At 58.7% G+C, this 56,146-nt stretch carries 52 protein-coding genes, 1 tRNA gene and 5 pseudogenes (1 of these 58 cut by a window edge); 20 read left to right on the plus strand and 38 right to left on the minus strand.

Annotation, left to right across the window (positions count from 1 at the left end; all coding sequences use genetic code 11):
• Positions 1–174: 174 nt before the first annotated feature.
• Positions 175–969 (minus strand): class II aldolase/adducin family protein, encoded by a 795-nt coding sequence (locus ACM6IR_RS10900; protein ID WP_414907714.1) that lies wholly within the window; start codon positions 967–969, stop codon positions 175–177.
• A 74-nt stretch (positions 970–1,043) separates the two neighbouring features.
• Entirely contained in the window at positions 1,044–2,093 is a 1,050-nt protein-coding gene (locus tag ACM6IR_RS10905) for an ABC transporter substrate-binding protein (protein ID WP_414907715.1), read from the minus strand.
• Positions 2,094–2,308: 215 nt separating this feature from the next.
• On the opposite strand from ACM6IR_RS10905, the gene ACM6IR_RS10910 reads away from it, so the two are divergent.
• Together ACM6IR_RS10910 and ACM6IR_RS10915 are read left to right on the plus strand one after the other, a co-directional pair.
• Positions 2,309–4,270, plus strand: a complete 1,962-nt coding sequence (locus ACM6IR_RS10910; RefSeq protein WP_414907716.1) for an FAD-dependent oxidoreductase — start codon at positions 2,309–2,311, stop codon at positions 4,268–4,270.
• A gap of 68 nt (positions 4,271–4,338) precedes the next feature.
• A complete protein-coding gene (locus ACM6IR_RS10915) occupies positions 4,339–4,938 on the plus strand; it encodes a cupin domain-containing protein (RefSeq protein WP_414907790.1) in 600 nt (199 codons plus the stop codon).
• A gap of 59 nt (positions 4,939–4,997) precedes the next feature.
• Here the strand turns inward: ACM6IR_RS10915 and ACM6IR_RS10920 are convergent, their stop codons facing one another.
• The 7 genes and pseudogenes from ACM6IR_RS10920 to ACM6IR_RS10950 form a co-directional block, all read right to left on the minus strand.
• On the minus strand, positions 4,998–5,330 hold the full coding sequence (locus ACM6IR_RS10920) for a hypothetical protein (protein WP_414907717.1): 333 nt from the start codon (positions 5,328–5,330) through the stop codon (positions 4,998–5,000).
• A 237-nt stretch (positions 5,331–5,567) separates the two neighbouring features.
• Complete coding sequence (gene arsJ / locus ACM6IR_RS10925) at positions 5,568–6,788, minus strand: organoarsenical effux MFS transporter ArsJ (protein WP_414907718.1); 1,221 nt, start codon at positions 6,786–6,788, stop codon at positions 5,568–5,570.
• 9 nt (positions 6,789–6,797) lie between these two features.
• Positions 6,798–7,802: an ArsJ-associated glyceraldehyde-3-phosphate dehydrogenase gene (locus ACM6IR_RS10930; protein WP_414907719.1), complete on the minus strand. Its 1,005-nt coding sequence runs from the start codon at positions 7,800–7,802 to the stop codon at positions 6,798–6,800.
• Between the two features lie 168 nt (positions 7,803–7,970).
• Positions 7,971–8,189, minus strand: a pseudogene (locus ACM6IR_RS10935) (NADPH-dependent FMN reductase); the annotation flags it as partial.
• Positions 8,182–8,316 (minus strand): annotated as a pseudogene (locus tag ACM6IR_RS10940) (arsenical-resistance protein); the annotation flags it as partial. The pseudogenes ACM6IR_RS10935 and ACM6IR_RS10940, both read right to left, overlap by 8 nt.
• Positions 8,317–8,320: 4 nt before the next feature.
• A complete protein-coding gene (locus ACM6IR_RS10945; protein ID WP_414907720.1) occupies positions 8,321–8,692 on the minus strand; it encodes a metalloregulator ArsR/SmtB family transcription factor in 372 nt (123 codons plus the stop codon).
• 9 nt (positions 8,693–8,701) lie between these two features.
• Positions 8,702–8,809, minus strand: a pseudogene (locus tag ACM6IR_RS10950) (arsenate reductase ArsC); the annotation flags it as partial.
• A gap of 328 nt (positions 8,810–9,137) precedes the next feature.
• On the opposite strand from ACM6IR_RS10950, the pseudogene tnpC reads away from it, so the two are divergent.
• Positions 9,138–9,845 (plus strand): annotated as a pseudogene (gene tnpC / locus ACM6IR_RS10955) (IS66 family transposase); the annotation flags it as partial.
• Positions 9,846–9,870: 25 nt separating this feature from the next.
• Here the strand turns inward: tnpC and ACM6IR_RS10960 are convergent.
• From ACM6IR_RS10960 to ACM6IR_RS10975, 4 genes are all read right to left on the minus strand, one after another.
• Positions 9,871–11,466 (minus strand): MFS transporter, encoded by a 1,596-nt coding sequence (locus ACM6IR_RS10960; protein ID WP_414907721.1) that lies wholly within the window; start codon positions 11,464–11,466, stop codon positions 9,871–9,873.
• Between the two features lie 10 nt (positions 11,467–11,476).
• On the minus strand, positions 11,477–11,905 hold the full coding sequence (locus tag ACM6IR_RS10965; RefSeq protein WP_414907722.1) for a DoxX family protein: 429 nt from the start codon (positions 11,903–11,905) through the stop codon (positions 11,477–11,479).
• A gap of 68 nt (positions 11,906–11,973) precedes the next feature.
• Positions 11,974–12,627 (minus strand): hydrolase, encoded by a 654-nt coding sequence (locus ACM6IR_RS10970; protein WP_414907723.1) that lies wholly within the window; start codon positions 12,625–12,627, stop codon positions 11,974–11,976.
• A gap of 179 nt (positions 12,628–12,806) precedes the next feature.
• Positions 12,807–13,700 (minus strand): LysR family transcriptional regulator, encoded by an 894-nt coding sequence (locus ACM6IR_RS10975; protein WP_414907724.1) that lies wholly within the window; start codon positions 13,698–13,700, stop codon positions 12,807–12,809.
• Between the two features lie 160 nt (positions 13,701–13,860).
• On the opposite strand from ACM6IR_RS10975, the gene ACM6IR_RS10980 reads away from it, so the two are divergent.
• Together ACM6IR_RS10980 and ACM6IR_RS10985 are read left to right on the plus strand one after the other, a co-directional pair.
• Positions 13,861–14,877: an alpha/beta hydrolase gene (locus ACM6IR_RS10980; protein WP_414907725.1), complete on the plus strand. Its 1,017-nt coding sequence runs from the start codon at positions 13,861–13,863 to the stop codon at positions 14,875–14,877.
• Positions 14,878–14,939: 62 nt separating this feature from the next.
• Positions 14,940–16,373: a mechanosensitive ion channel domain-containing protein gene (locus ACM6IR_RS10985; RefSeq protein ID WP_414907726.1), complete on the plus strand. Its 1,434-nt coding sequence runs from the start codon at positions 14,940–14,942 to the stop codon at positions 16,371–16,373.
• Between the two features lie 89 nt (positions 16,374–16,462).
• On the opposite strand, the gene ycaC is transcribed toward ACM6IR_RS10985, so the two are convergent.
• From ycaC to ACM6IR_RS11010, 5 genes are all read right to left on the minus strand, one after another.
• Complete coding sequence (gene ycaC, locus ACM6IR_RS10990; RefSeq protein ID WP_414907727.1) at positions 16,463–17,089, minus strand: isochorismate family cysteine hydrolase YcaC; 627 nt, start codon at positions 17,087–17,089, stop codon at positions 16,463–16,465.
• A 68-nt stretch (positions 17,090–17,157) separates the two neighbouring features.
• Positions 17,158–18,996: an amidohydrolase gene (locus ACM6IR_RS10995; RefSeq protein ID WP_414907728.1), complete on the minus strand. Its 1,839-nt coding sequence runs from the start codon at positions 18,994–18,996 to the stop codon at positions 17,158–17,160.
• Complete coding sequence (locus tag ACM6IR_RS11000) at positions 18,993–19,628, minus strand: antibiotic biosynthesis monooxygenase (protein WP_414907729.1); 636 nt, start codon at positions 19,626–19,628, stop codon at positions 18,993–18,995. The genes ACM6IR_RS10995 and ACM6IR_RS11000 overlap by 4 nt, the downstream gene beginning before the upstream one ends.
• 152 nt (positions 19,629–19,780) lie before the next feature.
• Complete coding sequence (locus ACM6IR_RS11005; protein WP_414907730.1) at positions 19,781–20,704, minus strand: LysR family transcriptional regulator; 924 nt, start codon at positions 20,702–20,704, stop codon at positions 19,781–19,783.
• Positions 20,705–20,751: 47 nt separating this feature from the next.
• On the minus strand, positions 20,752–21,747 hold the full coding sequence (locus tag ACM6IR_RS11010) for an MBL fold metallo-hydrolase (protein ID WP_414907731.1): 996 nt from the start codon (positions 21,745–21,747) through the stop codon (positions 20,752–20,754).
• Between the two features lie 277 nt (positions 21,748–22,024).
• On the opposite strand from ACM6IR_RS11010, the gene ACM6IR_RS11015 reads away from it, so the two are divergent.
• A complete protein-coding gene (locus ACM6IR_RS11015; RefSeq protein WP_414907732.1) occupies positions 22,025–22,480 on the plus strand; it encodes a helix-turn-helix domain-containing protein in 456 nt (151 codons plus the stop codon).
• A 207-nt stretch (positions 22,481–22,687) separates the two neighbouring features.
• Here the strand turns inward: ACM6IR_RS11015 and ACM6IR_RS11020 are convergent, their stop codons facing one another.
• Both ACM6IR_RS11020 and ACM6IR_RS11025 read right to left on the minus strand, forming a co-directional pair.
• Positions 22,688–23,512, minus strand: coding sequence for an alpha/beta fold hydrolase (locus tag ACM6IR_RS11020; protein WP_414907733.1), 825 nt, complete (start codon positions 23,510–23,512; stop codon positions 22,688–22,690).
• A 41-nt stretch (positions 23,513–23,553) separates the two neighbouring features.
• Complete coding sequence (locus ACM6IR_RS11025) at positions 23,554–24,129, minus strand: flavodoxin family protein (protein ID WP_414907734.1); 576 nt, start codon at positions 24,127–24,129, stop codon at positions 23,554–23,556.
• A gap of 332 nt (positions 24,130–24,461) precedes the next feature.
• On the opposite strand from ACM6IR_RS11025, the gene ACM6IR_RS11030 reads away from it, so the two are divergent.
• A complete protein-coding gene (locus ACM6IR_RS11030; protein WP_414907735.1) occupies positions 24,462–27,257 on the plus strand; it encodes an ATP-binding protein in 2,796 nt (931 codons plus the stop codon).
• Here the strand turns inward: ACM6IR_RS11030 and ACM6IR_RS11035 are convergent.
• Both ACM6IR_RS11035 and ACM6IR_RS11040 read right to left on the minus strand, forming a co-directional pair.
• Positions 27,204–28,700 (minus strand): ATP-binding protein, encoded by a 1,497-nt coding sequence (locus tag ACM6IR_RS11035; protein ID WP_414907736.1) that lies wholly within the window; start codon positions 28,698–28,700, stop codon positions 27,204–27,206. The two genes, ACM6IR_RS11030 and ACM6IR_RS11035, sit on opposite strands and share 54 nt — an antisense overlap.
• A gap of 185 nt (positions 28,701–28,885) precedes the next feature.
• Positions 28,886–29,836, minus strand: a complete 951-nt coding sequence (locus ACM6IR_RS11040) for a GlxA family transcriptional regulator (RefSeq protein WP_414907737.1) — start codon at positions 29,834–29,836, stop codon at positions 28,886–28,888.
• 215 nt (positions 29,837–30,051) lie between these two features.
• Here ACM6IR_RS11040 and ACM6IR_RS11045 point away from each other — a divergent pair, with 215 nt between their 5' ends.
• Positions 30,052–30,774, plus strand: coding sequence for a pirin family protein (locus ACM6IR_RS11045; protein WP_414907738.1), 723 nt, complete (start codon positions 30,052–30,054; stop codon positions 30,772–30,774).
• A gap of 564 nt (positions 30,775–31,338) precedes the next feature.
• Here the strand turns inward: ACM6IR_RS11045 and ACM6IR_RS11050 are convergent.
• Positions 31,339–31,702 (minus strand): annotated as a pseudogene (locus tag ACM6IR_RS11050) (histone-like nucleoid-structuring protein, MvaT/MvaU family).
• A gap of 306 nt (positions 31,703–32,008) precedes the next feature.
• Here ACM6IR_RS11050 and ACM6IR_RS11055 point away from each other — a divergent pair.
• The 3 genes from ACM6IR_RS11055 to ACM6IR_RS11065 all read left to right on the plus strand — a co-directional run bounded on the left by ACM6IR_RS11055 (position 32,009) and on the right by ACM6IR_RS11065 (position 34,988).
• Complete coding sequence (locus tag ACM6IR_RS11055; protein WP_414907739.1) at positions 32,009–33,292, plus strand: OprD family porin; 1,284 nt, start codon at positions 32,009–32,011, stop codon at positions 33,290–33,292.
• Between the two features lie 548 nt (positions 33,293–33,840).
• Entirely contained in the window at positions 33,841–34,056 is a 216-nt protein-coding gene (xisR, locus tag ACM6IR_RS11060) for an excisionase family protein (RefSeq protein WP_414907740.1), read from the plus strand.
• Positions 34,057–34,112: 56 nt separating this feature from the next.
• Positions 34,113–34,988: an Arm DNA-binding domain-containing protein gene (locus ACM6IR_RS11065; protein WP_414907741.1), complete on the plus strand. Its 876-nt coding sequence runs from the start codon at positions 34,113–34,115 to the stop codon at positions 34,986–34,988.
• Positions 34,989–35,185: 197 nt separating this feature from the next.
• Here the strand turns inward: ACM6IR_RS11065 and ACM6IR_RS11070 are convergent.
• The 5 genes from ACM6IR_RS11070 to dapA all read right to left on the minus strand — a co-directional run bounded on the left by ACM6IR_RS11070 (position 35,186) and on the right by dapA (position 38,875).
• A tRNA-Ser gene (locus ACM6IR_RS11070) sits at positions 35,186–35,275 on the minus strand.
• Between the two features lie 83 nt (positions 35,276–35,358).
• The gene (gene purC / locus ACM6IR_RS11075; protein ID WP_414907742.1) at positions 35,359–36,072 is read right to left on the minus strand and encodes a phosphoribosylaminoimidazolesuccinocarboxamide synthase; all 714 of its coding nucleotides are present in this window, start codon (positions 36,070–36,072) and stop codon (positions 35,359–35,361) included.
• Between the two features lie 28 nt (positions 36,073–36,100).
• The gene (locus tag ACM6IR_RS11080) at positions 36,101–36,859 is read right to left on the minus strand and encodes an MBL fold metallo-hydrolase (RefSeq protein WP_414907743.1); all 759 of its coding nucleotides are present in this window, start codon (positions 36,857–36,859) and stop codon (positions 36,101–36,103) included.
• 4 nt (positions 36,860–36,863) lie between these two features.
• Complete coding sequence (gene bamC / locus ACM6IR_RS11085; RefSeq protein ID WP_414907744.1) at positions 36,864–37,979, minus strand: outer membrane protein assembly factor BamC; 1,116 nt, start codon at positions 37,977–37,979, stop codon at positions 36,864–36,866.
• Positions 37,980–37,996: 17 nt separating this feature from the next.
• Positions 37,997–38,875: a 4-hydroxy-tetrahydrodipicolinate synthase gene (gene dapA, locus ACM6IR_RS11090; protein ID WP_414907745.1), complete on the minus strand. Its 879-nt coding sequence runs from the start codon at positions 38,873–38,875 to the stop codon at positions 37,997–37,999.
• A gap of 327 nt (positions 38,876–39,202) precedes the next feature.
• Between dapA and ACM6IR_RS11095 the strand changes: the two genes are divergently transcribed.
• Positions 39,203–39,763, plus strand: a complete 561-nt coding sequence (locus ACM6IR_RS11095) for a glycine cleavage system protein R (RefSeq protein ID WP_414907746.1) — start codon at positions 39,203–39,205, stop codon at positions 39,761–39,763.
• A gap of 10 nt (positions 39,764–39,773) precedes the next feature.
• Positions 39,774–40,247, plus strand: coding sequence for a peroxiredoxin (locus ACM6IR_RS11100; RefSeq protein ID WP_414907747.1), 474 nt, complete (start codon positions 39,774–39,776; stop codon positions 40,245–40,247).
• Between the two features lie 111 nt (positions 40,248–40,358).
• Here the strand turns inward: ACM6IR_RS11100 and ACM6IR_RS11105 are convergent, their stop codons facing one another.
• Together ACM6IR_RS11105 and ACM6IR_RS11110 are read right to left on the minus strand one after the other, a co-directional pair.
• Positions 40,359–41,429, minus strand: a complete 1,071-nt coding sequence (locus ACM6IR_RS11105; RefSeq protein WP_414907748.1) for an AI-2E family transporter — start codon at positions 41,427–41,429, stop codon at positions 40,359–40,361.
• 30 nt (positions 41,430–41,459) lie between these two features.
• Positions 41,460–41,699 (minus strand): sulfurtransferase TusA family protein, encoded by a 240-nt coding sequence (locus tag ACM6IR_RS11110; RefSeq protein ID WP_020300476.1) that lies wholly within the window; start codon positions 41,697–41,699, stop codon positions 41,460–41,462.
• Between the two features lie 98 nt (positions 41,700–41,797).
• Here ACM6IR_RS11110 and ACM6IR_RS11115 point away from each other — a divergent pair, with 98 nt between their 5' ends.
• On the plus strand, positions 41,798–43,231 hold the full coding sequence (locus tag ACM6IR_RS11115; RefSeq protein ID WP_414907749.1) for a M48 family metalloprotease: 1,434 nt from the start codon (positions 41,798–41,800) through the stop codon (positions 43,229–43,231).
• Between the two features lie 78 nt (positions 43,232–43,309).
• Here the strand turns inward: ACM6IR_RS11115 and ACM6IR_RS11120 are convergent, their stop codons facing one another.
• The 4 genes from ACM6IR_RS11120 to rpoE form a co-directional block, all read right to left on the minus strand.
• Complete coding sequence (locus ACM6IR_RS11120) at positions 43,310–44,737, minus strand: DegQ family serine endoprotease (RefSeq protein ID WP_414907750.1); 1,428 nt, start codon at positions 44,735–44,737, stop codon at positions 43,310–43,312.
• Between the two features lie 179 nt (positions 44,738–44,916).
• A complete protein-coding gene (locus ACM6IR_RS11125; RefSeq protein ID WP_414907751.1) occupies positions 44,917–45,876 on the minus strand; it encodes a MucB/RseB C-terminal domain-containing protein in 960 nt (319 codons plus the stop codon).
• Between the two features lie 8 nt (positions 45,877–45,884).
• Complete coding sequence (locus ACM6IR_RS11130; RefSeq protein WP_414907752.1) at positions 45,885–46,472, minus strand: sigma-E factor negative regulatory protein; 588 nt, start codon at positions 46,470–46,472, stop codon at positions 45,885–45,887.
• Positions 46,473–46,502: 30 nt separating this feature from the next.
• Positions 46,503–47,084: an RNA polymerase sigma factor RpoE gene (gene rpoE, locus ACM6IR_RS11135; protein ID WP_007944079.1), complete on the minus strand. Its 582-nt coding sequence runs from the start codon at positions 47,082–47,084 to the stop codon at positions 46,503–46,505.
• A 553-nt stretch (positions 47,085–47,637) separates the two neighbouring features.
• Between rpoE and nadB the strand changes: the two genes are divergently transcribed.
• On the plus strand, positions 47,638–49,254 hold the full coding sequence (gene nadB, locus ACM6IR_RS11140) for an L-aspartate oxidase (RefSeq protein ID WP_414907753.1): 1,617 nt from the start codon (positions 47,638–47,640) through the stop codon (positions 49,252–49,254).
• Here nadB and ACM6IR_RS11145 read toward each other — a convergent pair.
• Both ACM6IR_RS11145 and ACM6IR_RS11150 read right to left on the minus strand, forming a co-directional pair.
• Entirely contained in the window at positions 49,223–49,675 is a 453-nt protein-coding gene (locus tag ACM6IR_RS11145) for a protein YgfX (RefSeq protein WP_414907754.1), read from the minus strand. The genes nadB and ACM6IR_RS11145 overlap by 32 nt on opposite strands.
• Positions 49,659–49,913, minus strand: coding sequence for a succinate dehydrogenase assembly factor 2 (locus tag ACM6IR_RS11150; RefSeq protein ID WP_007944081.1), 255 nt, complete (start codon positions 49,911–49,913; stop codon positions 49,659–49,661). Before ACM6IR_RS11150 ends, ACM6IR_RS11145 begins: the two co-directional genes overlap by 17 nt.
• Before the next feature lie 149 nt (positions 49,914–50,062).
• Between ACM6IR_RS11150 and ACM6IR_RS11155 the strand changes: the two genes are divergently transcribed.
• On the plus strand, positions 50,063–51,004 hold the full coding sequence (locus ACM6IR_RS11155) for a YgfZ/GcvT domain-containing protein (RefSeq protein ID WP_414907755.1): 942 nt from the start codon (positions 50,063–50,065) through the stop codon (positions 51,002–51,004).
• A gap of 34 nt (positions 51,005–51,038) precedes the next feature.
• On the plus strand, positions 51,039–51,860 hold the full coding sequence (locus tag ACM6IR_RS11160; RefSeq protein ID WP_414907756.1) for an HDOD domain-containing protein: 822 nt from the start codon (positions 51,039–51,041) through the stop codon (positions 51,858–51,860).
• Between the two features lie 117 nt (positions 51,861–51,977).
• On the opposite strand, the gene ACM6IR_RS11165 is transcribed toward ACM6IR_RS11160, so the two are convergent.
• Both ACM6IR_RS11165 and ACM6IR_RS11170 read right to left on the minus strand, forming a co-directional pair.
• Positions 51,978–53,363: a sensor histidine kinase gene (locus tag ACM6IR_RS11165; protein ID WP_414907757.1), complete on the minus strand. Its 1,386-nt coding sequence runs from the start codon at positions 53,361–53,363 to the stop codon at positions 51,978–51,980.
• On the minus strand, positions 53,356–54,027 hold the full coding sequence (locus ACM6IR_RS11170) for a response regulator (RefSeq protein ID WP_133837442.1): 672 nt from the start codon (positions 54,025–54,027) through the stop codon (positions 53,356–53,358). Before ACM6IR_RS11170 ends, ACM6IR_RS11165 begins: the two co-directional genes overlap by 8 nt.
• Before the next feature lie 404 nt (positions 54,028–54,431).
• On the opposite strand from ACM6IR_RS11170, the gene ACM6IR_RS11175 reads away from it, so the two are divergent.
• The 3 genes in view from ACM6IR_RS11175 to ACM6IR_RS11185 are tightly spaced (at most 59 nt apart) and all read left to right on the plus strand, a layout consistent with a single transcriptional unit that may run on beyond the window.
• Positions 54,432–55,409 carry a Bug family tripartite tricarboxylate transporter substrate binding protein gene (locus ACM6IR_RS11175; RefSeq protein WP_414907758.1) on the plus strand — a complete coding sequence of 326 codons (978 nt, stop codon included), beginning with the start codon at positions 54,432–54,434 and terminating at the stop codon, positions 55,407–55,409.
• A 59-nt stretch (positions 55,410–55,468) separates the two neighbouring features.
• Positions 55,469–55,927, plus strand: a complete 459-nt coding sequence (locus tag ACM6IR_RS11180) for a tripartite tricarboxylate transporter TctB family protein (protein ID WP_414907759.1) — start codon at positions 55,469–55,471, stop codon at positions 55,925–55,927.
• A gap of 1 nt (position 55,928) precedes the next feature.
• Positions 55,929–56,146, plus strand: partial view of a tripartite tricarboxylate transporter permease gene (locus tag ACM6IR_RS11185; RefSeq protein ID WP_414907760.1) — the 5' end (the start) only. Its footprint extends 1,297 nt past the window's final position; the window shows 218 of its 1,515 coding nt (coding positions 1–218); the start codon lies at positions 55,929–55,931; its stop codon lies beyond the right edge, outside the window.

Genomic DNA, 56,146 nt, shown 5'->3' on the forward strand with positions numbered 1-56,146 from the left:
TGCCGGATGGCATTCACCGTCATGAAAAACCAGAGTGAATACCTACCACATTCAAGACTGCAGGGCTCCCCTGCAGCATAGAATCTCCCACATTGGGTCTGCGACTCTCTGCAAATCCCCTGTGGGAGCGAGCTTGCTCGCGATGACGTCAGCCCACTCACAGTAAGATTCGGATCAATCCCTATAACCCGGAGCAACACGGTCAAGCAATCGCAACAACGCGGCCCATGCCAGTTGCATACCGTCCGGGTCGCTCAACTGGCCCTCCTCCAGCGGTCGGCCGGGGTCGTTGAACTGGCGCTCGGTGTGTTCGCACACCTCGACCGGCGGCAACACCAGCTCACCGGCCGCTTGCGCGGCCAACTGGATTTCGCAGGCCTTTTCCAGGTAATACATGCGCAAAAACGCCTGGCTCACGGTTGCACCGACGGTCAGCAAACCGTGGTTGCGCAGCATCAGCACCGACTTGTCGCCGAGGTCCTGCACCAGGCGCTGCTGTTCGCTCATGTCCAGCGCCACGCCTTCATAGTCGTGGTAGGCGACCCGACCATAGAACTCCATGGAAATCTGGTTCACCGGCAACAACCCGCCTTTCAACGCCGCCACCGCACAACCGGCTTTGGTGTGCGTATGCAGCACGCATTGCGCGTCGTCACGAGCCCCGTGAATGGCGCTGTGAATCACAAAACCTGCCGGATTCACCGGATACGGCGACGGCTCCACGGCCCGACCATCGAGGCCGATCTTCACCAGATTGGACGCGGTGATTTCTTCGAACATCAGCCCGTACGGATTGATCAGGAAGTGATGCTCGGGCCCCGGCAAGCGCACCGAGATGTGGGTGAAGATCAGATCGGTCATGCGAAAGTGCGCGATCAATCGATAACAGGCGGCCAACTCTTCACGCAGGCGCTGTTCGGTTGCGCTGCGCTGAGGCGTCGCGCCAAGGTTCGTGACGATCTCGTTCATTTGTTGTGGTTCTCCAGGCTGATCGACTGCGCGAACAGTAAGGCTGGACGCGCACGGCGTCCAGCCGATGGCACTTACTTGCTGGCCCAGGCGTTGAAACGTTCTTCAAGTTCTTCGCCGTGATCGACCCAAAATGCCACGTCCATCGACAGCGCGCCTTTGAGGTTTTGCGGCGAGGTGGGCACCCATTGGGCGAGTTTGCTGTCCAGTTTGGCGGCGGCTACGGTATTGGTCGGGCCATACGGGATCTGCTCGACGTACTTGACCTGAGCGTCCGGCTGGTTGGCAAACGCGATAAAACGCTTGGCCTGATCGACATGTTTCGAGCCTTTAATGATCGCCCAGTAATCCATGCCGTACAGGCTGCCCGGCCAGACTAACCCGAGGTGGCTGCCGCTTTGCGCCGCTGCGGCCACACGTCCGCTGTAGGTCGACGTCATTACCACATCCCCGGCCGTCAGCCACTGCGCTGGTTGCGCGCCGGCTTCCCACCACTGGATATAGGGTTTGAGTTCAGTCAGTTTGGCGAAGGCGCGGTCAACACCCTGCGGCGTGTTCAACACCGAATACACGTCTTCGACCTTCACGCCGTCAGCCAGCAAGGCGAATTCCAGGTTGTACACCGCACGTTTGCGCAGGCCGCGCTTGCCAGGAATTTTCTTCACATCCCAAAAGTCGGCCCACGAGGTCGGGGCCTGCGCCAGCTTTTGCGTGTCATAGGCAATCGCCACGCTCCACACCAACGCCGCCGAGCCGCACGCCTGCGCCGCATCGGGAATCAACTGTTCGGCGCGGCCCAGGGTTTTCCAGTCGAGCTTTTCGTACATGCCTTCGTCGCACCCGCGCATCAGGTCCGGGCCTTCGATCTGCACCACGTCCCAATCGGCGTTGCCGGTATCGACCATCACTTTGATCCGGGCCATCTCACCGTTGTATTCGCTCTGGATCAGCTTGCTGTGATCCGCGACGCTGAACGGCTGGAAAAATGCCACGTCCTGGGCTTTCTGGCCGGCACCGCCGTAACCCACCACCACCATGTCCGGTGCTGCCTGAGCGCTACCCAGGCCCATGGCCAGGGACAGCAACAAGGGATAAAAACCGTGCTTGAGCGTGTTCGATTTCATCAGTGGTTCCTCTTGCCGGTGCCACTCGACGAAACGCCGCGTGACCCTTTTTATTGTTGTGAGGTTCGCCCCAGGTTCGGGCGCAAAACGAATCTACTGCGAGCACCAGTAAAAAAACAAGTTGATTTTTTACTACAGGTAAATTTCTATAGGCAAATAATAACAACGCCGACAGCCCGGTCTTTCGGTGTCAGCCTGTCTGGAGTACCCGCACCATGCCGACCTCGTCCCCCGCTTTTGCGCACCTGTTCGAACCCTTGCAGCTGCGAGGCAAACGGCTGAAAAACCGCATCATGTCCAGCGGTCACGACACCTCGATGCCCACAGACAACCTGGTCAACGACCAGTTGATCGCCTATCACACCGCGCGGGCCGAAGGCGGTGTCGGACTGATCGTGCTGCAAGTGGCCGGGGTGCATGACAGCGCGCGGTACACCTCCCATGTGCTGATGGCCACCGACGACGCCTGCATCGAGGGTTACCGAAAAATCGCCCAAAGCTGCCACGCGCATGGCACGGTGGTGCTGTCGCAGATCTTCCATCCGGGTCGGGAAATCATGGAGTCCAGCGATGGCCTGCTGGCCGTCGCCTACTCGCCTTCAGCAGTGCCCAACGAGCGGTTTCGGGTGATGCCGCGTGCGCTCGATCAAGCGATGATCGATGAGATTGTCGCCGGTTACGGCGCAGCGGCCCGTCGCCTGTATCAGGCTGGCATCGACGGTGTGGAAGTGGTCGCCAGCCATGGTTACCTGCCAGCGCAGTTCATCAACCCACGGGTCAACCGTCGCACCGACGGCTACAACGGCGACCTGGAACAACGCCTGCGTTTCCTGCACGAATTGATCGCGGCCGTGCGCGCCAACACTGACGAACACTTCATCATCGGCCTGCGCATTTCCGCCGATGAGCGCGATCCCGAAGGGCTGACCGAGGATGAATCCCTGGCCGCCGTGCAATCGCTGCAACCGTTTTTGGATTACGTGCACATCGTCGCCGGAACCTCAGCTTCGTTGGGCGGCGCGGTACACATCGTGCCGCCCATGGCGATCGAAGCCGCGTATCTGGCCAAGGAGGCCGGAACGTTCAAGGCTGGCCTGTCGATTCCGCTGTTTGTCACCGGGCGCATCAACCAGCCTCAGGAAGCCGAGTTGATTCTGGCGCGTGGCCAGGCCGATGTGTGTGGCATGACCCGCGCATTGATCTGCGACCCGCAAATGCCCAACAAAACCGACACCGGCCACGTCGAAGATGTGCGCGCCTGTATCGCCTGCAACCAGGCCTGCATCGGCCATTTCCACAAAGGCCTGCCGATTTCCTGCATCCAGCATCCGGAAACCGGGCGTGAACTGATCTTCGGGCAGCGGCAACCGACCACCCAGCGCAAACGCATCATGATCGCCGGCGGCGGCCCCGCCGGGATGAAAGCCGCCGCCGTGGCCGCCCAGCGCGGACACGACGTCACCCTCTATGAAGCCAGCTCGCAACTCGGCGGCCAGGTATTGCTCGCGCAACTCTTACCAAAGCGTGCCGAATTCGGCGGCGCCAGCACCAACCTGCAACGCGAAATGGAACTGGCCGGCGTGCGCGTCGTGCGCAACACCCGCGTCGACCGGGCCCTGGTGGAACGCGAGCGGCCGGACATGGTGATCGTCGCCACCGGCGCCGAACCTTACTGGCCGGCCTTCGAGCGCGGCGGTGAATTGCAGGTCGTAGATGCCTGGCAAGTACTGCGCGATGAAGTCCAGATCGGTCGTTCCGTGGTGGTCGTCGACTGGCGCTGCGACTGGATCGGCCCCGGCATCGCCGAACGCCTGGTACGCGCCGGGCATCAGGTGCAACTGGCCGTCAACGGCACCCATTGCGCAGAAAACCTGCCGCTGTACGTACGCGATCAACTGGCCGGCGAACTGCACAAACTCGGCATCCCGATCACGCCCTACGCCCGCCTGTACGGTTGCGACGACAACACCGTCTACCTGCAACACACCGCCAGCGGCGAACCGATGCTGTTCGAAAACATCGACACGCTGGTGCTCTGCCAGGGCCACCAACCGGTGGACACCCTCGGCGCAGAGTTGCAAGGCCTGGTGGAGTTCCGGCGCATCGGCGATTGCCTGGCACCGCGCACCGCCGAAGAAGCGATTTACGAAGGTCTGAAAGTCGCCTGGGAGCTTTAAGGCTGTTTATACTCCGGGGCTTTTACGCAAACCCCGGTTCGGAGCACGCCATGAGCAACAGCAGCACGATGCCGCCTGCCAACAGTGCGCCTACACAAGACAGCGCCACGGCGGAACCGCATTTTCTCGGCACCCGCATTCGTGGCCTGCGCAAACGCCGCGGGATGACCCTGGCGGAATTGGCGCAGATGAGTGAGTTGACGGCGGGCTATATCAGCCAGCTTGAACGGAATCTGGCTTACCCCTCCATCCCTGCCCTGTTCAACATCGCCCGCAGTCTGGGCGTGACCATTCAATGGTTCTTTGCCAGCGAAACTCAAACTGCGCCGGAAGATGACGGCATTGTCGTGCGCAAAAACAGCCGGATGAGCGTGCACTACGAAGATGGCATCGTCGATCACCTGCTGACGCCACAACCAAATCGGCAACTGGAGATGCTGCACTCGCGGTTTCCGCCAGGGACGTATAGCCAGCAGAGCTACAGCCATGAAGGTGAAGAGGCTGGGTATTTACTGTCAGGGAGTTTTGAGTTGTGGGTCGGGGATCGGCATTTCCAGCTGAATGAAGGGGATAGTTTCAGCTTTTCGAGCCAGGAGCCCCATCGGTATGGGAATCCTGGAGAAGTGGATGCAGTGGTGATTTGGGTGATTACGCCGCCTACGTTTTAAACGTGTGCAAACGAAAAAAGTCCACAGCGCAAATTCGCTATGGATCTGAGAAGCCCTGCTCACTGATTTTTCTGCTGAGTTGAATCATCAGATGCCAAGGTGAGTGGCGGTTCCGGTGCTAGCGCCACATCGCTCTCAACTTCTGCCGGAGGTTGAGGAGTAACCCGGACAAAAAGCGCCACGAAACTGCGGATACCCCATTCAATCAGTGCAAGGACTCCATAGATGACGAAGCCAAAAATCAGCCCGACGCCCACAATGCTCAAGGGATGAATTTGCACTGCGTCAGGGCTTTCCAGCATGTATTGAAAAGCCTGAAAAGCCACAGCCAGACAGGCCGCAACGGCTGCCAGCAGCTTCACAGACAACCAAAGCAGTCGCCATCTGTTCATGCGTCCTCCCGTCATCCGGTGATGTGCTCTGTATTGCATGATAGCTAATGAGCTGGATGCGCCGTATTTCTTGAGTGCCCGGCTGCTCACCGGCACTCATCATAAGGCCAGGGAAGAATCAAAAAAAATCCCGGTTTTGGGCTAACAACGCAATCCGTAGCAGCTGGCGCAGCCAGCCGCTAAAGATCGAGCTCATCAAACATTCACCCTGCTTGAGAAGCCACTTTCAGAGCGGCCTCATATCGCCTCGGCATGCCTGGGCAAGGCGATAGAGATCAGGGCAGCCAGCAACACGAATGCACTCGATATCCACAAGCACGCTTGCAGTCCGTACGCCTGATAGACCCAACCGGAAAGCACCGTGCCGATCAGGCGGCCCATGGCGTTGGACATGTAGTAAAAACCCACATCCAGCGACACGCCATCTTCCTTGGCGTAGGAGACGATCAGGTAGCTGTGCAGCGAAGAGTTCACCGCGAACAGCGCACCAAAGACCATTAATCCGCCGAGCAGCACCACCTGTGGTGACACCTCGGTGCTCAGCCCGAGAGCAATTGCCGCAGGAAGCCCCGCCAGTGCAAGTGCCCACAGAAATGCCGCACGACCATCCGGTATGTGCCCACGTTTCTTTCCGGTGATGTTGGGCGCGAAGGATTGCACGATCCCGTAGCCAATCACCCAGACCGCAAGGAAGCCGCCAACCTTCCAGAAGTCCCAGCCGAAGACACTGCTCAGATAGACGGGCAAGGCCACCACAAACCAGACATCGCGGGCACCGAACAGAAACATCCGTGCCGCTGAGAGGATATTGATCGCCCGGCTCTTGGACAGGATGTCGCGAAACTTTGGCTTGGCTTTCGCTTTTCCCAGGTCCTTCCTCAACAGGACCAGACTGCTGATCCAGATCAGCGCCAGAACACCCGCCATAGCCAGCAAAGAGCCTTTGAAGCCGATCAAGGCCAGCAAGGCTCCGCCAAGAAAGAAGCCGACGCCCTTGAGTGCGTTCTTCGAGCCGGTGAGGATCGCCACCCACTTGTAGAGCTTGCCCTGCTGCCCATCGGGGACCAGGAGCTTGATAGAGCTTTTGGCACTCATCTTGTTCAGGTCTTTGGCGATCCCGGACAACGCCTGAGCGCCCATCACCCATGGGATGGTCAACAAGGCCGAGGGCACTGTCAGCATCAACAACGCCGCGACCTGCATGCCCAGCCCGATGTTCATGGTTCGGTTCAGACCCAGCCGGGCGCCGACGTAGCCACCCACCAGGTTGGTGATCACGCCAAAGAGTTCGTAAAACAGAAACAACGCCGCGATTTGAAGTGGGCTGTAGCCCAACGCGTGAAAGTGCAGCACCACCAACATGCGCAAGGCGCCATCGGTGAGGGTGAAGGCCCAGTAGTTACCCGTGACGAGCAGGTACTGCCGCACTTCCGGAGCGAGGGCTGACAACGCTTTCATGACCGCTCCTCAGACTGTCAGACCGACCATTTTGGCCAGTTCGACGGTGCGGTTGGCATAACCCCATTCGTTGTCGTACCAAGCATAGAGTTTGACCTGGGTGCCGTTGATGACCATGGTCGATAGCGCATCGATAATCGATGAGCGAGGGTCGGTACGGTAGTCGATGGATACCAGTGGACGTTCCTCGAAACCGAGAATGTCTTTCAGCTCGTTCTCCGAAGCGTCCTTGAGGAACTGATTGACCTCTTCGACAGTAGTGGCCCGCTCGACTTCAAAGACACAGTCAGTCAGCGAAGCGTTGGCCAGCGGCACGCGTACGGCATGACCATTCAAGCGTCCACGCAGCTCCGGGAAGATTTCGGCAATGGCAGTGGCCGAGCCGGTACTGGTTGGAATCAGGCTCATACCCGAAGCACGCGCACGGCGCAGATCCTTGTGCGGCTGATCAAGGATGCTCTGTGTGTTGGTCAGGTCGTGGATCGTGGTGATCGAACCGTGGCGAATGCCCAGCTTCTCGTGGATGACTTTCACCACTGGCGCCAGACAGTTGGTGGTGCACGAAGCGGCGGTGACGATGCGATGCTCAGCCGGTTTGAACAGCTGATGGTTGACGCCCATGACGATGTTAAGCGCACCTTTTTCCTTCACCGGGGCGCTGACCACCACGCGCTTCACACCTTGGTCGAGGTAAGCCTGCAGCACAGCGACGGTCTTCATCTTGCCGCTGGCTTCAATCACGAGATCACAGCCCGACCAATCGGTGTCGGCAATCGCCTTGTTGGCCGTTACCTTGATTCGTTTGCCGTCGATGACAATGATGTCGCCTTCGTAGTCGGCCTGGTAATTCCAACGGCCATGTACCGAGTCGAAGTTCAGCAAGTGTGCATGAGTCGCGGCGTCACCTGCCGGGTCGTTGATCTGCACAAATTCAAACTCTGGCCAGCTCCAGGCTGCTCGCAGAGCGAGGCGACCGATCCGACCAAAACCATTGATGCCAACTTTGATAGCCATGTTGTTGTGCTCTGTATCTGTTGTCAGTGGGCGTTCGACCGGGTGTCGAACGGGCCGATGTATTCGATATGGGCAGGACGGTGAAAAATTCCTCAGATGGAGCGCTGATTGACACGTTTCATGAGTTCTTCCGCCGACTGCTTGCGCTCGGAATAACGATCAACCAGATAGTCCTGATGGATTGAAGATCCGCGCTTCAGCGCCGAAGTGCTCCAGCAGTCGAGCGGCCTCCTCTACCATCAGGCGACTGAAGGAGCGTTCACAGGTCGATCCGTACAGCAGCAAAATGCGCGGCTTGTGGGTGGATATCTTCTCAATGCCTGGCTTGTCAGCCGATGGGAGAGTCACCAGTTCGGTATTCAGTTGGGGCATATGGTCATCAAACATAGTCTTTGTCCTGAGCAATGGCGCTCTTGGATTCATCGAACCAGCGGCGTTTCAACCAGCGGGCAACACCGACCAGGGAAATCAGTACCCGCACTTCCACTAACGGGCCAATCACTGTGGCGAAGGCGGAATCAGGCGATTTTGCTTTCACAGCACACGGCTACACGCTCTGGACGGTCACCCATTTCATCAAGGCGTTTGGCATCAGGGCTCAACCAGTGCTTGTTGCTTTCCAGTACGGTGGTCAGTACTTGATGAACCCAGTCAGGGAGATGGGGGTGCAGTCGGTAATAAACCCACTGGCCTTGCCGACGGTCCGACAACAGGCCGCAAGTACGCAGTTGCGCCAGGTGCCGGGAGATTTTTGGCTGACTCTCGTTCAACGCGCAGGTCAGCTCGCAAACACAAAGCTCTCTCTCACGGGTGACGAGCATCATCGTGCGGACCCGAGTGTCGTCAGCCAGGCATTTGAAAACAGTGGTCGGTGTCAGATGGTCAGCCATATCGCTTTCTCAGTGCTTGTTTTTGACCAAGACGAACATCTTGATGCGCTCATGAATTTCGTGAAGGGTGTGACGGAAGGCATCGGGCTTGAGGCTGGTGACCGGGTCCTCAAAACTGGTCATTGTGAAGTCTCAGCTCATATACGGTTTACCGAATATATGTTTTCCCGCATAAAAGATAAAGACTCAACGGCACATTAACCATCACAACGATTGGATTCCGCCGATCATCTTCAATGAAAGCCTTGCATTATCTACGAAAATCGCTTACCGGGCCTCATCGAATATCTGCGGCGATGCATATATGGTTTATGTAATAAATCTGTCACTCACACGGAAACAGATCGTTCCCAGGCTCACCACCTGGACATGCAGAAGAAATAATCAGGTCGCTCCTAACCCGCCCTTCGAAACCGTAGCCCAGCAGGCCAAGTCCGATTGGTTGTCCGAGATCTACGCCCGTGAGGGCGTGGATCTGGAGCGCTCAACCCTGGCCGACTGGGTTGGCCAGAGCAGCCAGTTGCTGCGACCACTGTTCAACGCCCTTGAGCATCACGTCGTGAACGGTCACAAAGTCCACGTCGACGACACGCCGATTGGCGTGCTCGCGCCGGGCAACGGCAAGACCAAAATGGCTCGCCTGTGGACGTACGTGCGGGACGACCGACCGGCCGGTGACGCGACACCGGCGGCGGTCTGGTTTGCCTATTCGCCGGATCGCAAGGGCCAGCATCCCCGCGCTCATCTCAAGCACTTCAGCGGGATCTTGCAGGCTGACGGCTATGCCGGTTTTGCTCAGTTGTATGCCACGGGCACTATTGAGGAAGCCGCGTGCTGGGCTCACGCCCGCCGCAAGTTTTACGATGTCTACAAAGACCAGGCTTCGCCACTTGCCGGCGAGGCGCTACAACGGATTGCGGTCCTGTATGCCATCGAGAGCGAGATTGGAGGGCAACCGCTCGACCAACGAAAAGCGGTTCGGTAAAGCCGGGACAGTCCGCTGCGGGAACAACTCCACGCGTGGCTTAACCAGACGCTGACTCAATTGTCGAAAAAATCGGCATTGGCCGGTGCGATCCTCTATGCCCTCAATCGGTGGCAGGCGCTGACGCGTTACTGCGATGATGGCCGGATCGAAATCGACAACAATGCCATTGCAACTGAGTGAGACTAACCCGTCAGCCTTTGAGCAGGTGCCGAATACGTACAGGCTTTCCAGCGATTTGAAAGCGCCGGGCGGCTGATTCAATTTTCAACTCGGCGCGAGTGACTCTACTGTGATGGCGTAGATGATCGAGCCAGGACTCGTCAAAAAACAGCTCTATCCACCGTTGCGGATTTTCGGTGTCCTGCATCAATTGCCAGGAAAAAGAGCCATTGCGATGGCGCATTCTGCGCACTTCTTCCATGGCCTCTTTAAAGGCATCGACATCCGCCGTGTCAATCTCATACTGGACCGTAATCATGACTGGCCCACGTTCGCCATCAACGTCGACACTCATCAACGGTTGAGGCCAATGCAGCGAAGGGGCCAGGTCTTCTGCGCTCAGCGCAGGCAGTTTGAACCACCGGCCCAGCACTACTCCCGCCACCATGATTACAGCGGCAAAACTCAGCGATATCGAGATCGAAAGCCAGCTGGCGATCAGCCCCCACACCACACCGCCCATGGCCATGCAGCCAAAGAAAGTCAGAATGTAGACCGCCAACGCCCTAGCCCTTACCCACGCAGGGACCGATGTTTGCGCAGACACCTGAAGACTGGACAATACCGCGATCCAGGCAGCACCACTGATGAGCATCACAGGGATAAGCAGATAGAAATCCCGAATCCATGCCAAAGCCAGCAATACTGCCGCATAGGTAAGGCTGGCCGATGCCACCAGCAGATTGACCGCAATATGACGACGAATTCCGGGCAGAAACATTGCGCCCGCGACCGCCCCGATACCGACGCAACCGAGCAAGATCCCGAATTGCTCAGCGCTGCCCTTCAACTCACCTCGCACAATCAGTGGAAGCAACGACATACCGGCGCTTGCGCCCAGAAAGAAAGCCAGGGCACGCACCATGACTCGCTGTAGTTCGCGTGAACTACGGGCATAGCGCCAACCCACACGTATAGCGCCAAACAGGCGTTCTGCCGGCAATACGGACGGTTGTGGCGTACGACGCCACAAGGCGAGCACCGCGATAACGCCAAAGAAAGACAGGGCGTTGACGGCAAATGTCGCCCATGGCCCTACCAGGCTGATGATGATGCCAGCGATGGCCGGTCCGAGTGCTCGGGCAACGTTGACCCCAACGCTGCTCAGCGAAATCGCGGCGGGCAGATCACTGGCTGGGACCAACTCAGGTGTTAACGCTGACCATGCCGGCATGGTCAACGCTGTTCCAATCCCCATGGCCAGCGTAAACAGGAGTAAAAGCGTCGCGCTCATCAGGTTCGCAAAGGTGATCAAGGCGAGCGCAAGGGCAATGACGGCCATCCCTGCCTGGACAGCCAACAGGTAACGTCGTTTGTCGACGATGTCGGCCAGCGCGCCAGCGGGTAGCGCGAGAAGGAACATGGGAGCGGCACCTGCTACTTGTACCAGAGACACCATAAAAGGACTGGACGACAAGGAGGTCATCAGCCAGCCAGCACCGACTTCATGCATCCACGTCCCGATGCTGGATGCAATGCTGGCAAGCCACAGACTGCGAAACAGTCCATAGCGAAGCGGTTGCCAGGCTGAAGTTGTCGGTGCCTGCTCTTTAGTCGTCGCACTCACTATTTTCTCCCTACAGTTTGCTCAGGAGTGGCCAGCGATGAGAGAGACCCGTACCCACTGCCAATCTTCCAGATCCGCCGACAAGAATCGTCGAGAAGATGATCAGCAGCAGCCAGGCGAACTGGCCCTCCGCCAGACTCCACTCGGGATGAACCCGGAGAACCGATACAACCAGCAAAAAGAGAACAGGCAGTGTCGCAAGGCGCGTCAGAAGTCCCACTGCGATGAATATCGGACAAAACACTTCCGCGAAAATTGCCAGAAACAAGGTCAACCGAGCCCCCATGCCAAACGGGTCTTCGATCAACGCCAGTTCATGCTCAAAATTGAAAAGCTTAGGCAATCCGTGCACCAACAACAGCATCAGTACACCGGTAATGCGTAGCCAACACAGCGCCACATCCGGTGCAGTCGTCGTATTCATATCAGATGTGGACATGTTCCATTGCTCCCCACCGCTCGCCTGAGTACGCCTCTTCCCCAATCAAGGAAGAGGCGCAATACAGATCAGTGGCCTTCCGATGCGTTAAACATGGTCTTGGCATAAATCAAACCAAGACCATAAGCGCCGCCGTGAGCGATAGAAGTTTTCACCGTCTCGTTATAGGTGTCGCCGCGAGCCCAGTCACGCTGCAGTTCCAGGAGGTATTGAAGTGAGGTCATTGGACGCGCACCGGCTTGAATCATGCGCTCGATAGCGCGCTCATGAGCCTCGTCTGAAACGTCACCACACGCATCGCAAATGATGTAGACCTCGAAGCCTTGTTCAAGAGCCGAGATCGCCGGGCCGACAATGCAGACCGAAGTCCAGAGACCGGCAAGAACGATTCGGTCGCGACCGATCTTGTTTACGGCGACGGCTATACGCTCGTCCTCCCAGGTATTCATGCTGGTCCGATCAATCAGCTCCTGGCCGGCAAAGACCGAAGTAATCTCTTCGAACATGGGGCCCGAAAAACTTTTTTCGGCGACGGTGGTAAGAATGGAAGGAACGCCAAACTCCTTCGCTGCCTTGGAGATCAGTGCAGCGTTATTACGGAGTGTGACAGCGTCGATGGATTTGGTCGCAAATGACATCTGCGACTGAAAGTCGATCAAGATCAGAGCGTGGTTGCTCGGATCAATCAGGCCTTTGCCTGGTACTGCTTTTGCGGTTGCCATAACACTTCTCCAGATACGTTTGAGAGGGGCTATTTTCGGCTTCGTTGGAGCAGAGCGATTGTATGGATGTGCGAATCCGGAAAATTTGTGCCGAGAAAACTTCTTTCGCCAAACATCAGGAAGCTTAGCCATCTACCGCAGGGGTTCCACAAACAAAGATCCCTTTTACGCCCACCGCCTCAGGCGTCCTCGGTCCGATCCAGCCGTTCACGCAAGAATTCGATCAGCGCCTGCACCGGTCGCGAGCCCTGACGATGCTGCGGATAGACCGCCGATAACGTCAACGGCTCAGGGCGGAAGCTGTCCAGCACCGGCACCAGCCGCCCGTCCTTCAAGGCCGAACCGACAATGAACGTCGGCAAATAAGTAATGCCCATGCCGGCGATGGCCGCGTCCTTGAGCAATTCTCCGTTGTTGACTCGCATCCTTCCGGTGACGTTCACGGTCAATGGTTTGCCCTGTCCTTCGAATCGCCATTGCACCTGGCGACCGTGGCCGTAAGGCAGGCAGTCGTGGCTGTGCAAATCTTCGGGGTTGACCGGCGTACCGCGTTCGGCCAGGTAGGCCGGGCTCGCGCAGTACACCCGCTGGATGGAGGCGAGGCGTCGGGCGATCAGCGTCGAGTCTTCCAGCACGCCGATGCGCAATGCCAGGTCGAAGCCTTCATTGAGCAAATCCACCGGACGATCACTCAAGTCCACTTCCACCGTGACGTCGCGATAGCGCTGCAAAAACACCGGCAGCAGACACCCCAAGTGCGCCACCGCGAACGACAGCGGCGCGCTCAAGCGAATGGTACCGCGAGGCTCGCTGGTCTGGCCGGCGATGCCCTGCTCCACTTGCTCGACTTCGCTGAGCAGGCGCAAGGCCGACTCGTAATAACTCTGTCCCAGGGGCGTGACATCCAGCCGCCGGGTCGAACGATTGAGCAAGCGCACGCCGAGGCGTTCTTCCAGTTGCATCAACCGGCGGCTGACGAATTGCTTGGACAGGCCCAACTGATCGGCCGCCGCCGTGAAGCTGCCGGAGTCCATGACCTGGCAAAAAATACGCATGTCTTCGAACGGATTCATTGTCACTCTCTGGTTGACAGTTAAACGCTTTATAGCCGCTTTTTCACTTTCAGGCACCTCATTAATCTGTGCTCACGGTGTTGCTGAGGCCTGAACCCCAGCGTCACAGCAGCCCGATCCCAAGGCATAAAAACTCAAACTATTGAAAAAGGAATTGACCATGAGCCTCAAGAAAACCCTCACCGCTTCCCTCCTCGTCCTGTCCATCGGCAACGCTTTCGCCGCCGGCAGCCCCGGTGTCGAACACAACACCCAGGCCTTCCTCGACGCCCTCGCCGCCAGCGGTGGCAAACCGCTGGAACAACTGAGCCCGAAAGACGCCCGCGCGGTGCTGACCGGTGCCCAGGCTTCGGTGAAGGTCGATCTGTCCGGTGTTGAAGTCAGCGACAAGGCGATCAAGGTCGACGGCCAGACGATCAACCTGAAAGTGGTGCGTCCGGCCAAGGTCAAGGGCGAGTTGCCGGTGTTCATGTTCTTCCACGGTGGCGGCTGGGTGCTGGGCGACTTCCCGACCCACCAACGCTTGATTCGCGATCTGGTGGTGGGATCCGGGGCAGTTGCCGTGTACGTCGATTACACCCCGTCGCCGGAAGCACACTACCCGACCGCGATCAACCAGGCCTACGCCGCCACGAAATGGGTGGCCGAGCACGGCAAGGACATCGGTGTCGACGGCAAGCGTCTGGCGGTGGCCGGCAACAGTGTCGGCGGCAATATGGCGGCGGTGGTGGCGTTGAAGGCCAAGGAACAGAACACCCCGGCCCTGCGCTTCCAGTTGCTGATGTGGCCGGTGACCAACGCCGGGTTCGATAACGGCTCGTACCAGCAGTTTGCCGAAGGCCACTTCCTGACCAAAGGCATGATGCAGTGGTTCTGGGACAACTACACCACCAGCCCGGCCGAGCGCGCGCAGATCCATGCCTCACCACTGAAAGCCAGCGCCGAACAGCTCACGGGCCTGCCCGCCGCGCTGGTGCAGACCGCCGAATTCGACGTGCTGCGTGACGAAGGCGAAGGCTACGCCCGCCGCCTCGACGCGGCCGGCGTGCCGGTGACCGCAGTGCGCTACAACGGGATGATTCATGACTTTGGCCTGCTCAATCCGCTGAGTCAGATTCCGGAAGTCAAAGCGGCAGTACGTCAGGCCGCGGCCGAGCTCAAGACGCATCTGAACTGAGTCCAACCTCTCGCCACACCCCAGGGTGTGGCGAGTTTTTTGTGCCCGCCGGAGTGTAATCCATGAGCCTTTTCTCTACCCACCTGCTGTCCTGGAGCGCCCTGCTTCTGGTGCTCGACGCTCTGCTCTGGCACCTCGCCCCGTTCAAGCACCGAGCCTCGCTGGTCGGCGTGCGTCTGGTGTTGTTTCTGGCGTTCAGTGCGCTGGTCATCAACGCTGGCGTCAGCCCGTTGCAGGCGCCGTTGTTCGCCGATGACCGTGCTGCGCAACTGGGTGCCACGGCACTGGGGATTCTCTGGTGGCTGTACGCCGCGCGGGTGCTGACCGAAGTGATCGGTCTGGCCCTGATGCGCCGCATCGGTCACAGCGGTCGGTTGTTGCAGGACGTGATCGGTGCGTTGGTGTTCCTGGCCGCCATTGTCGCTGCCGCCGGATATGTGCTGGAGCTGCCGGTCAAAGGCTTGCTCGCGACCTCCGGGGTGGTCGCCATCGTGGTCGGTCTGGCGCTGCAGAGTACGTTGAGCGACGTGTTCTCCGGCATCGTGCTCAACACCACCAAGCCCTATCAGGTGGACGATTTCGTGATGATCGACGGCGTCGAAGGCAAGGTGCTCGATATCGACTGGCGCGCCACCCATCTGCTGACCAGCGCTGGCACTCTGGCCGTGGTGCCGAACTCGGTGGCGGCCAAGGCCAAGATCGTCAACCTCAGCCGCCCGACCAACCTGCACGGCGTGTCGATCAGCATCAAGGTACCGAACCACGTCCGTCCGCGCCGGGTGCTCGATGCCCTCGACCGTACTCTGCAAGGCAGCAGCAGTCTGTTGCTCAATCCGGCGCCGAAAGCGCTGCTCAAGGAGGCGGGTGAAGAAATGTCCGAATACGTGGCCAGCGGTTTCATCGCCGAACTGGGCAAGAAAGGCGACGTGCGCAATCAACTGTTCGACCTCGCCCATCGGCACCTGGAAGCGGCAGGCATCTCGCGGCATCCGGACGGTGTGATAGAACCCTCGACCCGCGCCCGCGCGCTGCTCGATGAAGTGAAGATTTTCCGCTCGCTTAGCCATGAGGAACGTGACCGCCTCGCCGAATCGATGGTGCCGCAGCAGTACACCGCCGGCCAGGTGGTGCTGGATCTGGACGAAGTGCCGGACAGCCTGTTGGTGATAGCCACCGGTGTCGTCAGCGCCAGCGTGTCCGACGGCAATGGCCTGGCCGAGGCAGGTCGCATGGGGCCGAGCGAAGTCATGGGCGAACAGAGCATCCTTGCCGATACACCGTCCCAGGCGACATTCACCGCGCTGACATCCTCCATCATCTACCGTCTCGACAAGAACCTGACCCGCCAGTGCATCGAGCAGCGCAGCGAAGTGGGCCAGGCGTTGAACAAGTTGCAGGCGGTACGGCAACAGAACAGTCGGTTGGCGTTGACCGCCAAGCCTGTGCCTGTGCCTGTCAGGAAAGGTGCATTTCTGGGGTGGTTGCAAAAACGCTAAAAGCAAAAGATCACAGCCTGCGGCAGCTCCTACAGGAGGAACGCATTCCAGTTGTAGGAACTGCCGCAGGCTGTGATCTTTTGATCTTCTTACTTGGCAGTGAACTTGGTATAGCTATTAATCAAATTGCGATAGTTCGGCAGACGCTGCGACAGCAGATTCGCCAGACCTTCCATGTCGTTACGCCAGTCACCCTGCAGCTCACACGCCACCGAGAACCAGTTCAACAGGTGTGCACCGGCGGCCGACATCCGCGCCCACGCCGCTTGTTGCACAGTGGTGTTGAAGGTGCCGGAAGCATCGGTGACCACGAACACTTCAAAACCTTCAGCAATCGCCGACAGGGTCGGGAACGCCACGCATACGTCAGTCACTACACCGGCGATGATCAGTTGCTTGCGACCGGTGGCTTTGATGGCTTTGACGAAGTCTTCGTTGTCCCAGGCGTTGATCTGGCCAGGGCGGGCAATGAACGGTGCGTCCGGGAATTGCTCTTTGAGTTCCGGCACGATCGGGCCGTTCGGGCCGCTGTCGAAACTGGTAGTGAGGATAGTCGGCAGTTTGAAGAACTTGGCGATGTCACCCAGCGCCAGGACGTTGTTCTTGAACTCGTTCGGTGAGAAATCCTGCACCAGCGAGATCAGACCGGTCTGGTGGTCGACCAACAGCACAACGGCATCGTCTTTGTTCAGACGCGTGTAAGGAACGTTGCTCATGTGAAACTCCTCGATGGATGGTTGTTGCGGGGAGCGCCGGTCACTAAGGCCGGCGCTTTATATCGGCATCAGAAGGCGAAGCAGGAACAGCCGAACGCGCCCCAGAAACCGGCGAAATCGCTGACCGGCGCATTCGACTGGCGCGCCTTTTCATGGCTGTGCGTATGCACCGCGCACGGGCCGCTGCAATGGTGGACCTGAGCCTGCATCGGCGAATTCGGGCGCCAGTGGCCGGGGACTTTCATCACCGGCGACCAGTCCGGCAGCACCGGCACGCTGGCCGGCCCGAGTTTTTCGAAGTCGCCGGCGGCGTACACAATCTTGCCGCCGACCACTGTCAGTACCGACTCGATCCACTTGATCGCTTCTTCCTCGACGCTGAAGAAGTCCGCGCTCAACGCTGCCAGGTCCGCCAGTTGCCCGACCTTGATCTGGCCCTTCTTGCCCTGTTCGGACGAGAACCAGGCGCTGCCGTGGGTGAACAGTTCCAGCGCAGTGGTGCGCGGCAAGCCTTCCTCGTACAACGCCAGACCACCGACGGTGCGGCCGCTGACCATCCAGTACAACGAGGTCCACGGGTTGTAGCTGGAAACTCGTGTGGCGTCGGTGCCCGCGCCGACCGGCACGCCCTCGGCGAGCATGCGTTTGATCGGCGGCGTGGCTTCGGCGGCTTTGCTGCCGTAACGGTCGACGAAGTATTCCCCCTGGAACGCCATGCGGTCCTGAATCGCGATGCCGCCACCCAGCGCCCTCACCCGCTCGATGTTTTGCGGAGTGATGGTTTCGGCGTGGTCGAAGAACCACGGCAAACCGTTGAACGGAATGTCGCGATTGACCTTCTCGAACACATCGAGCATGCGGCTGATTGATTCGTTGTAAGTGGCGTGCAGACGGAACGGCCAGCGGTGCTCGACCAAGTGGCGAACCACCGGTTCCAGTTCCTGTTCCATGGTCTGCGGCAGGTCCGGGCGCGGTTCGAGGAAGTCCTCGAAATCCGCCGCCGAAAACACCAGCATTTCACCGGCGCCGTTGTGGCGCAGGAAGTCATCGCCCTGATGCAGGGTGACGCTACTGGTCCAGTTCTTGAAGTCGGTCAGCTCTTCCTTGGGCTTCTGGGTGAACAGGTTATAAGCAATGCGAATCGTCAGTTGCTGGTCCTTGGCCAACTGCTCGATCACCGCGTAGTCGTCCGGGTAATTCTGGAAGCCACCACCGGCATCGATGGCGCTGGTCAGGCCCAGACGATTGAGTTCACGCATGAACTGACGGGTCGAGTTGACCTGATATTCCAGCGGCAACTTCGGCCCTTTGGCCAAGGTCGAGTAAAGAATCATCGCGTTCGGACGTGCCACCAACATGCCGGTCGGATCGCCGTTGGCGTCGCGCACAATCTCGCCACCCGGTGGGTTCGGCGTGTTGCGTGTGTAACCGACAACCTTGAGCGCTGCGCGGTTGAGCAAGGCACGGTCGTACAAGTGCAAAACGAACACCGGCGTATCCGGCGCAGCCTGGTTGAGTTCTTCAATCGTCGGCATGCGCTTTTCGGCGAACTGGAATTCGTTCCAGCCACCGACCACCCGCACCCATTGCGGCGTCGGCGTGCGATCGGCCTGGTCCTTGAGCATGCGCAAGGCATCGGCGAGGGACGGCACGCCTTCCCAGCGCAGTTCGAGGTTGTAGTTCAAGCCACCCCGAATCAGGTGCAAGTGCGAGTCGTTGAGCCCTGGGATGACGCAGCGGCCCTTGAGGTCAATGACCTGGGTGCCCGAACCACGCAGGGCCATGGCCTCGGCATCGGTACCCACCGTGACGAAGCGGCCGCTGGTGATCGCGACCGCACTGGCAAGGGGTTTTTCACGGTCAACGGTATGAAATTGGCCATTGAATAGAATCAGATCGGCGTTCATTGGTTTTCCTCAGGCAGAGTGGAATGAGGTTGTCCGGCTTTCAGCCACGGCGCGAACAGGCGCGTCGCCCTGGGCATGAACAGGTACACCACCGAAACCACAATGGTCACGGTGATCAGAAAAGTGGCAACCACGTAATTGGACAGAAAGGCGTTGAGCTTGAGCAGCGGCCCCCAGATCAGCGGCACCAGCAAGGTATGCGGCAGGATCACCAGTAGCGTCACCACGGCCTGCTTCCAGCGCGGCGGTGGCGAACCGGCATCGGCCTGTGGCGCGAACCAGAACTCCTTGACCGGGTTGACCTCGGTCTGGTCCCCATCTGCCAGCATCGGCGTGGCTTCGTTGACCAGCTCCAGCCGTTGCGGCGAATCGAGCCAGCGCTGCATCGCCTCGGTGGAGCAAAAACGCAGCACGCAGGTAAACATGTCCAGGCCGGCGCTCTTGCCGCGAATCACATCCACCCCCAAATGCCCCTCGCTCTGCCCGGCAATACCGACAATCCGCCGCAGCCAGGCTTCATAGGGCACTTCAGAACCGGCCTTGACCCGGTGTTTGACGACCAGGGTCACGACTTCTTCGAAGCCATGCACCGGGTGGGTGGGTGCAGTGTCGAGGCGATTGGAATCAGGCATAACCGAAAGCTCCGGCGAAACGATCATTGAGCATCAGCCCAGTTGAAAAAACACCGACGTTGATGCGCCGATAACTGATTCGATAGTGCCAATGCCGGGGCACAAAAAATTGAATGCACGTGCTCTCTTTGCGACCCGGCTTTCAGTACTGCCTAGGGGGGTGTGATGTTCAAGGGTTCAGACATGTACTGACTGATCCGCGACCGTAACCAGCGCTCTGCCGGATCGTTGTCGTGAACGCCACTCCAGGCCATCGACAGTTGCGCCGCATCGATGGGAAACGGCGGGTCTTCGGCTCTCAAGGCGCAACCTTCAACCAACGCACACGCCGCGTAGTCGGGCACGGTGGCGATCATTTCGGTACCGGCGAGCATCGCCCGCAAACCACTGAATTGCGGAACCCCCAGCACCACTCGCCGGGTACGACCGACCTTGGCCAGATCGAGGTCGATGTTGCCGCTCAGGTCGCCAGAGAACGACACCATCGCGTGGGGTCGCTGGCAGTATTCATCGAGCGTCAGCTCACCGGGCCGGTTGTCACCGCGCAACACTTTGCAGGCAATATCACGCAGCCTCTTGCGCTTGGCGTTGGCCGGCAATTCGGTGGTGTAACTGACCCCCACGGAAATCTCCCCCGATGCCAGCAAGGCCGGCATCAACAGATAATTGGCCCGGCGCACTACCACCACAATTCCCGGCGCCTCCTGCTGCAGCTGACGCAACAACGGCGGGAACAAACCAAATTCGGCATCGTCCGAAAGGCCTATGCGAAACACATCGCAGCTCGTCGCCGGATCAAACTCCTTGGCCCGGCTGACGGCACCCGAGATGGTGTCCATCGCCGGTTGCAGCTCTTTAAGAATCGCCAACGCTCGCGCCGTTGGCTCCATCCCGCGACCGTTGCGCAACAGTAGCGGATCGTCGAACAAGTCCCGTAAGCGTCCCAGCGCAGCACTCACCGCTGGCTGTCCCATGAACAATTTTTCAGCCACACGGGTCAGGTTCTTTTCGAACATCAGGGCCTCGAAAATCACCAACAGATTCATGTCTACGCGGCGCAGATCATTACGGTTCACAGGCACAGTCCTATTGTGGTTTGAGCCAGGTACGAGTCAGTCAGACTTCACTCGATCATCGGCACTTTTGCCGCCCGCTTGTAGGGCCCGTATTCGATAGGCACCCATTGAAAATGCCTGTCCACCGCGGTGATGTGGCCTACACCCGGAAACGGCAGGTGCGCCGCAGTCACCCAAATCTTGCTCGTCGCCGCGTCAGTGAAAACTTTGTCCCGGCTCTTGATCGCCTGTTGACTGTCGACGTCGAAGCGGATCGACACTTCGGGATGCTCGAACTGCACCGCCAGGTTATGCACCAGATCGCCCATGAACAGAATGCTCTGGCCCTGAGAGGTGAAGCGGTACGTGGTGCTGCCCGGTGTGTGCCCGGCTTCCAGCTCGGCATCGACGATACCCGGCACCGGCGACTGACCGGCGTCGAAGGTCTTGAAGCGCCCCGCAGCAACGTACGGCGCGGTGGAATCCTGAGCGATCCTGAAAAACTCCTTGGCACCGGCGGGTGCTTTTGCTATGGCCTGAGGATCGAGCCAATAATCGGCTTCCGCCTTCGCCGTGTAGACCGTGGCGTTGGCGAACACCGGCTGCTGCTTGTCGTCCACCAGCCCGCAAACATGGTCCAGATGCAGGTGCGTGAGCAGGATGGTGTCGACCTGTTCCGGCTGATAACCGGACGCTTTCATGTTCGCCGCGAGCATGCCGGCGGTGGCTCCGATGCACTGACCCGCTCCGGAGTCCACCAGAATCAGTTGCTTGCCGGTATTGATCAGAAAGGCGTTGAACGCAGTCTGCACCCCCGGCGTTTCAATCGAGCGACGGGCCAGTAATGCACGGATCTGGCTCTGGGTCAGTCCATTGAGCAGATTCGGTGACAGATCGTTGTAGCCATCGAACAGCGCCGTTACTTCGTAATCGCCCACCGCCAGCCGGTAGTAACCGGGCACCTGAGTAGCCATCTGGGGCGGCGCCTGAGCCAGGACGCCAACCGACGTCAGCGCCAATGCCAGGCCGAATCCGCTCAACGTGCAAATCAGAGAATGCTTCATGCCTTCACCTATGATCGAGTCAGAAAAGCGGCCATCAACATGCCCGCCAGAAGAGCTCAATCATGCACTCGTCCCACGCCTCGAAAATTGCAGCCATGTGCTGAGTCGGTGCAGTTATTCGCTGCCGCACGCGCCCGGAATTAACAACGTTTAACTCGCAAGCCACTGCCCCGCGACCAAGAATAAAGCCCTCTGTGCAGAACTGTTTTCTAACGCGGGAAGCTGCTGACCCACCGCGCAGTGTGCCAGCGTATTCCCATCGACACGGATATTTGCCATGGCCCACGTTCAGCACAACGCCGCCCGCGCATCAGCCACTGAAACGCGAAAAACCACCACCGGAGGCCTCTCTCCCTGGCGGGAAAGCCTGGTCAAAAAACTGATCTTCGACGGTCTGAGTGAAACTCTGGAAGTCACCGAACTCGCTCGGGCCTGCGCCCTGTCCCGCAGTCATTTCTCCCGTGCCTTCAAGTGCAGCACCGGCCTGTCACCCCAGGACTGGATTCGTTGCCAGCGTATCGCCCGGGCCAAGCAACTGATCCAGAACACCGACCTGACCCTGACGCAAATCAGCCTGGAATGCGGCTTCTGCGATCAGGCGCACTTCTGCCACATTTTCACCCGCAGCGAAGGCATCACGCCTTTCGCCTGGCGCTGTCAGGCGGTGCGATCCGCGCCGCCCACCACAGCACAAGCCGCCCCCTCACATACCGCTCAAATTCACGTTCAATGAAAAAGCCGAGCGGCATGACCGCTCGGCTTTTTGTAGCAGCTGCCGAAGGCTGCGTTCGATGCGCAGCGGTCGTAAAATCAGGCGCTGTGGTATTACAGGTTAACCGTGGTTGCATGATTTGCGACTGCTGCGCCCGAACGCGGACCGAGCCGTAGCAGCCTTCGGCAGCTGCTACGGACCCCGTCGTCGCCTTAACATTGGGGCCAATCAGCCCTTGAGGAACGCCAGCAGGTCGGCGTTGAGCTGATCCTTGTGAGTATCAGTCAGCCCATGGGGGGCGCCGGGATAGACGAGCAGTTTCGAACCCTTGACCAGTTTGGCCGAGGCGATGCCGGCGGCCTCGATCGGTACGATCTGGTCAGCGTCGCCATGCACCACCAGAGTCGGCACGTCGAACTTTTTCAGGTCTTCGGTGAAGTCGGTTTCGGAGAACGCCTTGATGCAGTCATAAGCGCTTTTGTGGCCAGCCATCATGCCTTGCATCCAGAACCAGTCGATCATGCCCTGAGAAGGTTTGGCGCCAGGTTTGTTGAAGCCAAAGAACGGCCCGCTGGCGACGTCTTTGTACAACTGCGAACGGTCCGCCAGGGACGCCTGACGCAGACCGTCGAACACTTCCATCGGCAGGCCGCCTGGATTGGCTTCGGTCTTGAGCATCAGCGGCGGCACCGCGGAAATCAGCCCGGTCTTGGCGACTCGCCCAGTGCCATGACGACCAATGTAACGCGCCACCTCGCCACCGCCGGTGGAGAAACCGAACAGCACCGCGTTTTGCAGATCCAGCAGCTCGATCAACTGCGCGAGGTCGTCGGCGTAGGTGTCCATTTCATTGCCAAACCAGGGCTGGCTGGAGCGGCCGTGACCACGGCGGTCATGGGCGATGACCCGGTAGCCCTTGGACGCCAGGAAGATCATCTGCGACTCCCAACTGTCGGCATTCAGTGGCCAACCGTGGCTGAAGACGATGGGCTGGCCGGTGCCCCAGTCCTTGTAGTAAATCTCGGTACCGTCGCGGGTAGTGAATGTACTCATGGTGAGCTCCTTAATGAAGGCGTCGGGGGTGTTTGGGTGAATCAAACCGATGAATGGCTCATTCGTTCGGCCAGACGCGCTACCCGCTCGCCCAGGTGCGCGGCGGTGCAGCGATCTTCGGGAGGTGGTGCATGGTCCGGGGACTGTTCGACATTCGACTGGGCCATGACCCCCAGTGAACTGCCCAGGCGATTCAATTGCCCATCGAACTTGCCAGCGCTGGAGCGCGTCGGCAGCAGATCGAGGCCGACCCAGATCATCGAGTGCTGAGCCGCGAACACGGCCATCTGCAGCAAGGTATTGAGCTTGTCGCCGCACAGACAGCCGGAGTTGGTGAACCCGGCAGCCAACTTGTCACGCCAGGGCTGCGCCAGGTAGAACGACGCGGTGGCCTCCATGAAGACCTTAAAGGACGCCGATGCGCTGCCCATATAAGTCGGGGCACCGAAGATGATCGCGTCGGCGCGGTGCAAGCAGTCCCACTGCCCGTCCACTTCCTCGACCGGAATCAGCTCGCAAGTACTGCCCAGGTGCCGCTCCACCCCCTGAGCCACAGCTTCGGCGATGACCCGCGTATGACCATAACCGCTGTGATAGACCACTACCACGTCGCTCATTCCGGCGTTCTCCTGAAGTGTTCATCCCTATTGCTGCACGAAGCACGAAGACCAGTGCCTTCGGTTGATGGACTGGAAGTATTGGATTTTTGGGTGTAAACCGGGTGCAGGACGAGTTAAACGTTGTTAATTTTCAATGGTGCACCAAAAGCCCCGACTCAACCTTTTTCCACCGCCGAGCCCAGTAAATACGAGCTTGCGAACGGTGCCGGAAACGCTGCATACAATGCACACACAGGGCAGTCGCTCGGTCACCGCGTTGCGTTGACCAAAAGATTTGAGGAACATTCCCGGATACCGTGTGATAGACGGATGCAAGCAGGAGTGACCCGTTGACCCTTTCCCCCGAACAGGCCGTGCATTTCGGCCCCTACCGGGTCTACCCCGGACAACGCCTGGTGCTGGAGGCCGACCAGCCCCTGCGCCTGGGTCGGCGCGCCATGGACATTCTGTTGATCCTACTGGAGCACGCGGGGGATGTGGTCAGCAAGCAGCAATTGATCGCGCGGGTCTGGCCCAAAAGCGTAGTCGAAGACATCAATTTGCGAGTACACATGGCGGCGCTGCGCAAAGCCCTCGGCGACGGTCAAGCCGGCCAGCGCTACATCGTCACCGTGGCCCAGCGTGGTTACAGCTTTGTCGCGCCGCACTCCCTGGAACACGTCGAGCAACGTCCCGCAAGCGGCGGGCACGAGCAGAGCGGCCATAACCTGCCCATTCGTCGGACTCGCATGATTGGTCGCCAGGTCTTGGTCGACAGTCTTGTGACACAATTGCCACGCCAACGCTTCATCACCCTCCTCGGCCCTGGCGGTATCGGCAAGACCACGGTGGCACTGCGCGTCGCCGAACAACTGATCGGTCGCTACCGGGACGGCATTCGACTGCTGGACCTGGCCCCGGTCAGCGACCCGTTGATGATCGCCCCCCACCTGGCGACTCTGCTGGACCTGTCGTTGCACGACGCTGAACCGATGAACGGTCTCGCGACCTTCCTGCGCGAGCGGCAGATGCTGCTGGTGATCGACAACTGCGAGCATCTGATCGACGCCATTGCGTTGCTCAGCGAAAGCATCCTGCGTGGCGCGCCCGATGTGAACATTCTGGCCACCAGCCGCGAGAGCCTGCGAGCCGAAGGCGAATTCGTTCAGCGCCTGGAGTCTCTGGACTGCCCACCGCCCATCGCCGTACTGGACCGCTCCCAGGCCTTGAGCTTTTCGGCTGTGCAATTGTTCGTCGAACGGGCGATGGCCAGCCATGACAGTTTCGAGCTGACCGATGACGAACTGCCTCTGGCGGTCGAGATTTGCCGCCGTTTGGACGGTATTCCTTTGGCGATCGAACTGGCAGCAGCGCAAGTGAACAGCCTTGGCCTGAGTGGATTGCTGACGCAACTGCAAGGCAGTTTTCGTCTGCTCACACAGGGCTGCCAGACGACGCTGGGTCGGCATCAGACCCTGCGCACAACACTTGACTGGAGCTTTGAGCTGCTGAGTACCTGCGAACAAATCTGCCTGCGCCGACTGGGTGTGTTCAGGGGCGGTTTCACACTGGAATCGGCGGCCGCGGTGATTGTCGGCGAACACATTGAGCCCCGCGAGGTGTTTGGCTCGATTACGCAACTGGTGGCCAAGTCACTGCTGAACGTGGAGGTCGGCGACGAGCAGGTGTTCTACCGCCTGCTCGACACCACCCGCAGTTATGCTCTGGAAAAACTCGACCAGGCAAATGATTTGCCAGACACTCTGGAGCGCCACGCCGAGCGCTGCCTGGCATTGATGCATCAGGCCCAGAACGACTGGGAGCACATCCAGACCTGTATATGGATCGAGCGTTACGCCCGCAGTCTGGAAGACATCCGCTCAGCCCTCGACTGGGGCTTGAACGCTCAAGGGCCACAGGCACTGGCGATCCGACTGGCTTCGGTTTCGATGCCACTCTGGCAGGAGCTGTCGCTGCTCAAGGAACACGGCGTGTACGTGCGCAAGGCCCTGGCACTGCTCGAATTGACGCCAGAGCCCTGCCCTCGTCTGAAAATGGCCCTCAAGCTCGCCCTCGGCAGCTCCTGCTACCACACTCAAGGTGGCACCGCCGAAACCGTCGAAGCCTTTGTGAGCGCCAGAACCCTGGCCGAACGCTGCAACGACGTGGCCGGTCAGCTCAGAGCCGTGTCCGGGCACATGGCGGTCAACCTCAGTTGCGGCAACTACCAAACGGCCCTGGAACAGAGCCTGCAATTCGATCGTCTGGGTTTACAAGGCAACGCCGCTGTGTCCCTGAGTACCCACCGTTTGCAGGTGCTGGCCCTGCACTTTGCCGGGGATCAGCAACGGGCACGGGAGAGCGCTGAACAAGTCATTGAGCGCATGGCCCAGAGCGGACACCTCAATCGCTTCACCCACGGCTTTGGCGTCCAGTACGACCAGAGCGTCGCCGCCCTGACCATTCTCGCGCGGATCCTCTGGCTGCAAGGCCATCCGGAAAAGGCCTGGAGCACCGCTCGCCAGGCCCTGGACATCGCGATCCAGATCGACCACGGCACGTCCATCTGCTATACGCTGGCCCTGTCCGGTTGCCTGATCGCCCACTACAACGGCGACACTCAAACTGCCCGCGACCTCTTGCGCCTGCTGCTCGAACAAGCACAAAAACATTCGGTGCTGCTGTTCTACAACTGGGCCCGGCACTATGCGCAGGTGATCGATGGCGATAACGCACATTCGACCCCGCAACCCGGCGTCGGGCTGATCAAGGAAATCATGGTCACCCTGGATACCGGTTTCGTCGATGACGCATTGCTGGCACGGGCCGAAAACGGCGCTACGGGTTGGAGCACGGCGGAAATCCTTCGGGCCAGAGCGAATGCACTGCTTGCAGAAAACAGCCAGAGTGCAGCCGAGACCGTGCTGCTCAAAGCGCTGGGAGTGGCAAAAGCCCAAGGTGCTCTGGCGTGGGAGCTGCGCACTGCCACATCACTGGCCGAGCTTTGGCAGCGTCAAGGCCGCCACCAACAAGCCCATGACCTGCTGGCGCCGATCTACAACCGCTTCACCGAAGGCTTTGCAACACCAGACCTAAGCAAAGTCCGCCGTCTGCTCGACGAGCTGCAACGACACCGGCCGGCCTGAAACCCAGCGTGCCCGGCTGATGTAGCGGGCATAACGCATTTCAAACACTCGCAGCAGTCCGCTCAGTTCAAGCTTTTCCAGTACGTAAGTGCGGGTAGTATTGAGAAACCGATAACGTGTCATGCCATTGCCCTGTTCAACCGACAACAGCGATTTCAGCACCAGCCGTTCTATCACCTCTGCCAGACTGGTGGGCCGCAGCACCGCACAACTGATGACGCCGATGGCTGCGTCCAAAGTAAAGGCTATTTTGAACACCGCCAGCCCTTGCAGCACGGTCTGTTCCAGCGGGCTCAGCCGCTGATAGCTCCAGTCCAACGCGGCCTTGAGCGTCTGATGCCGTGGCACGGCGGTGCGCCGACCTTGGGTCAACAGTTGAAAACAGTTGTCCAGTTGTGCTCGCAGCCCAACCAGTGCCAGCGCATCGATCTGCGCCGCGGCCAGTTCGATGGCCAAGGGCAGACCGTCGAGGCGCCGACAGATTTCCCGCACAACCTTGAGGTCCTGCTCACGCAGAGCAAACCCTTGTTGGCAGGCACGGGCACGGCTGACAAACAGCTGCACCGCCGAATAGCTCATCGCCTCGCTAACACTCTGCAGCGCCGACATCGGCGGCACCGCGAGGGCTGGCAAACGCTGAACCGTTTCCCTCGCCGTCCGCAGCGGTTCGCGGCTGGTGACCAGGATCGATAACCGTGGCGCCGAAACCAATAGGCCCTCCACCAGCGATCGGCAACGTTCGAGCACGTGCTCGCAATTGTCGAGCACCAGCAATGCATGCCGTTGCGCCAGTGCATCCACGCCAACGTCCAGTTCAAGAGTCTGGCTCAGATAATCGACGAGCTGCGCGGGGTCATCGATTGCCGCCAGATCAACGATCCAGACGCCATCGCTATAGTGCTGCAACAGCAGTTCGGCCACGCGCAAGGCCACCGTGGTCTTGCCGATGCCAGCGGGGCCGACCAATGTCATGAAACGGCGAACCGGCAACTGCCGGACCAGACTACCAACGATCGAATCTCGACCGGTCACTGGCGTGATCCGTGTCGGCAGGTTGTGCCGGGGCTGCTGAACGGTTTCGATCGAAACCTGCATCCCGTCCGACTCGCGCTGCACTGGGGCTATGAAGCTATAACCTCGCTGGGGAATATTAACGATGTAGCACCGCCCGTTCTGGCCGTCGCCTAGGGCCCGACGCAGGGCAGCGATGTGCACGCGCAAGTTGATCTCCTCGACCACCGAAGTCGGCCAGACGTGGGCAATCAGTTCTTCCTTGCTGAGCACGTTGCCCGCGAGCTCGACCAGTACCTGGAGGATATCCAGTGCCCGCCCCCCCACGCGCAGAGGCCGATCACCTTCCAGAACCAACCGTTGACGCGGGTGGAACGTGTAGGGGCCGAACCGCAGTACCGTATCGCTGTTTAAATCTCTGAGGCTGTTCATACATGTTCATGTGCTCAAACCTGAGCCGACTCAAGGTACGGAATCATCCGTTGCACAAGTTCGCCCAAGCTCCCGCACCTCCGCTGCCAAGAGTCCACGAGTATCTTGGCAGGCATGGGTGACGGTACAACGGCGATGGAGGGAGCGTCACGGCCATCGCGGTGCGCTGGACGGACAAGAACGCTCTAGCTGAACTGTTCGCGGTACTGGGCGGGAGTCAGACCAAGTTTTTCACTGAACAGAAAACGCATGTGCCGCACGCTGCCGAAGCCGCTTTTGTAGGCGACGGTCTTGAGCGGCAGGTCACTGGTTTCCAGCAGGCTCCTCGCACAGTCGATACGCGCGCTTTGCAGAAACTCCATGGGCGTAATGTTCACTTCCCGGGCAAACACCCGGGCGAAATGCCGCGCACTCATGTTCGCCAGGCTGGCCATGCGTTCGACGCTGAAGGCTTCATCAAGGTGTTCGAGCACATGGTTCTGCACTCGGGTCACCGGCGTTTCCTGGGGTGCCACCGCAGCCATCAATGGGCTGAACTGCGCCTGTCCGCCCTGGCGCTTCATCACCACCAGCAACACCTTGGCCACGTCCTGCGCGATTTTCTTGCCGTGATCCTGAGCGACCACCGCCAGTGCCAGGTCGATACCGGCGGTGACCCCGCCAGAGCTGATCAGGTTGCGGTCCTGAACGTAGATCTGATCGGTCTTCACCGTTGCCTCGGGGAATGCTCGAATCAATCGCTCCGTGTAATGCCAGTGAGTCGTCACCCGATAACCGTCCAGCAAACCGGCATGCCCCAATATGAACGCCCCCGTGCAGATCGAGCCATAACCGGCCGACCGACTGACGGCGCCCCGCAGCCAGTCGAGCAACGGTGGATGTTTTTCGTTGTAGGCCCCCGGACCGCCCGGCACCAGCAGCAGGTCATAGCTGTCGCAGGCCTGGTCTATATGCATATCGGCCTGAACGCTGACGCCGTTGGATGCGCGTAACGCGCCATGCTCGGTGCCGATCGTCGACAGCTGATAACGGTCGCCTGGCTCCAGATAACGATTGGCGATGGAAAACACCTCCATGGGCCCGGCCATATCAAGCAGGAGAAAGTCTGGAAACAGCACCATTGCCACGGTTTTCATGGGTTGGAAATCACTGATATCAAAGAAATAGGAAACGTAGCGTCAGCGCTGAACATTATGTCCAATTGTAACTATAAGAATACATGAACCCGCTCACATAACTGTCAACCTGAACGAGACAATATTTCAACTTCCATCTACTTATTGCACCAACCGGTAAACATTAACCTTCTCCTCACTCGGACGAACTCTCGTCCCAAACAGGAGATTTCATCATGCTGACCCTTCGCAAAGCCTCTGATCGCGGCGCGGCCAATCATGGTTGGTTGAAGTCGTTCCATACCTTTTCCTTTGCCAACTACCGCAACCCGCGGGAGCAGGGTTTTTCCGACCTGCTGGTGATCAACGATGACCGCGTGGCAGCCGGTAAAGGCTTCGGCCAACACCCGCACCGGGACATGGAGATTTTCTCCTATGTGCTCGAAGGTGCCCTGGAACACAAGGACACCCTGGGCACCGGTTCGGTGATCCGCCCCGGCGACGTGCAGTTGATGAGCGCCGGCAGTGGCGTGGCCCACAGTGAATACAATCATTCGGCGACCCGGTCGGTGCACTTCCTGCAAATCTGGATCGTACCGGACGTCAGCGGCGCTAAACCGCGTTATCAGCAAGAGCACTTCAGCACGCAGAAGAAACGCGGTCGCCTGCAACTGATAATCTCCCCCGATGGGGCCAACGGTTCGCTGCGGGTGCGTCAGGATGCCCGGGTCTATTCCAGCCTCATCGACGGCAAAGAAACCGCCACCCTCACGCTTGCCGCCAATCGCTACGCTTATGTGCACGTGGCCCGGGGCAATGTCGAACTCAACGGCGTGCAATTGCAGGAAGGCGATGGCGTGCGGGTTCGGGATGAACAGGCGCTGACCTTGAGCAACGGCGTGGATGCCGAAGTGCTGGTGTTCGATCTGCGTCCTCAAGAGCTGCCGGAAATGCCATGACCGTAACTTGCCTGGGGGGCGCTGTGCCCCCCGGGCTTCACTCATTGGAATAAACGGTTGGCTTTAGTAGTGCTCTCAAAGGATCGCTGGAAAGACCCAAAGAAAGTCCTCAGCGGGAAGTGCATCTGGACGCCAAATTACGTGCCTGCTAGCTTTAGGTTCTGACCATATTTTTAGTAAGTAATGTCACGCTGGCATCCGATCTTGCGTTACAAATTACTATAATATCTTTTAGCCTCAGGTGATAAGAACACACGTCAACGAACAGAAACTGTCCTTTGCAATGCACCTATCCTCGCCAACTTAAAGAGCCCTAGAAGGGTAATGCCAGTCAGTTAAGAAAATCTCAGGCGAAACACGCTCTTGGTAGCAGCTGGCGAAGCCTGCGTTCGGCTGCGCAGCAGTCGTAAAATCAGGCGGCGCGGTGTTTCAGGAATACCTTGCGCTCAGGTTTTACGACTGCTGCGCAGCCGAACGCAGGCTTCGCCAGCTGCTACAGATCGCGTTACGGCTTAACTGACTGGCATTACCCTAGAAGGGCCCTTTACTTGTATAAAAACGAAATCACTTAGCCAGCCAAAATTCCACGGTGTCTGAGCCATACTGAGCCTTCCATTCCTTTAGTGTTTTATGATTTCCGCCTTTGGTTTCGAAAAGTTCGCCAGTGTGAGAACTCTTGTAAATTTTTACTTGGCGAGGCTGACGAATGCCGACTTTCAACTCGGTAGCAGGTGCGCGACGGCAGGCCTTTGGATCAAGCAGACCGAATACGTCTTTCAAGCTGTAGCCGTACTGACCCAGCAAAGCACGCAGTTGGCCTCAAACTCGATCTCTTTTTTCGGGCGGCATCACCCTTCATGGTTTCAAGTTCAGCAAGCTGAGAGGCGAGTTGTTGTTCGAGTTTACGAAACTCAGCCAGACAGGACATTTGATGCTCCAAAGTTGGCCGGAGTTGGCTTGAGCCTTTATCAGCAGCCCTGCGGATCTCCACACCAGGCTGTTGCCGACGGTGTTGGGCGCGAACCACAACCCGGCATCTGAAAAACTAGTGATGTAAACAGCACAGCCGTCCAATCCCGCCTGCGAAAAATGCCCGACATTACCTCAATCCGAATTCGCGAGGTATAGCATGCTTACTGCAAATCAAGCGGTGAAAACACGGCGTCTTTGCAACAGTAAAGCTTGCGCACAACCATGGACACAACCAAAGCACAGGGAACGACTCTGGTTATCCATGTTGCTAATTGGCACCTGCGGCACTGCCCTGGCTGCCGAGCCTTCGGCGCAAGACTTTATGGACGGCTCAACCTTGGACGTGCTGAGCCGAAATTTCTTCCTGCAGAATGACTACCGATCCCCCTCCCCGGCGAACAAAAACTACCAACGGGAGTGGGCTCAAGGCTTTATCGCCTCGTTTGCCTCCGGTTTTACCGCCGGCACCGTCGGGTTCGGTGTCGATGCCCACGGTTTTCTCGGTTTGAAACTGGATGGAGGCAAGGGACATTCCGGTACGGGCTTGCTGCCGCTGGATTCAGAAGGCCGCAGTGAGAGCGACTATTCCAGCGCCGGTGGCGCGTTGAAACTGCGCGCATCCCGAACCACGTTGGCCTACGGCGAGATGACCGTAGAAACCCCGGTGTTCGACACCGCCGACAAACGCCTGCAACCGGAATATGCCACGGGTTTTCTGCTCGACAGTCGGGAATTCAACGACATGCATTGGCAGGCCGGGCACTTCACAGCCTTCAAGAATCAGGATGCCTCGACCAGCAAAGGTGACTTCACCGGCTACGGGGTGAGCACCGATACCGGCGGCATCAGTTTCCTTGGTGCCCAACTGTTCGAAGACCAGCCGTTGGGTGGCGCCCTGTACGCCTCCGAACTGACTGACACCTGGCATCAGTACTACGCCAACCTGCACCTGAAGCAATCCGGGTTCTTTCTCGACAGTAACGTTTACCACACTCAGGATTATGGCAAGGCCGTGGCCGGCGCGATCGATAACACCGCTTACAGCCTGTCAGGCAAATACACCGTCGGCGCCCAAGGCTTCACGATGGCTTATCAAAAAATCCATGGCGACACGCCGTTCGACTTTGTTGGCGGCGACTCGATCTACCTCGCCAACTCGATCAAATACGCTGACTTCAACGGCGCCGGCGAACGCTCGTGGCAGGCTCGATACGACCTTGACCTGGGCGCTTTCGGCGTCCCCGGCTTGAAATTCATGACCCGCTACGTCACCGGTCGCGGTATCGACGGCACCCATGCGCCCCAAGGCGGAGCATACAACCCGTTCGACCCGGACACCGGCCAGTTCGTCCCGCAACAAGGGGATGGCGGGCGCCATTGGGAGCGGGATATTGATCTGCACTACATCGTGCAATCGGGGCCAGCCAAGGATTTGTCGGTGCAGGTGTCCCAAGTGTCCCATCGGGCCAACAGCGCTCAGGGTGGGGATGACATCGACCGGATTTACATCGTGATCGAGTATCCCCTGAAGCTGGGGCGCTTTTAATCGATCAACTTCACCTTGGCCTGCCCCTGGAGAAAATGCCGAATGCGCACGTCGACGCCTTCGCTCTACAAACGACTGTGAGGCCTTGATCAGGCATTGCGAGAGCTTCGTGCCGGCAGTAGATGATCCGAAGGAAATGCGGCGTTTGCAGGAAGCTCTGGAGACGCTTCGTGAGGCGCTGGTAAATCATCTGAACTCTTCACCTTCAACCTCCAAGTAGGTTGGTACCAACTAGATTTGACGCGGACACCGATAGCATTGAAACCATGCAAACCCGTATCAAACGCAGTGACGCTTCCAGACGGAGCCGATAGTTACGGTAAGCCGGTTTGGGCAGCAATTCAGCCAACATAGATCGCCTTTTGACTTGCCATGGTCTGCTCAGCATCCGGTGAATTTCACTGCTTGAAAAGATGGGCTGGCCGCAAAGCCGGGTCGCTCAGCCTTTCTGAAAGAGTTCGAGGGCCTAAATGACCTGACGTTTCAGGGCACGGACCTCGACATTCAGAAAATCAAACTTGCAGTTTTTTGAGAGGCGAGCGCAAGCCATGAGTATTGCCGATAAACCTGAATTCCATATCACTCTAGGAGCCTGGTTCCGTCAGGAACTGTTGTATCCCATCTTTGGACTTAGCACTGAGGCTGTACGCAAGTACCGCTCCAAGGGTTTATGGCTGGAAGGTAAGCATTGGCGGTGGGCCCCAGCCAACGTCATCGTTTACAACCGGGCTGCGATCGAACGTTGGATGGAAGGCAAACCCTGACCAATATGATGCCGACAGGTGTTGAAGTGAACGGTAAGTAGCTGCGGATCTGGTTCATGTTGCATGGCCAGCGGTGCCGGGAGCCATTGCCTGGCATCGCTAAGATCAACAAGGCTTCGATCGCTTACGCCGACAACAAGCGCCGGACGATCGTCACCGAAATCAAGGAGGGGCGGTTTGATTATGCCGCCCACTTTCCCGACTCCGAGCGCGCAGTAAACTACTCCTCCGCTGGCAGCTCAAACCTGAAGCGCACCGTGAAGGAAGGCATTGATCGATGGCTGGAAGTTCAGCGCGCCTTGAAGGCATCAAGCACCGTAGTGAACTACGTGAGCAAGGCCGTACACGTTGACAAGAAATTCGGGAAGGCTCGTATCGGCGACATCAGCAAAAGCGACATCGAGCTGTTCCAGGTGCAACTGCTTAAACAAGGCCTAGCCCCCAAGACGGTAAACGATATCTTCACGGTGGTACGCGGGGTTTGGGGCGACGCTTTCGGCGACGGGATCCTAAAGTCCAACCCGCTGGACAGGATTAGCAACGTCGGATCGGATGCGGACCAAGAGCATGCAGACCCGTTCAGTCGAGACGAGATCGAGCTGATTGGCAAAGCAGATCCAACGCGACTGTCTGACTCCAGGATGATCCAGTTCAACTGCTGGGCCGGGCTTTCCCTGTCCGAGATCATTGCGCTTGCCGTGGAAGATGTCGATTTAGATGCTGGCATCGTGCACGTACGTCGGGCATTAGTGGTTGGCGAATTTAAGGTCCCCAAAGAACGTTCCAGGGTGCGCGCAGTGGAACTGATCGACCCCGCTTTGGAGCTGATGCGAGAGATTGTCGCTGCGGCCAAGCCAGCCAGATGCTGTCGAGCTATGTCCCAGTCGAATGGGTGGCCAGGCAGCTCGGACATGCGGACACAACGATGGTGAAAAAGCATTACGGAAGGTGGATACCGAAGGACACCAAGAGTATGGCGGGTATCGTGTCGAAAATGCTGGGGTTTAGAGCGGACTAGAGCGGTATACAGGGTGTGATTTATGCCCTGAAAATGCCCTAAACAATATGACAGAAACGAAAAAGCCCCCGTAATCTTCAACGATTACGGGGGCTTAGTCTTATTCAATAATGGCGGAGAGATAGGGATTCGAACCCTAGGTACCGGTGAAGGTACAACGGATTTCGAATCCGTCCCATTCGGCCACTCTGGCATCTCTCCAACGGCGCGCATCATAACAACACTTTTGCCGGAAGCGAACCCCCTAAGCAAAATTTTTCCGTGCTATCAGATGCTTGCGTCGATTAAAGCGGTACGCCCAGACGATTGGCGACTTCTTCGTAGGCTTCGATGACGTCACCGAGGCCCTGACGGAAGCGGTCTTTGTCCATTTTCTTGCCGGTGGCCTTGTCCCACAGACGGCAGCCGTCCGGGCTGAATTCGTCGCCCAGGACGATGGAGCCGTCGTGGAATACGCCGAATTCGAGCTTGAAGTCGACCAGCAGCAGGCCGGCGTCGTCGAACAGTTTGCTCAGGACCTCGTTGACCTTGAGCGACAGTTCTTTCATGCGAACCAGTTGCTCGGCGGTGCCCCAACCGAATGCCACGACGTGGGATTCGTTGATGAACGGGTCGCCCTTGGCGTCGTCCTTCAGGAACAGCTCGAAGGTGTAAGGGTTGAGCTTCATGCCTTCTTCAACGCCCAGGCGCTTGACCAGGCTGCCGGCGGCGTAGTTACGCACGACGCACTCGACCGGGATCATGTCGAGCTTCTTCACCAGGCATTCGTTGTCGCCCAGCAGTTTGTCGAATTGGGTCGGCACGCCGGCTGCTTCGAGTTTCTGCATGATGAAGGCGTTGAACTTGTTGTTCACCATGCCTTTGCGGTCGAGCTGCTCGATGCGCTTGCCGTCGAACGCCGAGGTGTCGTTACGAAACAGCAGGATCAAGCGGTCAGCGTCGTCGGTCTTGAAAACCGATTTGGCTTTGCCGCGGTAGAGTTCTTCACGTTTTTCCATGATGGGCTCCGCTTGCTAAGTAGGTGGGCTAGGCGATATGTCGCCAGTCGAGCCCTGAATCTTGATCGGCCAGTTGCAGCCAGTCCGGGTCGCACCCGAGGGTGTCGACAAAACATTGCCGGGCCAGCTGCGGCAGGTTGTTCTTGCTGCTCAGATGGGCCAGGACCAGGTGTTGCAGGCCTTGCCAGCCCAACTCGGACACCAGGAATGCCGCCTGATGGTTGTTCAAATGTCCCAATTCACCGCCCACCCGTTGCTTCAGGAAGTACGGGTAGTGACCGCGAGCGAGCATGTCACGGCAATGGTTGGACTCGATCATCAACGCATCGAGATCCCGATAGCCGTCCAGCACCTTGTCGCAGTACGAGCCCAGGTCGGTCAACAGGCCGAAACGCCGCTCACCGTCACTGAAAACATATTGCGTCGGCTCCTGTGCATCATGGGCCACGGCAATGACGCCGATGCTCAGTGCGCCGATCTGCAGTTGCTCGCCGCCGGCCAACAGGCCAGCCGGTTCAATCGGTTTGCGCATCCCGCGCAGTGTCCCGCGACTGAGGTAGACAGGCAGATTGTAGCGCCGAGACAGCAAACCCACGCCATGCACGTGGTCGGCATGTTCGTGGGTCACGAGTATCGCGCTCAGCTGCGAAGGGTTCACACCCAGGCGCAGCAGGCGTTTTTCGGTTTCCCGCAGGGAGAAACCACAATCCACCAGCACATACGTGTCAGCGCTGGCTATCAGCGTGCCGTTCCCTTGGCTACCGCTGCCGAGAACGGCAAAACGCATGAGATCAGCCCAGGTTATCCTGAATCTTGCTCAACACTTTGCGCGCCACTTCTGCTGGAGCCACGGTATTGATGTTCTTCTCGACCGTGACCTGGACGCTATCACCGACCTTGCTCAGGCGAACCTGATAACGCTCGGCGCGGGCTTCAATCTCTTCCTTGCTCGGCGCGCTGCCGAACAGGCCGCTGAAGAAACCAGGCTTCTCGTTTTTCTTCTCGGCTTTTTCGGACAGGTTGATGTAGTACAGACCGAGGCTGCGGTTGATATCTTCAACGCGCCATTCACCCTTTTCCAGTGCACGACCGACGCTCGACCAGGCACGGTCCAGGTCAGTACCGACGTTCAATACCGGGTTGCCACTGCCGTCTTCGCTCAGGCTGACCCGGCTTGTCGTATCGGAATCACGCGAAGCCAGCATGGAGACCGAACCGCCCTTCTCCGAAATGCGGCTCATGCTTGCAAGCATATCGTCGACCAGTGCCGCGTCCAGGCCAGTGTTGACTGAAGTGTTGGTGAAGGCCACGTCGGAGGTGCTGCCCGCAGGGCGCTCGGCGCTGACCACGTAGACTTCACTGGTGTTGCGCTGCACGCCGGGCTCGATGCGGACCCGCACGCGGGTTTCGCTATCGGCGCCGACACCGGCCGCGCTCAGGCGTTTGCCCATCGCGGCGGACAACTCGTCGGAATGCTGCCAGGTGGTGGTGAATTCACCGGTTTGCGGGCGCTGTTCGTCCAGACGGAAACCGTTGTCCTGGAAGAACTGCACGGCCACTGGCCAGACTTCGGCCGGCGGGTTCTGGGCCACGATCCAGCGCGAATTACCGGTTTTCTGCAGGGAATAGGCACTGGCGTCGGCCACCGCCGACAGTGGCTGCGGACGAGGAACGACGTATTCGCCTTTGGTGGTGTCATTGGCCACGTTGCGCGGGATTGGCAACAACGGATCCAGATGCTTGGCGTTTTTGACGTCTGGAGGTATTTGCATGGGTGCAGTCTGTTGCGCTTCCAGGTAATCGCTACCACGGTCACGGAAATAACCTTCCGGGCCCCAGACCCATCCACAGCCACCGGTGCTGGAGATAATCAAGGCAAGTGCGGAAAGTCCGGCCATTCGCTTCATGCGTAGTACTTCCTCAATTAAACCAGGACGCCGGACTGGCGCATGGCCTGCCGCAGCGGTTCGTGACAGGCAGCGCTGAGCCAGGTGAGCGGCAGACGGATACCGTCCGGCATCAGGCCCATTTCATGCAGCGCCCATTTCACGGGAATAGGGTTGGATTCGATAAACAAGGTTTTATTGAGCGGCATCAGCTTTTCATGGATCGCGCGGGCCGTGACGGCGTCGCCTTTCAGAGCAGCGTTGCACAGGTCGGCCATGTCTCGCGGGGCGACGTTGGCGGTCACCGAGATGTTGCCTTTACCGCCGAGCAGCATCAGCTCGACCGCGGTGGCGTCGTCACCGGAAAGCACCAGAAAATCTTTGCTTACGCCATCGATGATGGCTTTGGCACGTGTCAGGTCGCCAGTGGCTTCCTTGATGCCAATGATGTTTTTCACGGTCGACAGGCGGATCACGGTGTCGGTCAACATGTCGCAAGCGGTACGACCGGGCACGTTATACAGGATCTGCGGGATATCGACGGCTTCGGCGATGGCCTTGAAGTGCTGGTACAAGCCTTCTTGGGTCGGCTTGTTGTAGTACGGCGTGACCAGCAGGCAAGCATCGGCGCCGGCGGTCTTCGCGTTGGTGGTCAGCTCGATCGCTTCGCGCGTCGAGTTGGCGCCGGTACCGGCAATCACCGGAATGCGCCCTGCCACCTGCTTGACTACGTAACGAATCACTTCGATGTGCTCATTCACGTCTAGCGTCGCAGACTCACCTGTAGTGCCGACCGCCACGATGGCGTGGGTGCCGTTTTGCAGGTGAAAGTCCACCAGTTTGCTCAGGCTGTCCCAATCGAGACGACCTTGTGCATCCATGGGTGTGACCAGTGCCACCATACTGCCCGCAATCATGCAACCGCTCCTGCCGGAAAAAGAGAGCGGTAATGGTACTGGCGCCAAGATGCTTGCACAAGCGAAGTACTGCGCTGCTGCCATTCCCCTTGGCGCTGCTTTTCGCTACCCTTCAGACTTTGATCGGTACTGATAAGCTCGTAAGCCGGGTTCCAGCCTCCATTTTCGGCATCACAAGCCCCGATCCAGCGTTGCCACCCCTCGCTCTTGCCATACTGGAGCACGTTGCAACCTTCGGCCGGGTTTTCTGAATTCGCATCCGCAGGCTCGCCCCGGCAATATAAAGCTCTTTGAAGTATCGACCGCTCATCGCTTTAGGAATGCTGCATGTCCACCCCCACAGTTCGCGAACAATTCCTTGTCATCAGTGCCCTCGGCGCCAACCCCATGGAGCTGACTAACGTCCTGTGCCGCGCCAGCCATGAAAATCGCTGCGCCGTGGTCACTTCCCGCCTGACCCGTCATGGCGAGTGCAGTGCGTTGATCCTTGAGATCTCCGGCAGCTGGGACGCCCTGGCGCGCCTGGAAGGCAGCCTGTCGAGCCTCGCCAAGAAATACGCCTTCACGGTCAACGTGGTGCGCAGCGCGGCCCTGGAGAACCGTCCACAGGCCCTGCCTTACGTCGCCTATGTCAGCTCGGCTTATCGCTCGGACATCATCAACGAGCTGTGCCAGTTCTTCATGGACCACAACGTCGAGCTGGAAAACCTGACCTGCGACACCTATCAGGCTCCACAGACCGGCGGCACCATGCTCAACGCCACATTTACCGTGACATTACCGGCCGGCGTGCAAATCAGCTGGCTGCGCGATCAGTTCCTGGATTTCGCCGATGCGCTGAATCTGGATGCCCTGATCGAACCGTGGCGCCCACAAAACCCAATGTAAGGAAACTTCCATGGCCGTTGCCATTGATCAACCGGTTGCCGACTTCGAAGCGCCCGCGACCAACGGGCAGACCGTCAGTCTCGCGGGCCTCAAAGGCAAGCAAGTGGTGATTTACTTCTACCCGAAGGACAGCACGCCGGGCTGCACCACCCAGGGACAGGGCTTTCGCGATCAGCTGGACGCCTTTAAAGCGGCGAACACCGAAGTTTTTGGTGTATCGCGAGACAGCCTGAAATCCCACGAAAACTTCAAGGCCAAGCAGGCGTTCACGTTCGAGCTGATCAGCGACAAGGAAGAGGCTCTTTGCCAGTTGTTCGATGTGATCAAGCTGAAAAAGCTGTATGGCAAGGAATACATGGGCGTTGATCGCAGCACTTTCCTGATTGATAAGGATGGCGTGCTGCGTCAGGAATGGCGCGGCGTGAAGGTGCCGGGGCATGTGGATGCTGTTTTGGCGGCTGCCCAGGCGCTGAACAAGGGCTGATTTTTTTGGCGTCTACCCGGACGCCTTCGCGGGCAAGCCTCGCTCCTACAGGACTTACGCAAACCTTGTAGGAGCGAGGCTTGCCCGCGAAGAGGCCCTCAAGGCTGAAAATCAAAGCAACGGCGCGACCGACGGTTCCTTGCGCGGCCACGCGTCCAGCACAGCCTTGAACAGCGTGGCCAGGGGAATCGCGAAGAACACCCCCCAAAAACCCCACAACCCGCCAAACAGCAGTACCGCGCAGATGATCACCACCGGGTGCAGGTTGACCGCCTCCGAGAACAACAACGGCACCAGCACGTTGCCATCCAGCGTCTGGATGATCCCGTAGACCGCCATCAGATAGATGAACTGATCGCTCCAGCCCCACTGAAACAACGCAATCAGCATGACCGGCACCGTCACCACCACCGCTCCGACGTACGGCACCACCACCGACACGCCGACCAGCAGAGCCAGCAATGCCGCGTAGTTGAGTCCCAGAACGACAAAACCGATGTACGTTACCCCTCCGCAAATGAAGATCTCGATGACCTTGCCGCGAATGTAGTTGGCGATCTGCCGGTTCATCTCGTGGGCGACTCGAGTGATCAGCGCCCGCTCACGCGGCAAATAACCGCGCACCCACTGGCCAATCATCTCTCGGTCCTTGAGAAAGAAGAACACCAGGATCGGCACCAACACCAGGTAGATCATGATGTTTACCAGCAACGGCAGACTCGACAGCGAGAATGTCAGCGCCCACTGACCGAACTTGCCAATCTCGCCCCGCGCCAACTCGATGGCCTGCAGCACCTGCTCGTCGGACACCAGATGCGGGTAGCGTTCGGGCAGCAGCAAAAGCAGCGACTGCCACTTGGCGAGCATGCCGGGTAGCTCATTGAACAATGTGATCAACTGATGCCAGAGCAACGGCACCACGACAACAATAAATACCAGCAGAACGCCCATGAACAACGCGAAGACCAGCCCCACCGCGACCGCACCGGGCATGCGCAGGCGTTCAAGCGTCACTACCAACCCTTGCATCAAATACGCCAGTACCATCCCGGTGAGCACCGGCGCGAGCATACCGCCCAGCGTAAGCACGGCGGTAAATGCCAAAATCAGCAGGACCGTCAGCACCACGGCTTCTTCATCGGAAAAGTAGCGCTGAATCCAATCGCGTAACACTTTGAACATCAATAATCCTTAGAACCGAATGCAGCGATATCAGGCTTTTTTCAACCAGTAGCGGTATACACCCGCTTCGTCTTCTTCACGAAGCAGCGTATGACCGGCTAATCGGGCAAAGGTGCGAAAGTCACGCTGAGAACCTGCGTCGGTAGCGATCACCTTAAGCACCGCGCCGCTGGCCAGTCGATTGAGTTCCAGCTTGGCCTTGAGCAACGGCAGTGGGCAATTCAAGCCGCTGGCGTCCAGTTCGGCGTCATGGGCTACAGCGTCGGTCATCGCATTACTCCGGGTCTGATGGTTGAACAGCTTAGAATATCTGGTCGCAAGCTTAGTGTCCGGCTACAGTAAGGTCTTTGTCGACTAAGGCTTTGTGCATGACTTTTCTGCGCCCTACCCTGCTGACGCTGGCTTGCCTGCTTGCCTCACCAGGCTTCGCCGACGACCTGCCGTCACTCGGCGACGCCAGTTCTGCCATTGTCTCGCCGCAGCAGGAATACCAATTGGGCCGTGCATGGCTGGCGTTGTTGCGCAGCCAGGTCTCGCAGCTCAATGATCCGCAGCTCAAGGACTACGTGGAATCCAGCGTCTATCGACTGGTTGAAACCAGCCAGGTCAATGACCGGCGCCTGGAATTCATCCTGATCAATAGCCCGGAACTCAATGCCTTTGCGGCGCCGGGCGGGATTGTCGGGGTCAATGGCGGTTTATTCCTCAATGCCCAGACCGAAGGCGAATACGCTTCGGTTCTCGCTCACGAATTAGCTCACTTGTCGCAGCGTCACTTCGCCCGTGGCGTTGAAGCCCAACAGCACATGCAAGTTCCGATGATGGCTGCGCTGCTGGCAGGGATCGTCATTGCCGCAGCCGGTGCCGGCGATGCCGGGATCGCGGCCATTGCCGGTACGCAAGCGGCAGCGATTCAGGAACAGCGGCGATTCTCTCGCCAGAACGAACAGGAAGCCGACCGCATTGGCATTCTCAATCTGGAAAAGGCCGGTTACGACCCGCGCTCAATGCCGACCATGTTCGAACGGTTGGCGCGCCAATACCGCTTCGACGCCAAGCCGCCGGAATTCCTGATGACTCACCCGGTGACCGAGTCGCGTATCGCCGACACCCGAAACCGTGCCGAGCAAGCCCCACAGGGCGGCATCGAAGACAGCACGCGCTATCAGTTGATTCGTGCGCGAGTCCAACTGATTTATGAGGAAACCCCAGGCTTGGGCGCCAAGCGCTTTCGCGCTCAGCTGGATGAAAACCCGAAAAACGATGTCGCACGCTATGGACTGGCGATTGCCCAGATCAAGGGTGGCCAGTTGAACGAAGCTCGGGAAAACCTCAAGGTGCTGCTGGCCAAATCGCCGAACGAGATCATCTATAACCTGGCTCAAGTGGATCTGGACATCACCAACAATCGTCTGCCGGATGCTCAATCCCGGGTTGACCGGATGCTGACTCAATATCCAGGCAACTACCCGTTGAACTCTGTGCGTGTCGACCTGCTGCTCAAGCAGAACCGCGCAGCCGAGGCCGAGAAAGCCTTGGAGAGTCTGCTCAAGTCCCGCCCGGACGATCCGGATGTCTGGTACATGGTCGCCGAGACTCGGGGCCTGTCGGGCAATATCATCGGCCTGCATCAGGCTCGTGCGGAGTACTTCGCGCTGATCGGGGACTATCGCCAGGCTATTCAGCAACTGGACTTCGCCAAGCGCAAGGCCGGCACCAACTTCCCACTGTCGTCGCGAATCGACGCACGGCAACGCGAGTTGTTGGAACAAGAGCGCATGATCAAGGACATGATGGGCTGATTTTTTTTGTAAACAGAAAATCAGGACAAAAGAAAACCGCCTCTTTCGAGGCGGTTTTTTATTGACCCATCAACCGGTTTATTCAGCCAGTTTAAAGGTGATGAAGCTGGCGCGACCTTGACGCAGAACCCGCATCGACACCGAGCGGTTCTTCGGCAGCGCCTTGGCGATATCCGTGAACTCCTTGGTTGAAGTAATCGCCTGATTATTCAGGTGAGTGATCACATCGCCGGGTTGCAAGCCAATCAGGGAAGCTGGGCCGTCCTGGACCTCCTTGATGACCACACCGCCTTTGAGGTCGTAGGTTTTCTTCTGCTCATCGGTCAGCTCGACCACGGAAACACCCAGGCGATTGCTACTGCGCTCAGTGCTGGATTTTGGCAGGGCATCGAGTTCTTTGCCTTCCTCCGGGATAGCACCGACAGTCAGCTCGACATTCTTGCGTTTACCGTCGCGAACCACTTCCAGATTGGCTTTGGAGCCGGCCTTCAGCGCGCCGACCAAGTGCGGCAGATCGGCGGACATGATGATCGGTTGACCGTTCATGCTCAGGATCACATCGCCTACTTGCAGGCCACCTTTGGCAGCCGGGCCGTCATCCTGGATCTGAGCCACCAGTGCACCGGCCGGTTTCTCAAGACCGAAAGACTCGGCCAGATCCTTGCTCACTTCCTGAATCACTACACCCAACCAGCCACGGCTGACCTTGCCGCCGCTTTTCAACTGATTGGAAACGTCCATGGCCACGTCGATAGGGATCGCGAAGGACACCCCCATGAAGCCGCCGGAGCGGGTGTAGATCTGCGAGTTGATCCCCACCACTTCACCCGCCAGGTTGAACAGCGGACCACCGGAGTTACCCGGGTTGATCGGCACGTCGGTCTGGATGAACGGCACATAGTTTTCGTTCGGCAAACTGCGACCGATTGCGCTGACGATACCTTGAGTCACGGTATGGTCGAAACCGAAGGGTGAGCCGATAGCCACGACCCATTGGCCGGCTTTCAGGTCCTGGGATTTGCCGAGCTTGAGAACCGGCAGATCCTTGCCTTCGATTTTCAGCAGCGCCACGTCAGAGCGCGGATCAGTGCCAACCAGCTTGGCCTTCATTTCGCTGCGATCGGCAAGACGAACGATAATTTCGTCCGCATCGGCGATGACGTGGTTGTTGGTCAGAATGTAGCCGTCAGGTGAGATGATGAACCCCGAACCCAGGGATTGGGCTTCGCGCTGGCGATCACCGCGAGGTGAACGCGGCGGTGGCATGCCACGCTCCAGAAACTCGCGCAGCATCGGCGGCAAGCCTTCAAGGTCAGGCATCTGCTCGTCTGACACTTTGCGGTCCGGCAGTTTTTGCGTAGTACTGATGTTCACCACCGCGGGCGAGGCCTGCTCGACCAGTTGCGTGAAGTCAGGCAATTCGACTGCTTGAGCAGTAACTGCCTGACCGAGCACGAGCACGGTGGCAAAAATAGAGAGATAAGACTTCAAGCGTGGTATCGACATACGGCTCCCGTTACGACGAGCATGGTTAAGCGATATGGAGCAAACGAACACCGGGAACGATACGCCGGTATTTTTGTTCCGGGAACAAAAAAACAAGGCCAGAGCCGAGGGCTCTGACCTATAGAAAAAATCGGGAATAATTGCAAATTGAAATGCTCACCAAACATTTCGATACCCGCTCACTGCTTGGTTGCAGTGGCATCAGTGCGCATGGACAGTGCAATCCGTTCAGCGGTACCTATCGGAATTTCACCGACTACGGTGACCATCACTTCGCCTTGCGGGGTGGTCAAGCGCCGGGAAACAGCAACGGTTGGCCCCAGCTGAGTGCGTGTATCAGTGACGGTAGCGCCATTCAACGGCTCAAGGAACACCGAGAAACGCGCCAGACCATCGTCATACATCAGACTGTTGACCTGGGTTTTGGTCTCTGGATCTTTTCGCGACGTACTGCTGGTCAACTCGAAACCCGGTGGCAACCAGTCAGAGTGCCAAGCCTGCGCCGCCTTGACCGCAGAAGCCTTGTCGCTGTCGAGTACGACAGCCTTGCAATCGGCGCCAGGCTGCAAGTCACTGTCGGACGGCACGTTGGACGTATCCAGTTGCGTGAACTGGAATCGCTCCAGCAGTTGCCCTCTATCATTGAGCAGCAATGATTTGAGAGGCAGGCCGGTTTCCTGGTCCAGATGCAGTTCAAAACCATAGCGGTGCTGATCACGCGGCTTCAGCGAAACAATCACCGCCGCCCGCCCAGCCACGCGCGACTTGCCAATGACGGCAAGGTCGTACCAATTCTTGAGCTTTTGAGGATCGAGTGCACGAGCAGAAGAGTTGGGAGAGTCCCCAAGCCCTGCTATCAGAATGCCGCTGACGCATTGAGTATGCCCATCAATACGCACGACTTCCTGTGCTGAGCCGTCGAGCTGGAGTAAACGCTCGCGGACTTTGCCATCCTTTACGCGGTGCCAGATGTTATGGGTAGAAAAACTACCGTTACGCTCGTAGACGAAAGTACCGCGAAAGCTTTGCTGTTGCTCGGCTTGGCCCAAACGGGTCAACCAGTCCTGGGCTTCATCAGCGTGGGCTGGAACAACAAACCAGCCACCGAGCAGAAGCGTAAGTAGAGGGATGGCGCGCATGATCCTCCTTAACGGTTTTCCAGACTTGCGGCACGAGCGTAAGGCAGCGCGCTCTCAGTACCTTTCAATGCAGCCTGTTGAGCATGTTGGCGCAAGTAGCCTGGCATACGCTGATCGTGCCAGCCTGGCTGACCTTGCAATACGCCGTTGGCCATAGGGCCAGTGGCATCCGAACTCTCATTGTAGCCTGCCAATACAGCTGGACCCTTGACCTGAGGAACGGCCAGACCCGGTTGACTGGATTGTTGAGCCAGTTCGACACCCGCGATCTCGTCGTGGTTGTATAGGCGAACACCCGCCAGTACGGCAATCGTTACCGATGCAGCGACCGCCAGACGACCCAGGCTGCGCCATGGACCACGGGAGGCTTTTGCCGGCACAGCTTCGTCAGCCAGCGCAGCAGAGACTGCCGCAGCGATATCCAGGCGTGGAAGCAGCAGATCCTTGTGCATCACCGCCCGCGCGATTTGATAACGAGTCCAGGTATCACGGGTTTCAGCATCGTCAAAGGCATTCAATACCCGACGCAACTCCAATTCGTCCGCTTCGTTATCCATCACTGCGGACAGCGATTCCTGCAGGGCTTCACGACTCATGGCGTTCCTCTCTTGGCTGTCGCCGCTGTCTCAGTTTTCCTGCAACAACGGCTGCAGGGCTTTATCGATGGCTTCCCGAGCGCGGAAGATCCGGGAGCGCACGGTACCCACCGGACACTGCATGACTGCTGCAATGTCCTCGTAACTCAGACCATCGAATTCACGTAAAGTTAACGCCGTACGCAAATCTTCTGGCAGTTGTTGAATGGTTCGATGGACGGTGCCTTCGATCTCATCCCGAAGCAATGCACGCTCTGGAGACTCTAGATCCTTGAGGCCATGATCGCCATCGTAAAACTCTGCATCTTCGGAGCTGACATCGCTGTCCGGCGGCCGACGGCCACGTGAAACCAGATAGTTTTTCGCCGTATTGATGGCGATGCGGTAAAGCCACGTATAAAACGCGCTGTCTCCGCGAAAATTTCCAAGTGCACGGTACGCCTTGATAAAGGCTTCCTGCGCCACATCCTGGGCTTCATGGGTGTCGTGCACGAAACGCACGATCAACCCGAGAATTTTGTGCTGGTATTTCAGCACTAGCAGATCGAAAGCGCGCTTGTCGCCGCGTTGAACGCGCTCGACCAGCTGCTGATCCTCTTCCTGGGTTAGCATGAACACTCCTCGATAAGCTCGGAGGAGGCTTGCATAACTAAACAACCAGACTTGCAAACATAGACTCGGGCTTTTCGCAAAAGTTCTCCCCCTCCAAGCAAGTTTCCTGCGGGCTCTGATTTGGCACGCACGAAAAGCGCAGCTCGGCATAACCCGGCTGCGCGAATAATCTTGTCATCGGATTTGCAGGCAAGGATCAAACCGCAGATCCTGCTCTGAATCCGACACTGCTTTTTCAGGCACCGTCTATTGATCTTGAGCCTTTGGCAAAAGTTCCAAATATTTATAGCTGGGTGCAACCCACATTGTGCAACCCTGAATAGAAAATAACTGTTAAATCGACGATACAGTCGTCTTGTCGCCGAACCGGTCAAAAAAGCATCCGACGAAGCGTCAGGTATTTTCCGTCACAGTAGTTTCACAATGCCATATGGGCTCGGCTATTGTGCCGCTCCCCCCCTCTATATACTAGTGGGCTGTGTGGCTGCCTGACTCCCCAATCCAGGTGTCTTGCGCCAACCCCGACCCGGGTCGCTTTGAGCGGAATCCTGAAATGAGCCAACAGTTTCAACACGATGTTCTGGTCATTGGCAGCGGCGCTGCCGGTTTAAGTCTTGCGTTGACCTTGCCTGGTCATTTACGCATCGCGGTACTGAGCAAAGGCGACCTCGCCAATGGCTCGACTTTCTGGGCCCAAGGTGGCGTCGCTGCCGTGCTGGATGACACCGACACCGTTGAGTCCCACGTCGATGACACGCTTAATGCCGGTGGCGGTCTGTGTCACGAAGACGCCGTGCGATTTACTGTCGAGCACAGTAAAGAGGCGATTCAATGGCTGATCGACCAAGGCGTGCCGTTTACCCGCGATGAACAGTCCGGTACCGAAGATGGCGGATTCGAATTCCACCTGACCCGTGAAGGCGGCCACAGTCATCGACGCATCATTCACGCCGCCGATGCGACCGGCGCTGCGATTTTCAAAACCTTGCTCGCCCAGGCCAGGCAACGATCGAACATCGAACTGCTGGAACAGCGTGTCGCCGTCGATCTGATCACCGAGAAACGCCTGGGCCTTGAAGGTAATCGCTGCCTGGGTGCCTATGTACTCAATCGCGGCACCGGTGAGGTCGACACCTACGGCGCGCGTTTTGTGATCCTCGCGTCCGGAGGGGCCGCCAAAGTCTACCTCTATACCAGCAACCCCGACGGCGCCTGCGGTGATGGCATCGCCATGGCCTGGCGTTCGGGTTGCCGGGTGGCGAATCTGGAATTCAACCAGTTCCATCCCACCTGCCTGTATCACCCGCAGGCCAAGAGTTTCCTGATCACCGAAGCGCTGCGCGGCGAAGGCGCCCACCTGAAGCTGCCCAACGGCGAACGCTTCATGCAGCGCTTCGATCCGCGCGCAGAGCTGGCACCACGGGACATCGTCGCCCGCGCCATCGACCATGAGATGAAGCGCCTGGGTGTCGACTGCGTCTATCTCGACATCAGCCACATGCCGGAAGCGTTCATCAAGACTCACTTCCCGACGGTGTACGAACGCTGCCTCGAATTTTCCATCGACATCACCAAGCAACCGATTCCGGTGGTGCCCGCGGCGCATTACACCTGCGGCGGCGTGATGGTCGATCAAAATGGTCGCACCGACGTGCCAGGGCTGTACGCCATCGGCGAAACCAGCTTCACCGGCCTGCATGGCGCCAACCGCATGGCCAGCAATTCGTTGCTGGAGTGTTTCGTTTATGCGCGCTCAGCGGCAGCGGACATTCTGGAACAATTGCCGCAGGTTTCGATTCCGATGGCCCTGCCCATCTGGGATGCCAGCCAGGTCACCGACTCCGATGAGGACGTGATCATTGCGCATAACTGGGATGAACTGCGGCGGTTCATGTGGGACTACGTCGGCATCGTGCGCACCAACAAGCGTTTGCAACGGGCACAGCACCGCGTGCGCCTGTTGCTGGACGAAATTGATGAGTTCTACAGTAATTACAAGGTCAGCCGGGACTTGATCGAGTTGCGTAACCTGGCCCAGGTGGCCGAGCTGATGATTGAGTCCGCCATGGAACGCAAGGAGAGTCGCGGCCTGCATTACACCCTCGACTATCCGGACATGCTCCCTGTCGCCCTGGACACTATTCTGGTGCCGCCCACCTACGTCGACTGAATTTGAGTCGAACCCGCAGGCGTCGGTGCACATCCGCCGCCTGCGAATCCCGGGGCACACAAATCGACCTGACCCATCGTTCGCCTCGCAGCCGAAAACGCAGCACTACGATCAACGGTAGCGCCAGGCTGTCTGGTCGCAGCTGAACGGCCTGCCAACCCGCCGTCTGACTCCACAACTGCCAACCATCGCCATCGCGACGCAAGCCGCAAAATGCCTGTGGATGTGTCAGCAAAATCTGTCTCGGCAATGCCCAAATGCCATGAACCAGGCACAACACGACGCCAAGCACCCTGGCCCAGATCGGTATAGCGAGAAGAAACAGCGAACCCAGCGCGAACAGCTGGACCAGAAGATACGCCGCCAGCAACTGCCGCGAGGCATGCCAGCGGCACTCGAACGAATTACTTGGGCTGGACACGGTCCAGGATCATGCGAACCATGCGCTGAAGCTCCGGATCTTCCGATTCGGCGCGTTCCATGAACCAGCCGAACATGTCCTGGTCTTCGCATTCGAGCAGCTTGCGGTAGCAATCGCGGTCGACATCATTGAGGTGCGGATAGACCTCTTTCACGAACGGCACCAGCAACACGTCAAGCTCAAGCATGCCGCGGCGGCTGTGCCAGTAGAGGCGATTCAGTTCAACATCTTCGACCATGGAGCGCTCCTCAAATAGGCGGCAAGTATACAGCCCCCGGCACCGTCGGACACTCGGCTTTGGTCGGCCCACACCGATCCTTTGTGAACTACCCATTTCAACAGCGCCCCCTTATGATGTCCCCCAGTCTCTTTACCCTGCGATGACCCATGGCCGACTCTGCTTTTTTCTGCACCCTGTCTCACGAAGGCGTTCTCGCGGTACGCGGCGCGGATGCCAGCAAATTCCTGCAAGGCCAACTGACCTGCAACCTCAATTACCTGAGCGACACCCAGGCCAGCCTCGGCGCCCGCTGCACGCAGAAGGGCCGAATGCAGTCGAGTTTCCGTATCTTGCTGCAAGGTGATGGCGTTCTACTGGCCATGGCCACCGAACTGCTGGAACCGCAACTGGCGGACCTGAAAAAGTACGCCGTGTTCTCCAAATCCAAACTGACCGATGAAAGCGCTGTCTGGGTCCGCTTCGGCGTCGACCATGGCGATGTGGCACTGATCAGCCTCGGTCTTGAGCTGCCGGCAGACACCGACAGTGTTGCGCGCAATGATGGCCTGATCGCCATCCGCGTCTCGCCGGACCGCGCCGAACTCTGGGTTATAGCCGATCAAGCCGACGCCATCAAAGGCAAGCTGTCCGGGCTGCTGGCCGAAAGCGATCTGAATCAATGGCTGCTGGGCCAGATCCGCGCCGGGATCGGTCAGGTCATGCCGGGCACCCGTGAGCTGTTCATCCCGCAGATGCTCAATTTGCAAGCGGTCGGTGGCGTGAGTTTCAAAAAGGGTTGCTACACCGGCCAGGAAATCGTCGCGCGCATGCAGTACCTGGGCAAACTCAAGCGTCGCTTGTATCGCCTGAGTCTGGACGCCAACGAATTGCCTGAGCCTGGCACACCACTGTTTTCCCCGACTCACGGCAGCGCCATCGGCGAAGTGGTGCTGGCCGCCAACGCCGGACAAAACATTGAACTCCTGGCCGTGCTGCAAGCCGAAGCAGCAGAAGGGGGTGATATCCATCTGGGCGCCCTTGAAGGGCCAGCCCTGCACCTGCTCGACCTGCCTTACGAACTGGATCGCGATCGCGAAATCCAGCGCTAACAGCAGCACTTGTTGCAATACCTAGAGAAAAGAAATGAGCGATCTGGCGGAAAAGGTCCAACAGGATGTGGTTGAGGCCATCAATAACGATGACCTGGTCCTGCCAACGTTACCGGAAGTGGCCCTGCAGATTCGCAAGGCCGCTGAAGACCCGGAAGTCAGCGTCAGTACCCTGAGCAAAGTAATCGGTCGCGATACCGCGTTGTCCGCGCGCCTGATCAAAGTGGTCAACAGCCCGCTGCTGCGTGCAACCCAGGAAGTCACGGACCTCCATACCGCGATCACGCGCCTGGGCGTCAATTACAGCAGCAACCTGGCCATCGGTCTGGTCATGGAACAGATTTTCCATGCCCGCTCCGACGTGGTGGAACGGAAGATGCGCGAGGTATGGCGCAAAAGCCTGGAAATCGCCGGGGTCTGTTATGCGCTGTGCCGCAAATACACCCAACTCAAGCCTGACCAGGCGGCGCTTGGCGGACTGGTGCATCAGATCGGCGTGCTGCCTATCCTGACCTACGCCGAAGATCACAATGAACTGCTGTCCGACCCCGTCAGCCTCAACCATGTGATTGACCGTATTCATCCCCTGCTCGGCGACAAATTGCTCAGGGTCTGGGATTTCCCGGAAAAACTGGTGAAGGTGCCGGGGCAATACCTGGACTTCAAACGCCAATCCGATCAGGTCGATTATGTCGATCTGGTGCAAGTGGCCAGTCTGTATTGCCACAGGGATACCGACCATCCTTTGGCCCGAATCGAAGCGCACAACGTGCCGGCGTTCAAGCAGTTGGGGATTGATCCCGAGAACGAGGCGATGTGCAAGGATCTGGAAGAATCGCGGTCGATGTTTTACTGATCGAGACCGGGCCGCCTCCTTCGCGAGCAGGCTCGCTCCCACACTGGATCTGCAACACCCGAGATCCCTTGTGGGAGCGAGCCTGCTCGCGAAGGGGCCATTCCAGACACCGCAAAACTACCCCGCGATAAAACTCACCCGCACCTTCAACCCCGCCGACGCGCCATCATGCAGGCTGATCTGCGCCAGGTGAGCGCGGCAGATCTCGCCGACAATCGCCAGGCCCAGGCCCGAACCGGCCACCTGCTGGTTACGTCGGTAAAAGCGCTCAAAGACCCGATCGCGCTCTTCAAGGGGAATCCCCGGGCCATCATCCTCGACCTCCAGCACGGCCGGCGCGGTGACTCGCAGAATCACGTTTCCGCCCGACGGGGTATGCGCCAGCGCGTTATCCACCAGATTGCTCAATAGTTCGTTCAACAACGTCGGTTCCCCGCGCAGCCACACCGGTTCATCTGCTTCCAGCGCAAGGGCCACGCCACGCGCGTGGGCCAGCGGCGCCATGGCCATGCCCAATTCACGCGCCAACTGACTGAGATCAAGCAGCTGCGCACCGCCCTCGGCAATGGCCCGCGCACCGTTCTCGACCCGTGCCATCGAGAGCAATTGATTAGCCAAATGGGTTAAACGATCGGTACTTTGGGCGGCGTTTTCCAGGGTGTCGCGCCAGGTGTCGGGTTCGCTTGAGCGCAGGCCCAGTTCGAGCCGGGCCTTGAGCGCTGCCAGCGGGGTACGCAGTTCGTGGGCGGCATCGGCAATGAATTGCGCCTGACGCTCGAACTGGACCCGCAGCCGCTCGGTAAAATGATTGAGCGCACGCACCAACGGCCACAATTCCCGCTGCACTTCCACCAACGGCAACGGCCGCAGGTCGTCAGACTGGCGTTCCTCCACCGCTGTGCGCAAACGCTCCAGCGGGCGCAGCGCCGCGCTGACCGCGAACCACACCATCAACAGCGCCCCGACCGCCAGCATGCCCAGACGCAGCAAGGTGTCCGCCGCCAGGCTACGGGCCATACTGACCCGCGCTTCATCGGTTTCCGCCACACGAATTTCCGCCATGCCGTTCATGTTGGGCTCACTCACTGGCTTGAGCAGGCTGACCACGCGCACATTTTGCCCCTGGTATTTGGCGTTGTAGAAACGCGCCAGCGCCGGATAGTCATCAGTGCGTGGCGTGCCTGGCGGCGGCGGTGGAAGGTTTTCGTAACCGGAAATCAGCTTCTGGTTGATGTCGTTGACCAGGTAGAAAATGCGCCCGGCGCTGTCATAGGCAAACGTATCGAGGGCCACGTAAGGCACGTCGGCGCTCAGGCTGCCATCGCGCTGGGACACACCGGCGGCGATGGTTCGCGCCGAGGCCAGCAAGGTCCGGTCGTACGCGGTATCGGCGGCTTCGCGCCCGTTCCAGTACGCGCTCAAACCACTGGCCAGCATCAACACCACCAGCAACAGCGCCAGGTTCCACAACAACCGCCAGCGCAGGCTGCTGGGCCTATGCATCGCGGCTTTCCAGCAAATAGCCGAGGCCGCGGAAGGTCACGATGGCGACGGGCTGACCGTCGAGCTTTTTGCGCAAGCGGTGGACGTAGATTTCGATGGCATCCGGGCTGGCTTCTTCGTCCAGACCAAACACTTGGGAAGCCAGTTGTTCCTTGCTCATTACCCGGCCGGGACGAGCGATCAGGGCTTCAAGAACCGCCTGCTCGCGGGAGGTGAGGGTCAGCAATTCCTCGCCGAGGGTGAAGCGCCGGGTGTCCAGGTCATAGGCCAGTACCCCGCAGCGCTGCTGGCGTTCACCGCCGAGCACACTGCGGCGCAGCAAGGCTTTGACCCGGGCTTCGAGTTCGGTCAGTTCGAACGGTTTGGCCAGGTAGTCATCGGCACCGAGGTTCAAGCCGTGGACCCGGTCCTTGACGTCGCTGCGGGCGGTCAACATCAACACCGGCAGGTTCTTGCCCCGCGCCCGCAAGCGCGCCAGCACTTCGAAACCATCCATGCGCGGCAAGCCGACGTCGAGAATCGCCATGGCGTATTCCTCGCTGCTCAAGGCCAGGTCGGCCGCCACACCGTCGTGCAGCACATCCACGGTCAGCCCGGTGCTCTTGAGCGCCTGGGCGACACTGTCGGCGAGCTGCAAATGGTCTTCGACGAGCAGGACACGCATGGATTTTTACCTCATTCAGGGATGGTCGACGCCATTCTTTGGCGCGGAGTTTACAGCCGCAACCGCCGCTGTGAAGCCCGAAAACCGTGAAAGACTGCTGAAAGGTTAGTGAAAGGTTGAACCGTTAGAGTCGGCCCACGGAGGGTTTCGACTGCCGCTCCTCCGATCGTAGTTTGCAACGTGCTGTGAAATGTAGCTCCCGAAAAACGCCATGAAGCGTTTTCGCCAATAAGAACAATAACCGAGGTACTGCACCATGCTGTCCATACTGCTTCAGACTCGCCCGCCCCACCCTTTCTTCCGATTCCCATCGTTTATGCGTGCCAGCGCCGAAGCCGGCTGCCCAGCGCGAAACCGCCGCACCTGAAACATCCCAAAAAATAAAAACTCCCATGGAGACAACAATGAATCGATCACTGCGCCGTTTCGCCCTCGCCGCCAGCTGTGTGCTGTTTGCCGGCCAATTGATGGCTGAGCCAAAACGCCCGGAATGCATCGCCCCGGCCTCGCCAGGTGGCGGTTTCGACCTGACCTGCAAACTGGCGCAAAGCGCGCTGGTCAACGAGAAACTGCTGACCAAACCGATGCGCGTGACCTACATGCCCGGCGGTGTCGGCGCGGTGGCGTACAACGCGGTGGTCGCACAGCGCCCGGCCGACGCTGGCACGCTAGTGGCGTGGTCCAGTGGTTCGTTGCTGAATCTGGCCCAAGGCAAGTTCGGTCGTTTCGATGAAAACGCCGTGCGCTGGCTGGCCGCCGTCGGCACCAGCTATGGCGCCATCGCGGTAAAAAGCGACTCGCCTTACAAGAACCTCGACGACCTCGTTCAAGCGCTGAAGAAAGATCCGAGCAAAGTCGTGATTGGCTCCGGTGGCACCGTCGGCAGCCAGGACTGGATGCAAACAGCCCTGATCGCCAAGGCGGCCGGGATCAACCCGCGCGACCTGCGTTACGTCGCCCTCGAAGGCGGCGGTGAAATCGCCACCGCCCTGCTCGGCGGCCACATCCAGGTCGGCAGCACCGACATCTCCGACTCCATGCCGCACATCCTCAGCGGTGACATGCGCCTGCTGGCAGTGTTCGCCGACAAACGTCTCGACGAGCCGGAAATGAAAGACATTCCGACCGCCAAAGAACAAGGCTACGACATCGTCTGGCCGGTGGTTCGCGGCTTCTACCTGGGGCCAAAGGTCAGCGACGAAGACTACGCCTGGTGGAAAGACGCGTTCGACAAACTGCTGGCGTCCGAAGACTTCGCCAAGCTGCGCGATCAGCGTGAGCTCTTCCCGTTTGCCATGACCGGCCCGGAGCTGGACACCTACGTGAAGAAGCAGGTCGCGGACTACAAAGTGCTGGCCAGAGAGTTCGGCCTGATTCAGTGATCGCCTTTGTCTAGTGGCCACGCCCCGCCGCTCTGCGGGGCGTGGTACAGGAGTTTCCCATGCTCTTACAACGCATTTTTGCTTCAGTGCTGTTGCTGGCCTGTGTTGGCCTGGCGCTGATGGCGTGGCCGTACCAGGCGGCTTTTTCCTACGAACCGGTGGGACCTCGCGCGTTCCCCCTTTTGATGCTCGGCCTGATGGGGTTGGGATTGCTGTACATGGTGTTTCGGCCGACGCCGATCATCCACAGCGACGACGACCCAAAGCTGGACCGTGAAACCCTGATCAAAATCGGCATCTGTGTGGTGCTGTTGCTGGTTTTCGCCGGCACCTTCGAACCCCTCGGCTTCATTGTCGCGAGCATGTTGATCGGGATCCCGATGGCACGCCTGTATGGCGGCCGCTGGCTGCCCAGCTCGGTGATCATCAGCCTGATGGCCGTCGGCCTTTATCTGCTGTTCGACAAGTTAATGGACGTGCCTCTGCCCCTGGGCGTGCTCGACGTTCTGGAGAACTGATATGGATACTCTTGGCTATTTGGGCCAGGGCTTCGGCGTCGCGCTAAGCCCATACAACCTGGTGACCGCCCTCTGCGGCACCTTAATCGGCACCGTCGTCGGGCTGTTGCCAGGCCTGGGCCCGATCAACGGCGTGGCGTTATTGATCCCGATCGCATTCGCCCTCGGCCTGCCACCGGAATCGGCATTGATCCTGTTGGCGGCGGTTTACCTGGGGTG

It is taken from the genome of Pseudomonas sp. IT-P253, assembly GCF_949768125.1.
Taxonomy (GTDB): Bacteria; Pseudomonadota; Gammaproteobacteria; order Pseudomonadales; family Pseudomonadaceae; genus Aquipseudomonas.

Bases quoted from the DNA above. Each gene is read 5' to 3' on its own strand.
- ACM6IR_RS10900 (WP_414907714.1), bottom strand. From the start codon at position 969: ATGAACGAGATCGTCACGAACCTTGGCGCGACGCCTCAGCGCAGCGCA.
- ACM6IR_RS10905 (WP_414907715.1), bottom strand. From the start codon at position 2,093: ATGAAATCGAACACGCTCAAGCACGGTTTTTATCCCTTGTTGCTGTCC.
- ACM6IR_RS10910 (WP_414907716.1), top strand. From the start codon at position 2,309: ATGCCGACCTCGTCCCCCGCTTTTGCGCACCTGTTCGAACCCTTGCAG.
- ACM6IR_RS10915 (WP_414907790.1), top strand. From the start codon at position 4,339: ATGCCGCCTGCCAACAGTGCGCCTACACAAGACAGCGCCACGGCGGAA.
- ACM6IR_RS10920 (WP_414907717.1), bottom strand. From the start codon at position 5,330: ATGAACAGATGGCGACTGCTTTGGTTGTCTGTGAAGCTGCTGGCAGCC.
- arsJ (WP_414907718.1), bottom strand. From the start codon at position 6,788: ATGAAAGCGTTGTCAGCCCTCGCTCCGGAAGTGCGGCAGTACCTGCTC.
- ACM6IR_RS10930 (WP_414907719.1), bottom strand. From the start codon at position 7,802: ATGGCTATCAAAGTTGGCATCAATGGTTTTGGTCGGATCGGTCGCCTC.
- ACM6IR_RS10945 (WP_414907720.1), bottom strand. From the start codon at position 8,692: ATGGCTGACCATCTGACACCGACCACTGTTTTCAAATGCCTGGCTGAC.
- ACM6IR_RS10965 (WP_414907722.1), bottom strand. From the start codon at position 11,905: ATGTCCACATCTGATATGAATACGACGACTGCACCGGATGTGGCGCTG.
- ACM6IR_RS10970 (WP_414907723.1), bottom strand. From the start codon at position 12,627: ATGGCAACCGCAAAAGCAGTACCAGGCAAAGGCCTGATTGATCCGAGC.
- ACM6IR_RS10975 (WP_414907724.1), bottom strand. From the start codon at position 13,700: ATGAATCCGTTCGAAGACATGCGTATTTTTTGCCAGGTCATGGACTCC.
- ACM6IR_RS10980 (WP_414907725.1), top strand. From the start codon at position 13,861: ATGAGCCTCAAGAAAACCCTCACCGCTTCCCTCCTCGTCCTGTCCATC.
- ACM6IR_RS10985 (WP_414907726.1), top strand. From the start codon at position 14,940: ATGAGCCTTTTCTCTACCCACCTGCTGTCCTGGAGCGCCCTGCTTCTG.
- ycaC (WP_414907727.1), bottom strand. From the start codon at position 17,089: ATGAGCAACGTTCCTTACACGCGTCTGAACAAAGACGATGCCGTTGTG.
- ACM6IR_RS10995 (WP_414907728.1), bottom strand. From the start codon at position 18,996: ATGAACGCCGATCTGATTCTATTCAATGGCCAATTTCATACCGTTGAC.
- ACM6IR_RS11000 (WP_414907729.1), bottom strand. From the start codon at position 19,628: ATGCCTGATTCCAATCGCCTCGACACTGCACCCACCCACCCGGTGCAT.
- ACM6IR_RS11010 (WP_414907731.1), bottom strand. From the start codon at position 21,747: ATGAAGCATTCTCTGATTTGCACGTTGAGCGGATTCGGCCTGGCATTG.
- ACM6IR_RS11015 (WP_414907732.1), top strand. From the start codon at position 22,025: ATGGCCCACGTTCAGCACAACGCCGCCCGCGCATCAGCCACTGAAACG.
- ACM6IR_RS11020 (WP_414907733.1), bottom strand. From the start codon at position 23,512: ATGAGTACATTCACTACCCGCGACGGTACCGAGATTTACTACAAGGAC.
- ACM6IR_RS11025 (WP_414907734.1), bottom strand. From the start codon at position 24,129: ATGAGCGACGTGGTAGTGGTCTATCACAGCGGTTATGGTCATACGCGG.
- ACM6IR_RS11035 (WP_414907736.1), bottom strand. From the start codon at position 28,700: ATGAACAGCCTCAGAGATTTAAACAGCGATACGGTACTGCGGTTCGGC.
- ACM6IR_RS11040 (WP_414907737.1), bottom strand. From the start codon at position 29,836: ATGAAAACCGTGGCAATGGTGCTGTTTCCAGACTTTCTCCTGCTTGAT.
- ACM6IR_RS11045 (WP_414907738.1), top strand. From the start codon at position 30,052: ATGCTGACCCTTCGCAAAGCCTCTGATCGCGGCGCGGCCAATCATGGT.
- ACM6IR_RS11055 (WP_414907739.1), top strand. From the start codon at position 32,009: ATGTTGCTAATTGGCACCTGCGGCACTGCCCTGGCTGCCGAGCCTTCG.
- xisR (WP_414907740.1), top strand. From the start codon at position 33,841: ATGAGTATTGCCGATAAACCTGAATTCCATATCACTCTAGGAGCCTGG.
- ACM6IR_RS11065 (WP_414907741.1), top strand. From the start codon at position 34,113: ATGTTGCATGGCCAGCGGTGCCGGGAGCCATTGCCTGGCATCGCTAAG.
- purC (WP_414907742.1), bottom strand. From the start codon at position 36,072: ATGGAAAAACGTGAAGAACTCTACCGCGGCAAAGCCAAATCGGTTTTC.
- ACM6IR_RS11080 (WP_414907743.1), bottom strand. From the start codon at position 36,859: ATGCGTTTTGCCGTTCTCGGCAGCGGTAGCCAAGGGAACGGCACGCTG.
- bamC (WP_414907744.1), bottom strand. From the start codon at position 37,979: ATGAAGCGAATGGCCGGACTTTCCGCACTTGCCTTGATTATCTCCAGC.
- dapA (WP_414907745.1), bottom strand. From the start codon at position 38,875: ATGATTGCGGGCAGTATGGTGGCACTGGTCACACCCATGGATGCACAA.
- ACM6IR_RS11095 (WP_414907746.1), top strand. From the start codon at position 39,203: ATGTCCACCCCCACAGTTCGCGAACAATTCCTTGTCATCAGTGCCCTC.
- ACM6IR_RS11100 (WP_414907747.1), top strand. From the start codon at position 39,774: ATGGCCGTTGCCATTGATCAACCGGTTGCCGACTTCGAAGCGCCCGCG.
- ACM6IR_RS11105 (WP_414907748.1), bottom strand. From the start codon at position 41,429: ATGTTCAAAGTGTTACGCGATTGGATTCAGCGCTACTTTTCCGATGAA.
- ACM6IR_RS11110 (WP_020300476.1), bottom strand. From the start codon at position 41,699: ATGACCGACGCTGTAGCCCATGACGCCGAACTGGACGCCAGCGGCTTG.
- ACM6IR_RS11115 (WP_414907749.1), top strand. From the start codon at position 41,798: ATGACTTTTCTGCGCCCTACCCTGCTGACGCTGGCTTGCCTGCTTGCC.
- ACM6IR_RS11120 (WP_414907750.1), bottom strand. From the start codon at position 44,737: ATGTCGATACCACGCTTGAAGTCTTATCTCTCTATTTTTGCCACCGTG.
- ACM6IR_RS11125 (WP_414907751.1), bottom strand. From the start codon at position 45,876: ATGCGCGCCATCCCTCTACTTACGCTTCTGCTCGGTGGCTGGTTTGTT.
- ACM6IR_RS11130 (WP_414907752.1), bottom strand. From the start codon at position 46,472: ATGAGTCGTGAAGCCCTGCAGGAATCGCTGTCCGCAGTGATGGATAAC.
- rpoE (WP_007944079.1), bottom strand. From the start codon at position 47,084: ATGCTAACCCAGGAAGAGGATCAGCAGCTGGTCGAGCGCGTTCAACGC.
- nadB (WP_414907753.1), top strand. From the start codon at position 47,638: ATGAGCCAACAGTTTCAACACGATGTTCTGGTCATTGGCAGCGGCGCT.
- ACM6IR_RS11150 (WP_007944081.1), bottom strand. From the start codon at position 49,913: ATGGTCGAAGATGTTGAACTGAATCGCCTCTACTGGCACAGCCGCCGC.
- ACM6IR_RS11155 (WP_414907755.1), top strand. From the start codon at position 50,063: ATGGCCGACTCTGCTTTTTTCTGCACCCTGTCTCACGAAGGCGTTCTC.
- ACM6IR_RS11160 (WP_414907756.1), top strand. From the start codon at position 51,039: ATGAGCGATCTGGCGGAAAAGGTCCAACAGGATGTGGTTGAGGCCATC.
- ACM6IR_RS11165 (WP_414907757.1), bottom strand. From the start codon at position 53,363: ATGCATAGGCCCAGCAGCCTGCGCTGGCGGTTGTTGTGGAACCTGGCG.
- ACM6IR_RS11170 (WP_133837442.1), bottom strand. From the start codon at position 54,027: ATGCGTGTCCTGCTCGTCGAAGACCATTTGCAGCTCGCCGACAGTGTC.
- ACM6IR_RS11175 (WP_414907758.1), top strand. From the start codon at position 54,432: ATGAATCGATCACTGCGCCGTTTCGCCCTCGCCGCCAGCTGTGTGCTG.
- ACM6IR_RS11180 (WP_414907759.1), top strand. From the start codon at position 55,469: ATGCTCTTACAACGCATTTTTGCTTCAGTGCTGTTGCTGGCCTGTGTT.